General features: G+C 62.1%; 41 protein-coding genes. 15 read left to right on the top strand and 26 right to left on the bottom strand.

The window, feature by feature from the left end; genetic code table 11:
* Nucleotides 1-2,628, top strand: a 2,628-nt coding sequence (locus VHD36_17665) for an efflux RND transporter permease subunit (GenBank protein ID HVU89157.1), incomplete at its 5' end; no start/stop codon positions are given.
* A gap of 252 nt (nt 2,629-2,880) precedes the next feature.
* On the opposite strand, the gene moaA is transcribed toward VHD36_17665, so the two are convergent.
* From moaA to VHD36_17620, 9 genes are all read right to left on the bottom strand, one after another.
* Nucleotides 2,881-3,936, bottom strand: coding sequence for a GTP 3',8-cyclase MoaA (gene moaA, locus VHD36_17660; GenBank protein ID HVU89156.1), 1,056 nt, complete (start codon nt 3,934-3,936; stop codon nt 2,881-2,883).
* A gap of 33 nt (nt 3,937-3,969) precedes the next feature.
* Nucleotides 3,970-4,422, bottom strand: coding sequence for a molybdenum cofactor biosynthesis protein MoaE (locus VHD36_17655; GenBank protein HVU89155.1), 453 nt, complete (start codon nt 4,420-4,422; stop codon nt 3,970-3,972).
* Between the two features lie 3 nt (nt 4,423-4,425).
* Complete coding sequence (locus VHD36_17650; protein ID HVU89154.1) at nt 4,426-4,671, bottom strand: MoaD/ThiS family protein; 246 nt, start codon at nt 4,669-4,671, stop codon at nt 4,426-4,428.
* The gene (locus VHD36_17645; GenBank protein ID HVU89153.1) at nt 4,668-7,637 is read right to left on the bottom strand and encodes an anaerobic glycerol-3-phosphate dehydrogenase subunit C; all 2,970 of its coding nucleotides are present in this window, start codon (nt 7,635-7,637) and stop codon (nt 4,668-4,670) included. Before VHD36_17645 ends, VHD36_17650 begins: the two co-directional genes overlap by 4 nt.
* A 148-nt stretch (nt 7,638-7,785) precedes the next feature.
* Nucleotides 7,786-8,304 carry a hypothetical protein gene (locus VHD36_17640; GenBank protein ID HVU89152.1) on the bottom strand — a complete coding sequence of 173 codons (519 nt, stop codon included), beginning with the start codon at nt 8,302-8,304 and terminating at the stop codon, nt 7,786-7,788.
* A gap of 54 nt (nt 8,305-8,358) precedes the next feature.
* Complete coding sequence (locus VHD36_17635; protein HVU89151.1) at nt 8,359-9,111, bottom strand: hypothetical protein; 753 nt, start codon at nt 9,109-9,111, stop codon at nt 8,359-8,361.
* A 97-nt stretch (nt 9,112-9,208) separates the two neighbouring features.
* Nucleotides 9,209-9,859 (bottom strand): GTP cyclohydrolase I FolE, encoded by a 651-nt coding sequence (folE, locus tag VHD36_17630; GenBank protein ID HVU89150.1) that lies wholly within the window; start codon nt 9,857-9,859, stop codon nt 9,209-9,211.
* Between the two features lie 426 nt (nt 9,860-10,285).
* Nucleotides 10,286-10,975 (bottom strand): LON peptidase substrate-binding domain-containing protein, encoded by a 690-nt coding sequence (locus VHD36_17625; protein ID HVU89149.1) that lies wholly within the window; start codon nt 10,973-10,975, stop codon nt 10,286-10,288.
* A 110-nt stretch (nt 10,976-11,085) separates the two neighbouring features.
* Nucleotides 11,086-11,478 carry a DUF309 domain-containing protein gene (locus tag VHD36_17620; GenBank protein HVU89148.1) on the bottom strand — a complete coding sequence of 131 codons (393 nt, stop codon included), beginning with the start codon at nt 11,476-11,478 and terminating at the stop codon, nt 11,086-11,088.
* Between the two features lie 311 nt (nt 11,479-11,789).
* Between VHD36_17620 and nth the strand changes: the two genes are divergently transcribed.
* Nucleotides 11,790-12,569 carry an endonuclease III gene (nth, locus tag VHD36_17615; GenBank protein ID HVU89147.1) on the top strand — a complete coding sequence of 260 codons (780 nt, stop codon included), beginning with the start codon at nt 11,790-11,792 and terminating at the stop codon, nt 12,567-12,569.
* A 171-nt stretch (nt 12,570-12,740) separates the two neighbouring features.
* The gene (gene dcd, locus VHD36_17610) at nt 12,741-13,319 is read left to right on the top strand and encodes a dCTP deaminase (GenBank protein ID HVU89146.1); all 579 of its coding nucleotides are present in this window, start codon (nt 12,741-12,743) and stop codon (nt 13,317-13,319) included.
* Here the strand turns inward: dcd and VHD36_17605 are convergent.
* From VHD36_17605 to VHD36_17595, 3 genes are all read right to left on the bottom strand, one after another.
* Nucleotides 13,243-14,682, bottom strand: a complete 1,440-nt coding sequence (locus VHD36_17605; protein HVU89145.1) for an aspartyl protease family protein — start codon at nt 14,680-14,682, stop codon at nt 13,243-13,245. The genes dcd and VHD36_17605 overlap by 77 nt on opposite strands.
* 150 nt (nt 14,683-14,832) lie before the next feature.
* Complete coding sequence (locus VHD36_17600; GenBank protein HVU89144.1) at nt 14,833-15,981, bottom strand: redoxin domain-containing protein; 1,149 nt, start codon at nt 15,979-15,981, stop codon at nt 14,833-14,835.
* A 369-nt stretch (nt 15,982-16,350) separates the two neighbouring features.
* A complete protein-coding gene (locus VHD36_17595; protein HVU89143.1) occupies nt 16,351-16,527 on the bottom strand; it encodes a hemin uptake protein HemP in 177 nt (58 codons plus the stop codon).
* Here VHD36_17595 and VHD36_17590 point away from each other — a divergent pair.
* On the top strand, nt 16,526-16,705 hold the full coding sequence (locus VHD36_17590) for a hypothetical protein (protein HVU89142.1): 180 nt from the start codon (nt 16,526-16,528) through the stop codon (nt 16,703-16,705). The genes VHD36_17595 and VHD36_17590 overlap by 2 nt on opposite strands.
* A 16-nt stretch (nt 16,706-16,721) precedes the next feature.
* On the opposite strand, the gene VHD36_17585 is transcribed toward VHD36_17590, so the two are convergent.
* Both VHD36_17585 and VHD36_17580 read right to left on the bottom strand, forming a co-directional pair.
* A complete protein-coding gene (locus VHD36_17585; protein ID HVU89141.1) occupies nt 16,722-17,021 on the bottom strand; it encodes a hypothetical protein in 300 nt (99 codons plus the stop codon).
* 139 nt (nt 17,022-17,160) lie between these two features.
* Nucleotides 17,161-18,063 (bottom strand): DUF1559 domain-containing protein, encoded by a 903-nt coding sequence (locus VHD36_17580; GenBank protein ID HVU89140.1) that lies wholly within the window; start codon nt 18,061-18,063, stop codon nt 17,161-17,163.
* A 762-nt stretch (nt 18,064-18,825) separates the two neighbouring features.
* Here VHD36_17580 and VHD36_17575 point away from each other — a divergent pair.
* Nucleotides 18,826-19,605, top strand: coding sequence for a PEP-CTERM sorting domain-containing protein (locus VHD36_17575; protein HVU89139.1), 780 nt, complete (start codon nt 18,826-18,828; stop codon nt 19,603-19,605).
* 329 nt (nt 19,606-19,934) lie between these two features.
* On the top strand, nt 19,935-21,578 hold the full coding sequence (locus VHD36_17570; GenBank protein HVU89138.1) for a kelch repeat-containing protein: 1,644 nt from the start codon (nt 19,935-19,937) through the stop codon (nt 21,576-21,578).
* 64 nt (nt 21,579-21,642) lie between these two features.
* Here VHD36_17570 and VHD36_17565 read toward each other — a convergent pair whose 3' ends face one another.
* Both VHD36_17565 and VHD36_17560 read right to left on the bottom strand, forming a co-directional pair.
* Nucleotides 21,643-23,841 (bottom strand): M56 family metallopeptidase, encoded by a 2,199-nt coding sequence (locus VHD36_17565; GenBank protein ID HVU89137.1) that lies wholly within the window; start codon nt 23,839-23,841, stop codon nt 21,643-21,645.
* Nucleotides 23,838-24,239, bottom strand: a complete 402-nt coding sequence (locus VHD36_17560; GenBank protein HVU89136.1) for a BlaI/MecI/CopY family transcriptional regulator — start codon at nt 24,237-24,239, stop codon at nt 23,838-23,840. The genes VHD36_17565 and VHD36_17560 overlap by 4 nt, the downstream gene beginning before the upstream one ends.
* 179 nt (nt 24,240-24,418) lie before the next feature.
* On the opposite strand from VHD36_17560, the gene VHD36_17555 reads away from it, so the two are divergent.
* Complete coding sequence (locus VHD36_17555; protein ID HVU89135.1) at nt 24,419-24,544, top strand: hypothetical protein; 126 nt, start codon at nt 24,419-24,421, stop codon at nt 24,542-24,544.
* 22 nt (nt 24,545-24,566) lie between these two features.
* On the opposite strand, the gene VHD36_17550 is transcribed toward VHD36_17555, so the two are convergent.
* From VHD36_17550 to VHD36_17535, 4 genes are all read right to left on the bottom strand, one after another.
* Nucleotides 24,567-25,850, bottom strand: coding sequence for a PQQ-binding-like beta-propeller repeat protein (locus VHD36_17550; GenBank protein ID HVU89134.1), 1,284 nt, complete (start codon nt 25,848-25,850; stop codon nt 24,567-24,569).
* 41 nt (nt 25,851-25,891) lie between these two features.
* A complete protein-coding gene (locus VHD36_17545; GenBank protein ID HVU89133.1) occupies nt 25,892-27,313 on the bottom strand; it encodes a DUF1501 domain-containing protein in 1,422 nt (473 codons plus the stop codon).
* A 50-nt stretch (nt 27,314-27,363) separates the two neighbouring features.
* On the bottom strand, nt 27,364-28,896 hold the full coding sequence (locus VHD36_17540; protein HVU89132.1) for a trypsin-like peptidase domain-containing protein: 1,533 nt from the start codon (nt 28,894-28,896) through the stop codon (nt 27,364-27,366).
* Between the two features lie 126 nt (nt 28,897-29,022).
* Entirely contained in the window at nt 29,023-31,182 is a 2,160-nt protein-coding gene (locus VHD36_17535) for a penicillin acylase family protein (GenBank protein HVU89131.1), read from the bottom strand.
* 295 nt (nt 31,183-31,477) lie between these two features.
* On the opposite strand from VHD36_17535, the gene VHD36_17530 reads away from it, so the two are divergent.
* The 3 genes from VHD36_17530 to VHD36_17520 all read left to right on the top strand — a co-directional run bounded on the left by VHD36_17530 (nt 31,478) and on the right by VHD36_17520 (nt 33,859).
* Nucleotides 31,478-33,091 (top strand): carboxylesterase/lipase family protein, encoded by a 1,614-nt coding sequence (locus tag VHD36_17530; protein ID HVU89130.1) that lies wholly within the window; start codon nt 31,478-31,480, stop codon nt 33,089-33,091.
* A 94-nt stretch (nt 33,092-33,185) separates the two neighbouring features.
* Complete coding sequence (locus VHD36_17525) at nt 33,186-33,395, top strand: hypothetical protein (GenBank protein HVU89129.1); 210 nt, start codon at nt 33,186-33,188, stop codon at nt 33,393-33,395.
* A gap of 227 nt (nt 33,396-33,622) precedes the next feature.
* The gene (locus VHD36_17520) at nt 33,623-33,859 is read left to right on the top strand and encodes a hypothetical protein (protein ID HVU89128.1); all 237 of its coding nucleotides are present in this window, start codon (nt 33,623-33,625) and stop codon (nt 33,857-33,859) included.
* Between the two features lie 20 nt (nt 33,860-33,879).
* Here VHD36_17520 and VHD36_17515 read toward each other — a convergent pair whose 3' ends face one another.
* Nucleotides 33,880-34,932: a hypothetical protein gene (locus VHD36_17515; GenBank protein ID HVU89127.1), complete on the bottom strand. Its 1,053-nt coding sequence runs from the start codon at nt 34,930-34,932 to the stop codon at nt 33,880-33,882.
* A gap of 14 nt (nt 34,933-34,946) precedes the next feature.
* On the opposite strand from VHD36_17515, the gene msrB reads away from it, so the two are divergent.
* On the top strand, nt 34,947-35,429 hold the full coding sequence (msrB, locus tag VHD36_17510) for a peptide-methionine (R)-S-oxide reductase MsrB (GenBank protein ID HVU89126.1): 483 nt from the start codon (nt 34,947-34,949) through the stop codon (nt 35,427-35,429).
* Nucleotides 35,430-35,660: 231 nt separating this feature from the next.
* Here msrB and VHD36_17505 read toward each other — a convergent pair whose 3' ends face one another.
* Nucleotides 35,661-37,037: a PQQ-binding-like beta-propeller repeat protein gene (locus VHD36_17505; protein ID HVU89125.1), complete on the bottom strand. Its 1,377-nt coding sequence runs from the start codon at nt 37,035-37,037 to the stop codon at nt 35,661-35,663.
* A gap of 237 nt (nt 37,038-37,274) precedes the next feature.
* Between VHD36_17505 and VHD36_17500 the strand changes: the two genes are divergently transcribed.
* Nucleotides 37,275-38,306 carry a sugar phosphate isomerase/epimerase family protein gene (locus VHD36_17500; protein HVU89124.1) on the top strand — a complete coding sequence of 344 codons (1,032 nt, stop codon included), beginning with the start codon at nt 37,275-37,277 and terminating at the stop codon, nt 38,304-38,306.
* A gap of 57 nt (nt 38,307-38,363) precedes the next feature.
* Here VHD36_17500 and VHD36_17495 read toward each other — a convergent pair whose 3' ends face one another.
* Complete coding sequence (locus VHD36_17495; GenBank protein ID HVU89123.1) at nt 38,364-39,044, bottom strand: LssY C-terminal domain-containing protein; 681 nt, start codon at nt 39,042-39,044, stop codon at nt 38,364-38,366.
* A gap of 410 nt (nt 39,045-39,454) precedes the next feature.
* Nucleotides 39,455-40,813 (bottom strand): Gfo/Idh/MocA family oxidoreductase, encoded by a 1,359-nt coding sequence (locus VHD36_17490; GenBank protein HVU89122.1) that lies wholly within the window; start codon nt 40,811-40,813, stop codon nt 39,455-39,457.
* Between the two features lie 326 nt (nt 40,814-41,139).
* Here VHD36_17490 and VHD36_17485 point away from each other — a divergent pair, with 326 nt between their 5' ends.
* Nucleotides 41,140-41,634 (top strand): four-helix bundle copper-binding protein, encoded by a 495-nt coding sequence (locus tag VHD36_17485; GenBank protein ID HVU89121.1) that lies wholly within the window; start codon nt 41,140-41,142, stop codon nt 41,632-41,634.
* A gap of 94 nt (nt 41,635-41,728) precedes the next feature.
* Nucleotides 41,729-42,649: an alpha/beta hydrolase gene (locus tag VHD36_17480; protein ID HVU89120.1), complete on the top strand. Its 921-nt coding sequence runs from the start codon at nt 41,729-41,731 to the stop codon at nt 42,647-42,649.
* A 21-nt stretch (nt 42,650-42,670) separates the two neighbouring features.
* On the opposite strand, the gene VHD36_17475 is transcribed toward VHD36_17480, so the two are convergent.
* A complete protein-coding gene (locus VHD36_17475; GenBank protein ID HVU89119.1) occupies nt 42,671-44,686 on the bottom strand; it encodes a hypothetical protein in 2,016 nt (671 codons plus the stop codon).
* A 548-nt stretch (nt 44,687-45,234) separates the two neighbouring features.
* Between VHD36_17475 and VHD36_17470 the strand changes: the two genes are divergently transcribed.
* Complete coding sequence (locus VHD36_17470; GenBank protein ID HVU89118.1) at nt 45,235-46,668, top strand: bifunctional methionine sulfoxide reductase B/A protein; 1,434 nt, start codon at nt 45,235-45,237, stop codon at nt 46,666-46,668.
* A gap of 33 nt (nt 46,669-46,701) precedes the next feature.
* Here the strand turns inward: VHD36_17470 and VHD36_17465 are convergent.
* Nucleotides 46,702-47,728, bottom strand: a 1,027-nt coding sequence (locus tag VHD36_17465) for a class I tRNA ligase family protein (GenBank protein ID HVU89117.1), incomplete at its 5' end; no start/stop codon positions are given.

Below are 47,728 nucleotides of genomic sequence, written 5' to 3'. Positions count from 1 at the left end.
GACGCCAAGATCGGCAAGACCGACTACGCGATCGATTCGAACTCGATGTACGACCTCATCGAGCGGATGGGAGACATCCCGATCAAGACAGAGCACGGCAATGCTATTTATTTGCGCGACGTGGCCAAGCCGACCGACGCGAATTTCATCCAGACAAACGTTGTTCGCGTGAACGGCCGGCGGCAGGTCTATATCCCGGTGTTCCGGCAGAGCGGAAGCAGCACGTTGAGCGTGGTCGACGCGCTCAAATCGGCAATTCCGGACATGGTCGGGCGATTGTCGCGCCCCGGTATCGATCTGAAGCTCGTAATGGACCAGTCGGTCTACGTGCGGGCTTCGATTTCGGCGCTCGTGCAAGAGGGTGTGCTTGGAGCGGTGCTATGCTCCCTCGTGATTCTGCTGTTTCTCGGCGAGTGGCGGATGACGCTGATCGCGATCATCACCATCCCGATTTCCGTGCTGGGCGCTGTGATCGGTTTGTACGCCTGCGGGATGACGATCAACGTCATGACGCTTGCCGGGCTGGCTTTGGCGATCGGTCCGCTCGTCGATAGTGCGATTATTTGTCTGGAGAACACGCACCGGCATTTGGGTTTTGGCACCGAGCCGAAAGAGGCGGCATTCCTAGGCGCGAGCGAAGTGGCGATGCCCGAACTGGTCTCGACATTGTGTACGTTTTTGGTGCTAGCGCCCTTGGCCCTGATGCCGGGCTTGGGCGAGTTTTTGTACCGGCCGATGGCCCTGGCCGTGGCCTTCGCCATGATTTGCGCGTATTTCCTGTCGCGGAGCCTGGTGCCGTCGTTTAGTGCCATGCTGCTCAAGCCGCACGCCGCGCATGGACCGAAGTCAAAGAACCCGATCGCTCGCGCCTTTGCCCGCTGGGAGAAGGGGATCGACTGGGTGATCGAGCGTTATGCGGCCGGTCTGGACGTCGTGCTCCGGCATCCGCGCAAGACGATCGCGGTCGGCGCCGGCTTGCTGGTCGTCACGCTCCTGGTCTTCTCGCCGATCTTGCGGCGTGAGTTCTTCCCCGAGGCCGACGCCGGATCTTTCGAGATTTACGCCCGAGCTCCATCGGGCACGCGCATCGAGCTCACGGAAGAAAAGATCGCCAAGGTCGAGGAGTTCGTCCGCGAAAACCTGCACGACGACCTGGAGTTGATCATCAGCGAGATCGGGACAACGGCCGATTGGTCGGCGGCCTATACGCCCAATGCGGGGCCGATGGATTCGGTCGTCAAAGTACAATTGACCGAGCACCGGCACCATTCGGCGCAGGACTACGTCGAGATTCTGCGCAAAGGATTCGCGGCCTCACCGGAATTCGCGGAACTCGAATTCGCCTTCGACGCCGGCGGCATGATCCGCGGCGCCATGAACGAAGGCAAGTCAACGCCGATCAATGTTCGCATCCTTGGCAAGAATGTCGAGCAGGCTCACAAGCTGGCCGAAGACATCCGCCAGAGGATCACGCAGATCGATGGCGTCGTCGACACCCGCATCATGCAAAGGCTCGATTATCCGGAATACATCATCGACGTGAATCGCGCGAAAGCAGCCGACTTGGGTCTCGATCAGGCCGACGTGATGCGCAACGTCGTGGCGGCCTTCAATTCCAGCATCCAGTTCAACAAGCGTAATTTCTGGATCGATCCACAGACGCACAATCAGTACTTCGTGGGTGTGCAGTATCCGGAGGAGAACATCGAATCGATCGAGACCTTGCTCGAGATTCCCATTACCAGCCCCGTGCAAAATCGACCGATTCCGCTGAAGAACATCGTATCGCTGCGACGTACCACGGTGCCGGCCGAGGTGAACCATACAAACCTGCAGCCGACGATCGATCTGACGATGGGCGTTTCCGGGCGCGATCTGGGCCACGTCGCCGACGATATCAGCCGCGTGCTCAATGACTTCGGTAAGCAGGACGGAGCGGGCGCCTGGCGGCCGTTCGACCCTCAAGACCATTCGAAAACCTTGGCCGGCGCGAAGATCACGCTCAGCGGCGAGTACGCCCGCATGCAGGAGACGTTCCGCAGCCTGTCGTTCGGGTTGATCCTGGCCAGTCTGCTGATTTATTTTCTGATGGTGGCGCTCGACCGCTCGTGGATCGTGCCCCTGACGGTCATGCTCGTGGTGCCGCTGTGCCTGGTGGGCGTACTGCCGATGCTGTACTTCACGGGCACCGCGCTCAACGTGCAATCGCTGTTGGGCATCATCTTCATCGTGGGCATCAAGGTGGCCAATACGGTGCTAATGACCGATTTTGCGCAAGAACTGCGTCACGCCGAGAGTCTCACTCCCATGCAAGCCATTCGCAAGGCGGCGGTCATTCGCGTGCGGCCCATCACGATGACGGCGCTAGCGGCGTTCTTCGCCATGATTCCGGCGGCGTTGGCATTGGAGCGCGGCAGCGAGGCCAATGCCCCGCTGGCCCGAGCCATTCTCGGCGGCTTGCTGGCCGGCGAACCGGCGACGCTGTTTGTGCTGCCGTGCTTGTACGCCTTGATGGTGCGCGACCGTAAGGGGCATCATGCGGATGAGCATGGCGACGAAGAACGACATCCGCCTGAGGAAGGGCACCGTTCGGACAAAGATACGCCGCCTGCCGAACCCGCGCATTAGTTCAGCAAGTAATTTGACTCCGCAGCGCATCCGGTAGGCGATCAAGAAATCCATCCGCAGTGTTCATGCCGCCCGAGCGGCACCCGAAGGCATGAAAATATGCGTTGGCGGTTATGTTTCGACGTTGGCTTCCGGGCGATTTACTGAGATGACGCAGATTGTAAGAGGAACAGCGACGTTACGTCGCTTCGTCAATCGTTCTGCGGAATCTGTGTAACCTGTGGATCGATCTGTCTGCACAAAAACTGCAGATCAGCCGCCGATCTGATACATCGCGCGCTCGGGCTTTAGAAACGCGTCGCTGTTGATGCCGTGACCGGCCTTCTTGGCCGCCACGCACGATCGAACGAGTTCGGCCAGTTCGGCGTCGGCCGCGCCGCGGCGCAGCAGTGCCCGGGCGTCCCATTCGGTCGTCGAGAAGAGGCAATTCCGCACCTGACCCTCGGCCGTCAGCCGCAGGCGATTGCAATCGCCGCAGAAGGGCTGCGTGACCGGATTGATGAACCCTATCGTGCCGCCACCGTCGACGAAGCGATAATCCGTAGCCGGCTGGCTGGGATCCACCACGGGCAGCGGTTCGAGCCTCGCGATTTCAGCTTCCAGCACGCGGCGGATTTCCTCGCCCGACAGCACCTGCGAATTGTCCCAGGCGGCGTCGGCATCCAGCGGCATGAACTCGATAAAGCGCAGCTCGAAGCCGTGCTCCCGCGCAAAACGTCCGAGCGGCACGATCTGCGCCTCGGTGATGCCGCGGATCGCCACGGCATTCAGCCGGATGCGGCGGAATCCCACCCGCCGGGCCGCGAATAACCCTTCCAGGATGCGCTCGAACCCGTCACGCCGGGCAATGCGGCGAAAGGTCTCGGCATCGAGCGCATCAAGACTGACATTCAGGCGTTTGAGACCGGCGTCATACAAGGCCTGCGCCTGTTCGGCCAGCAGGATACCATTGGTCGTGAGCGCGATGTCGTCGATGCCGGGCACTTGGGCTAGCGCCCGGACCAGCCGGTCGAGATCTTGCCGCACCAGCGGTTCGCCGCCGGTGAGACGCAGCTTGTTCACGCCGAGCCGGGCGACCACGTTGACGAACCGAGTAATCTCCTCGAACGACAGGATTTCGTGACGCGGCTTGAACTGCACATTTTCAGCCGGCATGCAGTAGAAGCAGCGGATATTGCAGCGATCCGTGACGCTAATCCGCAGACTATTGTGCGTGCGGCCAAATGTGTCGACGAGCGGACCGCCGGCCCAGTCGGGCTCCATCAATCGTGCGGCACTCGTCATCATCTGGCTCATAGAGTCAATCATCGCGCAGTGGGCCCTTGATTGCAACGGCTGCTATCAGGGGCGTGGGTCGTGCGGCTCGGGCTCGCGGCCCGGTGTAAAGCCGGGATGTACCCATTCGCTGGTGCCGTCGGCCCAGTTTTCCTTCTTCCAGATCGGCACCACGACTTTCAACGTGTCGATGAGCCATTTGCCGGCCGCAAACGCGGCGTCGCGATGGGGTGAGCTGACGGCGATGGCCACACTGGCTTCGCCCAGCTCAACGTGGCCCAGACGGTGGACGATCGCGCATTCGACAAGCGGCCAGCGTTCCCGCGCTTCGGTTTCGAGCTCGGCCAGCTTCTGCCGGGCCATTTCGGGCAAGCATTCGTAGTCGAGCGACGCGGTGCGGCGGTCGGCCGTGAACTCGCGCGTGGTACCGACGAACAGGACCACGGCGCCAGCGGCTGTCGAGCTCACTCGTGCGAGCAGCGCCGTGGTGTCGATCGGTGATTGGGTGAGCTCCACCACCGGTTATCCTCCGCTCACCGGTGGAATGCACGCGACCTCCAGCCCATCGACGAGCGGCTGCGCATCGTCGGCGTAGTCGGTGCCGATGGCAAACCACACATGACGCGACAGCCCTTCGAGCGACGACGCCTGCGCGACGATCGCCTGACGCAATTGGGCAATCGTCGCGCCGGCCGGGAGCGTCACATCAAGCGCATCTTGCCCGGCCAGCTCGCGCGCGGCGGCGAATAGTTTCACCCGCACCATCATGTGACTACTAACTCCTCACTGCGCGCCGTCAACAGGGTAGCTACGTCGGGCATGACCCCATAGGCCAGCGCCAAGAGCTTGAGCGGATGGATCGTGGGCTTCGAGGTGCCTTGCTCCATCTGCATTTTACACGCGCTGCACTCGGTAGTGCCGGCCTGAAAATTGCCGGAGCGCATCGCCGAAATCAGACCCCAGCCGGCGCGCAGGCTGTTTCGGTAATTCTTGCGCGACAGTCCGTAAGTGCCCGCCATGCCGGAGCAACCGCGCTCGTTGCGCTCGACGGAGAGGCCGGGAATCAACCGCAGCAGGCTTTCGCCCGGCGAACCGATCTGCAGGGCCTTCAAGTGGCACGGCTGGTGATAGCCGACGGTGGCATTAACGGGCCGGAAGTCGAGCTGCAAATGGCCCGTCTGGTGCATCTGCCAGAGATAATGGCAGGCCTCGAACGTATTGGCCGCCACCAGGCGCGTCTCTTCGTCGTCGAGCAGAAGCGGATACTCGCGCGTCAGGCACAGCGCGGCCGACGGTTCGGCGGTGACGATCGTATAGCCCTGCCGAATCGCCTCGGCCAGGATGCGCACGTTAGCCGTGGCGATGGTCCGCGCCGCGTCGATCGCCCCGCGCGAGACCAGCGCCATGCCGCTGGCTCGCTGGTCGGGATGGGCAAAAACAGGCACGCCATTGTGTTCCATCACCGCGACCAGCGCTTCGGCCAGTTGCGGGTCGTGGTAGTTGGCATAGACGTCGACGAAATACAGGACCTTGCGGCCACTGCGGCGAGTAGGCTGCGTCAGACGCCGCCGGGCCGCACGGCGCAAGAAACTGCGAGAGTTGAACCGCGGCAGTTTGCGGCGCTGGGCGATGCCAAATACTTTTTCCACGACCCACCGCGCTTGCCGGTTGCGGATGATCCAATTCGTAAACGGGCTCAGCAGGCCGCCGACCGCACCCACGGTTTCGAGCCTCGTCATGATCCAATCGTCGATCCGCAGGCCGTTGGTGGCCACGTAATTAGCCTTGGCCTCGATCATTAGCTTGGGAATGTCGACGCCGGCCGGGCACTCCAGCCGGCACATCTGGCAGTTGACGCACAAGTCGGCCACGCTCTTGAACGAGTCGGACGCCAGCGCTTGCGGATGCATCTGGCCTGACAGCACGGCCCGCATCAAGTTTGCCTTGGCCCGCGGCGAAGCTTCTTCACTGGGGGCGAAGCGGAAGATCGGGCACATGCGCACCGTGGGATCCTGCGCGCGGCAGGCGCCGCAACCGTTGCAGCTTGTGGTCACTTCCGCCAACTCGGCGCGCGTCCAGTTGAGTTCCAATTCGACCAGTTGCTTGGTAGCATCCTCGGGAGGTGCTTCCGCCGGGGCCGGCGGCGGAGCCGAAAGCACGGTCGGCCGCAGATTGCGCGTCATCAGGTCGGGATCGTCGCCAATGACCTTACCCGGGTTCAGCACGTTCTGCGGGTCGAAGATTCGTTTCACCTCGCGCAGCACCGGGTAAAGTTCGCCGTACTGACGCTGGACGAACTGCGTGCGGCTCAGCCCGTCGCCGTGCTCGCCGCTGATGGTGCCGCCGACCTGAAATACGGCTTCATACAGATCGTTGGCCAGGGCCGCCATCGTCTTGACGTGCTCCGGGTGGTTAGGATCGAGGAACGGCCGAATGTGCAACTGTCCATGCCCGGCATGTCCGAAAAGCGACGCCGTGACCTGGTGCCGCTTCAACACGTTTTGCATCTCGACCAGGAACAGGGCCAGGGCTGCCGGCGGAATCGCAATGTCTTCGATGAATGGCAGCGCTTGCGTCGAGCCCTTCAGACGGTACAGCGTCGGCACGACTTTTTGCGCCAACCGCCACGACAGCTCCATGTCGCCGAGGCCAGTGGCTGAGCGCGAGTCGAAGGCCAAACGCTTGCGCTTGCGCACGCGGTCGACCACTTGCCGCATGCGCTCGCGCAGCTCCTGAGCGTCAGGGCCATCCAACTCCACGAGGAGCAAGGCTTCTGCCTCGGCCGGAATGAGCGCGGCATAGCGCGGATCGGTCTCGCGCGCCAGGCTCAGATGGCGACGGTCCATCACGTCGCACGCGCTGGGGTGGGCTGCCATGATCTCTTCGACCGCGCGCGCCGCTTTTTCCATAAGATCGAAAAAGAACAGGACCGTGCCGACGTGCTTGGGCCGCGGATGAGTGCGGACGGTGATTTCGGAGAATAGGGCGAGCGTCCCCTCCGAGCCGGCCAGTAGCCGGGGGAAATCGAGATACCCGTCTTCCAGTACGCCGGCCAACTCGTAGCCGCACCGGTTGACCAGGCTGCGCGGCTGGTGTGACTTGATCAGCTCGGCGTTTTGCGAAAGTAGACTCGCGAGTTGATTCACCAGCTCGCGTTTTAAAGGGTCGGGATCGTCGCAGGCGCCATTCACCAACGGCTCGCGGCCGACGTTCATCTCGGTGCCGTCGGCCAGGATGATGCGGAGTTGCTCGATATTGTCGCGCGCCGAGCCGTACTTGAGCCAATGCGCACCCGACGCGTCGATCGCCACGACGCTGCCCATCGTGGTGACGTGGCTCATGGCAGGATCGGGGCCGAAGTGGCGGCCGCTCGGCCGCAGCTCTTCGTTCAGACGTTCGAGCACCACGCCGGGCTGGACACGCACCCAATCGTCCCCCATGGCCAGCACACGGCGAAAGTTCTTGGAGAAATCGAGCACGAGGCCGGGCCCAAGCGACTCGCCTGCCAGGCCGGTGCCAGCGCCGCGCGCGTGAATCGGAATCGAGTTCTCGCGCGCGTAGCGTAGCGTCGCGGCGACGTCAGCCATACTGCGCGGGCGGATTATGCCCAGTGGCTTGATCTGATACAGGCTGGCGTCGCTCGCGTAGAGCTGCAGGAATACGTCGTCGCAGCGCACTTCTCCGGCGACCAGCCCGCGAAGGTCTTCCTGGATTCTGCTGCGCTGTTCGTCCATGGGGAGCGGTTGGCGACGGCGGGCGTCGCGTCAGGCGTTGATGCTGGACAGGCTTTGAGCCGGAACGACGAAGCTACTCTGGGCTAACGCGTTGTCGACCGGTCTTAATTGGGCGGAGCGCCGGGCCGCACGGCGCACAGACCGCGCGTTATTCGGTCGCACGGTCATGCCTGGCCGTAACTTCGCGGGACGCGTCCGCCGTGACCGAGGTGGCGCTTCCCAATCGCGCCGCCTGCTGCCGGTAGCGTTCGTGCGTTTCCAGGCTGAAGGGACCGTGCTCGGTCATCGATGGCAATTGCCGATATTCGGCCCGGCAGCGGTAGCAGGTCAGGCTCTCTCCCACGATAAAAAATAGCATCATATCCGCCAGCGCCGTTGCGAAGAGCACCGCGAACGTCAGGTACATCCAGTAGAAGTACCAGGTGATGCAGCTCAAGGTAAAACCGCCCACGACGATCGCCAGGCCGAGCCGGTGCGGAAAATCCTTTCGTACGAACAGGTCGCGGCTGCCACAGATCAGGCACCGGGCCAGCTCCTGGCCGTCCCACGCACCCGCCGGCGTCGGCAGTGCGGCGTGGCAATGCGTGCAAGAAACTCCCGGCGCATCGCTGGCGATCGGAACTTGGGCCGTTTGCTCACAATGAGGGCAGGCGAACGTGACGTTCATAGTCGGTTGCTGGAGACGCAAAGGGCTCAATCCGCCCAGCGGATCAAACCTCTATCATAAAGGATAGGCCGCCTGGGCCGACAGTAGGCCGGAGGCCAGCTCGCCGAGGAAGGTCGTGATCACGGCGACGTACAGTATGCCCGTGGCGCTCTGCGTATTGGGGACTTTGAGCGTTTGCCAGGCCATCCAGGCCAGGATCGCGGTGCCGACCAGTCCGCCCAACCAGCGCATGCCGAGAAACAGCGCCTCGCTCACGTCAGGCCACCCCGCGGTGTCGATTTCGAGCCCCAGTCCCGCCGCGCAGACCAAAGCTCGAAGGAGGACAGCGATCGACAACAATCCGATCAATCGCACCAAGGGCGCTAGCGGCATGCCAGGTGCGTTGAGATACCAGTGTCCCAACAGCATGGCCGCCATCGTGGTGCCGAGCACAAGCCCCCCCGTGGCCGGATCGAGCCCTACAAGCAGGCGCGCGTTCATCGATTCGGTCGCGGGAATCGCCAGCCAGGCCGCGGCCAGGTCGGTTGCCGCGATGGCGGTCAGCAATGCCAGTCCCAGTCGCGAGTGCTCATACAGCCAGGCGACGGCGCCCACGTAGCTGAGCACGGCGGCAATGATCGCGGGCCAGGGGGAGCCAAGCGCACTCTGACTGCTGCCGATCGCTAGCGCCGCGAGCGCATTTAAACCCAAGAGAACGTACAGATTATTGCGGTAATAGCCGCTCGTCACCTGGCGCGGCGGAACGAGCGTCATCGCGGCGGCCATTCCAAAGGCCAGACGCAACACGAATTGAATGAGAATGGCCACGTGTCAGGTGTCGCAATTGCTCGGCGTTTCGAAGCGGTTTGTTCACACTGGTGGGCAAGCCACCAGCGGCACCCTCGGTCGGTGACACCCGCGCGCGTTATCGGCGATCGCCGTAGATCAGGTTCATGATTTCCGAGCGGCTCGAGAGGTTCGAGCGGAACACGCCGCGCATGGCCGACGTGACGCAGATGCTGCCCGGCTTCCGGATGCCGCGGATCGTCATGCAAGAGTGCGAAGCCTCGATGACGACCGCCACGCCCTTGGCCTGCAATTCTTCGACCAACAGGTCGGCGATCGTCTCGGTCATACGCTCCTGCACTTGCGGGCGGCGCGACACGACCTCGATCACGCGGGCGATCTTGCTCAGACCTACCACGCGGCCGTTGGGCAAATAGCCGACGTGGGCCTTGCCCATGAACGGCAGCATGTGGTGCTCGCACATGCTATTGAAGCTGATGTCCTTGACCAGCACGACTTCGTCGTATTTTTCCGTGAAAAACTTCTTCAGGTGCTGCCGGCCGTCGTCGTGGAGGCCGCTGAAGAGTTCGGCATACATGCGGGCAACGCGGGCCGGCGTTTCGCGCAGCCCCTCGCGATCGGGGTCTTCGCCCACGGCCGCCAGAATCTCGCGCACGGCACGGCGAATGCGGGCCTGATCAACCTGGCCAGCGGCCCCGCCGGTCACCGGCGAGCCTTCATCAAGTTCGGCGGTCAGGGATTCGTAAACCGCGTCGGTCGCATCCGCCATAAAGCACATTCCACTGGGCTAGCAGCCTGGGGAGAGATGACATCGTGGCATTCTTCCCTCGTCACTGGATATTAGGGTGGCGCGGTGGGGGGGTCAAGCGGCCACGGCGGCCTCGCAATTACGCAAGTCGCTATCTGGGAAAGCATTGGGTTCTCTAGTCACGGCGGGCCTGTCGTTTTCGCGGTACACAGAGGTCGATAGTGGTTCCCTTTCTGACTACGAAACCGCCGGAGGCCGCGATGCGTCCGCGCGGTAGAATCCGAGCATGTTTGAGCGTCCCAAGAATCCGCCGCGATCTCGCGTCATTCGCGCGTGTTGGCTCGTAGTGGATGTTCTGACGTTCCTCGTAACGGACGGCCTTTTGTGCCGGTGGCCATCGCGCCGGAAGTAAGCATGGTCCAGAGACCATCTGCCACGGCGGCCTAATCAATTCGCGCTGAATTCCGGTGGGAACCCTGCGCGCGATGCCGACCGACCGCCGGACAAGAGTCCGAGCAAGCGTTCGGCGCGGGCGTGGACGTTACGCTCGGTCAATAGCTCGACCTTCGAGTCCAGATCCATGTCGAGGGTGTAGGCAATGATGTCGGTCAGCACGCCCAGGTCGATGCCGCTGTGCATGAGCTGCGCGAGCGGTCCCTGGGCTTCTTTGTTGTCGGGCAACCTGGTGCGGAACTGTGCGAGCAGTTTCTGCCGTAGCGATTCTACGGCCGCCGCGGGGGCGGGCGGGTGTTCGTCGTCGAGCAGCCTGGCCGGTGCGCTGCGATAGGATGTCGTGGCAGGCAACTCTGTTCCCAATTGCACGCGGGCCAGGCCGGCCAAGAGCAGGTTATGGCGTCCGTCGGGCAATCGCACGTGCGTCGCGATCTGCCCCAGGCAGGCCACGGGATGGATCGGCGGCCGGCCTTCGTAGTTCTTTTCCCAACCTGGCGCGAGCACGGCCATCGCGATCAGGCGGTCGTCGGCCAGCGCCGCTTCGAGCAGGTCGCAATAGCGCGGCTCGAAAATGTGCAGCGGCTGCAGCACGTGCGGGAACATCACCAGATTGGGGAGCGGAAACAACCGCGCCACGCCCGAAAAGGAGCCGGAGTCGAACTTCAGGTTCTCAAGCGGAGGCATGATTAATTCATCGAGCGCGTAATTCGCGGCCGTGCGCCGGTCAAAAGCCCCAATTCCAAGTAAGCGCAATCCCCATAAGCGCGCAACCCCGCTAGGAAAGCTTAGCTTTGTCACGGCGCGGGTGCCGGGTCCAAATGGATCTCGGGGATCTCGTCCGGCACGATTTCCACCTGGGGAAAGGCCTCTTCGCTGTTGATGATGTCGGCAAAGCAACTTTGCATTTGCGCAAAGAACTTATCCAGGTCGATTCCTTCGTGCCGCGGACGGTAGGGCTCGAGATAGCCGAGACTGGTGTAGTACAGCTTTTTCGCGCCGCGAATGTTGCCGTTACCAAAATGGTGCAGAGCCACGGCCGCCTGGATCAGGCCTTGATAGAATTTGCGCGACGGGCCCTGGTATTCGGCCCACAATTCTTCCCAGGCTTCGTGACTTTCAAAAAACTCGCAATCGTTAAACAGCTCGATGCCGCGCAGATAGAGCGGGTCGTATTCGGCCGTCGCCATGACGGAACTGCCTTCGCGAAGATGGAAATGCCGCGAGTTTCGCGGGATCAACTGCGATTATAGCGGCGGTAAAGACGCACGACTATGAGGTGCGCCGCGGCGTAGATTTATTGCTTTGGTCGGACGATCTGGTCGCGCGGCGCTCAACTGCTTGACAGGATTTGCCGTGGCTTCAAAAATCAGTGCCGGCGCGTCGAGTTTCTGTTCGCGGGAAAGATCACGGGAAACGGGGTGACAATCGGCCGATTGCTTTGTCGGCCGGTCCCGTCTTGGCACGCATGGCAAGTACCGATACAGCCCGGACCCATGCGATGCGCGTGGCGCGCAAGCTGGCGCAGCTCTATCCCGATGCGGAGTGCGCGCTGGTCCATGAGTCTCCTCTCGAACTCTTGATCGCCACGATTCTCTCGGCGCAATGCACCGATGCCCGGGTGAATATCGTCACCAAGGAATTGTTCCAGAAATATCGCTCGGCCGAAGATTTCGCGCGGGCCCCCTTGCCCCAATTGGAAAAGGGCGTGAAGACCACCGGCTTCTTCCGCAACAAGGCCAAGAACATCAAGGCCTGCTGCCAACAACTCGTCGACAAGCACGGCGGCGAAGTACCGCGCGACATGGAAAGCCTGGTCGTCTTGCCGGGCGTCGGTCGCAAAACGGCCAATGTCGTGCTGGGGACCGCCTTCGGTATCCCCTCGGGCGTGGTGGTCGACACGCACGTCTCGCGGTTGAGCAACCGGATGGGACTGACCGAGAGCAAAGACCCGATCAAAATCGAGCAGGACCTGATGCGCGAGCTGCCGGCCAAGGAATGGATCGCCTTCAGCCACCGCATGATCCAGCACGGCCGGCGCGTCTGCATGGCGCGATCACCGCAGTGCGAAACGTGTGCGCTCGCGGATATCTGTCCGCGCATCGGCGTCGAGGAGCGTGCGACTTCGAAAAAAGGGGCTGCGAAGGTTCCCAAGCCTGGCGGCGAGAAGCAGAAGAAGGCGGTAGCGAAGGGCGGGACGAAGGTAGCTTCGGCTCCGAAATTCACCGCGAAAACGAAAAAGGCGGGGCGTCAACCGCGGAAAGCGGTTAAGGCAATGTGAACAACGGTAGCCGGGCTCTGTGAGCCGCGGCTCCGATAGATGACCGAGGGTGGAACACAGGGCTCGTAGAGCCCGGCTACAGAAGAGAAGAGAGCGGGACCGACAACGAACAGGGAGTGGCAGCGGTTCGGGACTTAAACTTCACGCGGCCAGGAAAGCGAGCGACCACGAATGATTCTCTCCGGCAATGAAATCCGCGAGCAGCTTGGCAGCAATATCGTGATCGATCCGTTCGATCCCGCGCGGCTCAACCCGAACAGCTACAACTTGTCGCTGCACGACGAGCTGCTGGTTTACGAAGAAGTCGTGCTCGACATGCTCAAGCCGAACCGCGTGCGCCGGATCACGATTCCGCCGCAAGGGCTCGTCCTGAATCCGCACCAGCTTTATCTGGGGCGAACCGTCGAGCGAACCGAAACGCACAACCTGGTGCCGATGATCGAAGGGCGTTCGTCGATCGGCCGGCTAGGACTGTTCGTACACGTCACGGCCGGCTTCGGCGACGTCGGTTTTTGTGGCTTTTGGACGTTGGAGATGTTTGCCGTGCAGCCGGTGCGTGTCTACCCCGGCGTGCCGATTTGCCAGATCTTCTACCACCAGATCGCCGGCAGCTACACGGAATACGACAGCGACAAATATCAGCACAACCACGACATCCAGCCCAGCATGCTCTTCAAGGAACTGAACCCAGACTCGACCAACGACCCGCAACTGCAGTTGGCCTTTGGGATGGAGCGGGTGGTGAACTGAGTTGGCCGCGACGCACGTGATTAAGCAGGCGCGCACCGAGCCCAATCGCGGCCAGCAAGATCAGACAACTTGCTGACGGCTCCGGGACGGCCGCCGCATTGGCGCTCGTCCCCTGTAGCCAGTTCGACGAGATCAGTGCCAGGTCCTGGGCGTTAACGATGCCGTCTCCGTTCACATCGCCCGTTACGCCGGTGCCGCTAGCCAGCCAGTTGCTCGTGACGAGCGCCAGGTCCTGCGAGTTGACGATGTTGTCGTGGTTCAGGTCTCCGGTCAGCGAAACGTGATTGAGCGCGGGATTCACGTCCAAGACCATCGTGGCGGTGCCGCTGGCCGGGTTGCGAAAGTCGAAATAGGCGTGGTTCAAATATCCGTCAGGTCCGCCCAAGAGCGTACCCAGCCAGCCGCTGGTCAGAAAATCCATGCCGAAGATGCCGGCGATGCTAGGGTCGATGTCATAAACGCCGACCTGCAAATCGGTCCACGTGAGATTTACTCCTTCGGTCGTCTTCACGGCCAATGATGCCACGTCGACCACCGGTACCGTGACCGTGCCAGCGATGCCGCTGAGGTCGAGTGAATCCGTCGCTTTCGACGGATCGATGCCCAGGGCCGCGGCGGTGGCCGTCGAAATAATCGAAATCTGTGCGCCGGTATCGACGATGAATTGCGCGTTCAGCGTGTGACCGCCATTGGCGACCACGACCGGCGCTGTGGACAGTGGCGCGGTTGTCGGCACCGGGCCGCCCGGATGCGTCGGGGTGGGCGGGAAACTCTGTAACGTCAGGGGTACGTGATACTGGGCCGCTGCCACCGGCGGGGCCGTGTTCAGAAAGCTGGTCTTCAGCGTGTCGAAATTTCCGCCCGACCAACCCGACATATCGATATCGATGGTGCGACCCATCATGGCCGGAGTGCCCACCACCCCGTCGAAACCGAGATCGGCGTCCGGATTCGACAAAAGCTGCGTGTTGGGCAAGGCGATCGGCACGCCGTCGTCGCCGGCGAAGTTGAATTCGTAGGGCTTCGAGACGTCCATCGTGGCGGTGCCGCCGATGCCGACGTCGTCGAACTGGCCGACGGTCTGGTAATTGGACGACTGCAACTCGCCGTAGGCATTTCCGCCGATGAGGATATCGTTGGCGCCCGTATCGAGCAGAAAACTGTTCGAGAACTCAGGCCCGAGGTTCTGCTGCGTCGTGGGATCGACGACCGCCACGCTCACGCGCGGCTGATCGAGCGCGATCCCGTCGTCGGGGCCGAGCGTGAGCGTCCCGGCAGCTTGTATGTGCGTTGCCGCGAGCAGGAAGAAGGCGATGAGCGCAAAGAGCAAGCCGGAGTACGGCCGCGGAAGACGGCGGCGCATGGAACCACGCTTTCCCGTTGGAAGGCTGGCGGGCTAGCCTTCCAAGTTGCGATTACCCCCGAACGTAACGCGGCTCTCGCCGCGCCTGGCTTGCAGGATTGTACCGGGATGGTGCGCGGCTGCCTACCGATAGGCGCGGTTGCTCGGTGGTCAATCTTTGGCCGGTAGCGCGAGCGGCGCGTAGTACGGCTTGTCGCCCAGTCCGCGGACCTTGGTCAGCCAATTGCCGAGTGCTTCTTTGGGCGTGTACGACCACTGCTGGCGGTGATAATTCCAACTGTCGGGATTGAGCTGCTGTGCCTCTTTGAAATGTTTGTCGGCGAGGGCCGGCTCGTCGTGCTCTTGAAAATAGGTGGCCAGCTTGAAGTGGGCGTCGGCGAGCGTCTCGTCGGCCGATCGCCCCGCGAGCTTTTCGCGCATCTGCTCGGGCTGTAGCACATATTTGCTCTTCGCGCCGTGGGCGACCCAATCGCGCAGACCCGCTACGTAGTCCGAACCGTTTACCTTGATGGACATAAGCGCCACGTCGCGTGAATAGGCAACCTCGCCCGGACGTACAATCTGTCCCTGCTCGTCGATCCAGACGCCCGTCGGCACGTTCACCATATGATAAAGCGAGCTGACGACATGATCGCGATCGATGAGCGTCGTGTAGGTGGCCTTCGCTTTGTCGTACCACTCGCCTGCCGCGGCCTCGCCGGCGGTGTCCTCGGCGACGGCGATGATGTGAAAATTCTTGTCACGCAGCTCTTCATACAGTGTTTGCCAACCGGCCAGGTCGAGCTTGCAGCCGCACCAGGAAGCCCAGGTCACGAGGAATACCTTCTTGCCCCGAGAATCGGACAGATGCACGATCTTGCCCGAGCGGTCGGGCAGGGCGAAATCCGGAGCCGCGCCGCTGGCGGCATCCGCGGCGCGCACGGCGGGAACTTCGCCAAAGCTGAACACGCCCTGCTCGGTCTCGGCGACAACCGGTTCGCGCAGCGTGCGGGCGAGCTTGGAAAGGTTAAACAGCGTTGTACCATCGGCCTGGCGGACGAAGCCCGCCGCCGGGCTACGATCGATAGGAATGCAGACGCCGCCGCAGCAAGCGCCTTCCGGCTTCAGCTCGAAACGAATTGCCTGCTTCAGTTCCTCGGGCGTTACCCAAAGGTCGCCATCCATCACTTGCGCTTGCTTCAACGCTGCCGTGCCGCCGGGCGTGAGAACCGTGATCGTGTCGCCCCTAGCGGCGCCGTGAAACATGGCCAACGCGGCGAGCAATCGGATCGAGACGCGTGCCAGGCGGAAGGGGGTCATGGTTATGTGCTCCACGAGTGAGAGGCGTCGACAGCGCGATGGCTTAGGACTGGAATCTGCCCGAGTAGTACGAACGAGTGGCCGCCGGGGATTCATCCGGCGCACCGATCATAGTGCAGGCGGCCGCGCAATGATATCGGCGGTGGGTGATAGCCGCGGCAGGGGATAAAGCCGGGCGATGACCTGGCTTGACCGCTTGGCGCCGGCCAACAGGCGAGGAAGGAAGCGTCGATTTCGACGTGCATATAGCGTCGAAAAGAGGCTAGCGAAGAAGTCTTGCGATTTGCGCCCACTCGCGGCCACGCCGAAGCTCAGGGCCTAGTGGTGGCCGAGCTCGTGAAGATCATGCGATGCCGCAGGTCGCGCGGCCTACTTTCGCAGAATCAACTTGCCGCTGCGCGTAATGTTCAGTCGGTACAGCTCGGTGCCGTGCCGAATGACGATCTCCCGGTCGCCTTTCATCAGGTCCGTGGAGTTGATTTCGCGCGGCATGGCGGGGTGCGCGGGCGACGGAGGCGGGGTGTTCTGTTGAGAATCGGTCATCATGAAGTACCTGACGGATCGCGAAGCGAAAACAGGGCCACTTGGCCGCGAGTGTCTGCCAATCCGACGTGGGGTCGGTGCATCAACCGCGGCGCGCGTGGCACTGTCCGAATGGCTGCCCAAGGGAGGAGACGTTGGCGAGTCGAGAACGTCGTTGTCGATCATGGTTGTCACCGAATAAGGAACGGGTTGCGGACTCAAGGGGCACGGGCCGGGGATTTGGACTTCAGTTCAAAGCTTGCCTGATACGGTGGGGTACCGCCGTCGGCGGGCGGCACGACGAAACGCAGTGTCGAGTTGTGCGAAAACTCCGGTGGCAATACGCGTCGGGGCGCCCCTTTCGACGAGGTGCCCCGCCGAGGGTGGAGCGGCGGGTTGTCGATCACTTCAACGCGATATTCACCCGGTAAGAGCCCCTCCTGGGCGGGCAGCACGTATTGACCGTCGACGATCGCCGCGCCGGTCTTGGCGCGGCCACGGTCGAGAGGAACGAACATGATGGCTGCCTCGTTGACTGGTTTGCCGTCAATCGTTACGCGCCCTTCGACCCCGGCCGGCGCGGGCGCGCAGCCGGGCACGCACGCGATCGTCACCGTCAGGCACGCCAACATCGCGCGTCGCACGCACCTCGCTTGGTTAAAATTCTGCGACCGCTTGCCCATCATTCCGCTTTGCCAGGTAATTCAGCGTGTCGGGAAAGGTGTACTTCTGCACGAAATGCACCGAGCCATCGACCATCAGCATGTTTACTCCGCCAATGTGATCGCTGCGGAACGTGTTCAACTCGTAGAACGTGCCGGGCGCGACGATGTGGTCGGCGTCAAAGACGCCACTTGTTGTCGCGGTGCTCGAAAACGGATAGCCGCTGCCCCAGGCGTTGGCTCCGCCGTAGGGGAAATTCGTGATCCCAAAGTTCAACTCGCCCGCCAGAAACGTGTGAGTGCTGCCATCCTGGCTGACAACGATCTGCAGCGACGTGGATTGCCGGCCCATGTCCACGATCGCGCCGTTGTCATACTCGGGGTCCGTTTCGTTGGCGAAATGCCCAAAGGCGCTGCCGGTACACACGGCGTAGCTGCCCCAGCCGGGGAAAAAACCTTCGGAATCGGGAGGCACGATCATCGTCGGGCAGGTGAAGACCGGGAGCGGAACATTGATCAGTGCAGCGTTGTTCGCGTAAGAGGGTGGCTTTGTGAAGTCGTATGGCGCGAAGCGTGCCGTCTGCTCGAGGTAGGGCAGTAGCTGCACGAAAGCGCTTGCCCCCTGCCCATCCAGGTTCGGAAGTGCAAGCACGCTCACGCCCTCGACATAGCAAGTGACCGGGAAATGCCCCTTGGCCTGGTCGAACATGTGCACGGCGAGGCCGATTTGTTTGAGATTGTTGACGCATTGCGAGCGGCGCGCAGCTTCGCGCGCCGATTGCACGGCTGGCAGCAGAATCGCCACCAGGATGCCGATGATGGCGATCACGACCAACAGCTCGACAAGCGTGAAGGCCTGCCGCCTTGGACCTCGCGAACTTCCGTCGCGCTCGGACATGAATCTTCTCCCCTCGATGTCGTCGAAGGACTGCCATTTGTGCGGGCCGGCAACACGCGGACTGATGCCTGGTGCGGTCTGCACAGCAGGAGTGGGCACCAAGGAGCCGCCGGCTCGAAGAGACGATTCCGGAACATGGCGTGCGAGCGAAGGGCGGGCTAGCTATTGAGACTGTGTCTCAATCCGGTCCGTTGATGATACTCGGATCGGCCGCTTCGTCAAGAATCTCGAACAAGAAAGGTGGAATTCCGCCCATCGATTCACGGACTATGCCGGCTGGATTGGTGGAAAATCGCTTGACAACAATCTTGGTTCGCCTACAATCGCGACCATCTGAGACGCAGTATCAATAACGATCTGTGTCCAGCCTCAGAGCGGCCCGCCAGCTATTTTTCGCCCGCCCGCCTCTCTCCATGCGGTGGTCCCAGGGATCCTCCGCGGGGCATGAATAGCGCGATTGGTTTAGATCGCCGGGCGCGGGTGGGTGAGTCTTCGGCTCGCTTAGTTCCTGCTGCGAACCACGGCGATATTTTCGCGCCGTGTTCGGCCCGTGCGAGATCAACCCGCGGCCAACAAAAACGTGTTCTTCCGAGCAGCTCGCCAGCCTTTGCCCGCTAGCCACTCGACCGGTCTGAAGTCCGGAATGTGGTGTCTCTAACGACAAGCGGGGAGTAACGCTAATGCAAAGCACGTAGTGCCTGTGTTGTGTGTGTTATTTGGCTAGCGATCAAATCAATTGCTACTTGGAAGGACAGCTAAGTCATGAAGCGAGTGTTTGCGTCGAAGGTATTGTGCGTCGTGTCGCTTTTCGGAACATTTCTAACCACGAGCCAAACGGCTCAAGCAGGGGCGCTGCACACGCCGGTTCTGCCGGCTTGGGGGCGTCCCGCGAATAATGCGGCGGCCTCGGCGGCCGCAACGACCTATCAGGAGTGGAATGCCCTGGCCTCGGCCGGAGTGCCTACGTCGGCCAGCCCCCAGACGGCCCCAACGTTGGTCAATCCCAACGCCGGCGGCAGTACGCAGCCCGTGTTTTATGACGACGGCTACCCGGCCGATGGTGCGTTTCCAGCGGGCACCGATATCTATTCGTTCAGCGGCGTGCTCAACCCTGTCGTAACCATTCCGGGCTACGACATCAGCGGCAATCAGTTGAAGGTACAAGTCGAAGTGCAATCGTTCGGCAGTCTGATCGACGCGAGCGACCTCACGGCCTCCTACACCGACCCGCTGGGCAATGCCCATTCGATCTTGGTGAGCACATTGCCGTCGTTCGTGAGCTTCGAGGCCTACAATGATGGCGGATCCAACAACGGCTTCGGCACGGCGTACACCGTCGACAACCTGTGGTTGTTCACCTTGCCGCAGGATACCGCAAACTTGACTTTGAGCTGGGGCTGGGGCGTCACGTCGGCGGCCATCCAGGCCGTGTCGGTCGACACGCACTCAGTGCCTGAGCCGTCGACGATCGTGCTCGGACTCATGGCCGCGGCAGCGGTGCTGTGGGGTAAAACACGTCGTCGTGGCGGTGCACGTTCGTAGTCGATCTCCGCAGGATTTACGGGACAGACCAAGGATGAAATGCCCAACTTGCATACGGCCGATGGCGGACGCCGCGGAGGCGACGTTCTGCCATCACGTCGTGCCCGGGCTGGCAGATCAACGTTAGGGGCCAGCCCGGCACGACTTTTTATTCCAAGAGAATCGTGCGGTCCGTGCTTTGCAACGAAACACAGGCAACGAAACGGGAAGTTACGAGTCATTCGCACGCGGCCGGAAAGCGGTGCGTGCCTGAGGATCTGACACCACGCAACAGGATGCGTGCGAAGTTTTAATCATTAATGCGGCCGTGTGCCGCGAGGAAGACGATCGTGCTGCCACAACGTAAAGCGTCAATCGTTTCGACCGGTGCAGTGTGGTGTGTCCTGGTACTTGGCACGACGTGCGTCGCGCGAGCGCATTTCGTGTTCCTCGTGCCGGATTCTTCCGGGACCAAAGCCGCCGTCGTACTGAGCGAAGATCTAGAGCCCGACGCCGAGATCGAAATGGTGCTGGCGGGCAAGCCTCGATTGAAGGTGCGCGATGCGGCCGGCAAGGAAACGGAACTAACGCTAAGCAAGACAGCCGACGATACGGCCGCGATCGAGTTACCCGGCGAAGGACTGCGCGTCGTCTATGGCACGGCCGATTTGGGCCTTATGCAACGCGGCGAAGGGCCGGCATTTCGACTGGTCTACCATCCGAAGGCGATCGTCGGCGATGCGTTCGATGCTCGCGTCGGCCTGGGCGATCGGGTGCCCGTGGAACTCGTACCCGTCGGCTCGGCGGGAGCAGTCGCCTTTCGCGTCGTGGCCGGCGGCAAGCCTGTGGCACAAGCCGAAGTGAATCTCGTGCTCCCCGATGGCGAGCGCACGAAGGTCACCACGGGCGAGAACGGACAGACAAAAACGTTTGCCGCTCCCGGACGATACGCGGCCTGGACGCGCCACTTCGAACCGAAGGGGGGAGAAGTCGACGGCAAGCCTTACCAGTCCACTCGTCATTACGCCACGCTGGTTGCCGATGTCGGTCAGGCGAATCCCGCGCACGGCTACGCCGATATGCCGGTGGCGGCTTCGAGCTTTGGCGCCGTCGGCAGTGACGGATGGTTGTATGTCTACGGCGGTCACATCGCCCGCGTACATACCTATTCGACCGAGGCCGTGTCGAAGCGTTTCGCGCGATTGAAGCTTTCCGACGGTCGCACGTGGGAAGAATTGCCCAGCGGTCCTGGCTTGCAAGGAATGAACCTGGCTGCTTGGGATGGCAAGATCTACCGCGTTGGTGGCATGCAGCCGCGCAACAAGCCGGGCGATCCGACGGACAATTACTCAATCGCGGACGTTGAGCGCTTCGATCCGGCCGTGGGCAAGTGGCAATCGCTGCCATCTTTGCCGGTACCGCGTTCGTCGCACGATGTGGCCGTGGTCGACGGCAAGCTATACGTCATCGGTGGTTGGAATATGCGCGGCGAAGATGGAGAGGATTGGCTCGACAAAGCGTTGGTGCTTGATCTGAAGGCCGACGCGCCCACATGGCAAGAGATCGATCAGCCATTCCAGCGTCGCGCATTGATCGTCACCGTGCACGACGGCAAGATCTTCGTCATCGGTGGTTTCAACGAGGATAATGTGCCGGAGCGGCGCGTCGACGTTTACGACCCCGCACAGAAGACATGGTCGACGGTGGCCGAGTTGCCGGGGCAGGATCACAACGGCTTCGCTCCGGCGGCCTGCACGCTGGGCGGTCGTGTGTATGCCAGCGTCGCCGATGGTTCGCTCTTGCGGCTCGACACGGCGGGAAAAAAGTGGGACCTGGTCACGAAGCTCCAGCCGCGGATTGTTCACCGCCTGATCCCGCACGGTGCACAATTGTTACTCGTCGGCGGAGCACGAGGCGGCGATAACCTGGCCTCGATCGAGGCCGTCACGATCGACAAAGCGACCGGCAAGATCGCGAGCATCAATCGTGACTAGGTTCGGCAGGCTGATTCCCTGCAGTTCTTTTGCGGACAACTCGTATTTTAGATCATCGACGGTTTTATTCCGCCTCGGTTCGTCCACCTTTCGCGAACAAACTCCACAGCTTGATGCTACTGTCGTCGCTCGCCGACGCCAGCCTGCGGCCATCGGGCGAGAACGCGAGAGAACGAACCAAGGCGGAGTGCCCAGTGAGGACTGCGATCTTCTTAGAACTTTTCACGTCCCACAACACGATGATTCCGTTGTGGCAGCCTTGCGCAAAAACCCCGCCGTCCGGGCTGAAGGCGACACTATACGTCATATCGTTGGGGTTATTGGTTCCGGCAGAGTCCGCACGGTCTGGCTTGAATTTCACGGTATTCGTGCCGCTAGCGATGTCCCACAACATGCCGCCCCCCTCCATCCAGCATCCGGCACCTAACGTCTTCCCGTCTGGGCTGAAGGCCACTGAATAGACGCTATTTCCCTTGCCAACGGCCTTGAAAGTCGCTGCGTTCGTACGGCTGTTTATATCCCACAGCTTGATCGTTCCCTGACTGCTACCTGACGCAAGAGTCTTCCCGTCTGGGCTAACCGCGAGGGCATAAATCCTGTCGCTGGGATCGGCCTTGAGCGTCGCTGTAACCGCGCCACTGCCCGCATCCCAGAATCGGATGACATTGTCCTCACTGCCAGTCACCAAGGTCTTACCATCGTTGCTGAAGACCACGCAGTAGATACCCGCGATTCCGGCGAGCCAAGGTTTGTCGCGCCCGTTATACTTGGCCGTGTTCTGGCCGTTGGTCGTGTCCCACAGCCGGATCATTCCGGCGGTCATGGAGCCGTTATTTCCCGAGGCGACGGTCTTGCCGTCGGGGCTATACGCGAACGACTTGATGAGGATCGTTTCGTTCGGCTGCGCCTTGGGCGAAACGAATATCGCAGTATTCTTGCGTGACGCCACGTCCCACAGCTTGATCGTTCCGTCACCCCAAGAGGCCGCTAGCGTATTTCCATCCGGACTGAACCGCACGGCGTAGATGTTTCCGGCATACTCATTGTTCGCCTCCCTTTGTGGTTGATCTCCGGCGGATAACGTCGATATCAGGACTGGTGCCGATGGTGTTCGCGGCTCGGGTTCGGGCTTCACTGGTGGATCGGCTTGAACAATTGACGTACCGGCGATCAATATCGCAAGGAACAGGAATGTCGTGCTGACCGCGGCGGCAGACCAACGATTTGCGCGAATCGTAATACGTCTCCTTCGGTCTAGAAGGCCAGCAACGCGATCTTCCAGGCTCCAGCGATACGAAAACAGACCGAGCGCCGCGCGCTGCGGGGACGTGTCCACTAGTAGCTGAGATACGTCCAATAGCGTGCGCGCATATCGCGGCGCATTACTACAACGGAGGACGTAGTTGTCGCATAGCTCCTCTCTCGCCCGAGCCAATTCTCGATTCATCAAGTACACGAGCGGATGGAACCAGTACACGATCGTTGCCACGCGCTGAAGGAGGGCGACGACATGGTGCAGGCAAACCGCGTGAGCACACTCGTGGATAAGAATGTCGGCCAGTTCTGGCTTGGGAAGAGAGCGGAGCGTATCTTCCGGTAGAATCACCAGCGGCCGAATCAATCCCACCATCATCGGCCGGTCCAAGCCGACGGATGTTGCCATCTGCGGGAGCCGGGTAGTTCCCACGGCTTCGCGAACCTGATGCATTACTTGCGCCATCGATTCGCAGGCGAGTGGACGAACTTCGCGCCGCAAAGCAGCAATCAAATACAGTCCATGACACCAGCGCGCCAAATGGAAAACCATTCCAGTTAGCCAGATCAAGACAACGAATCCCACACACGCCCGGAGGTTATCCGGAAATGAGTCAGCGATCCGGCTCTCGACTGGTGCGACCTGCTCGAGGTTCTGGGCCTTCAATTCAACAGGAGGTGCCACGCGTACCTGCTGCTGCGTCGGTATCGCCAGGGCGGACGATTCCGGTGCGCTGTCCGATGAGCCCCGGACATGCATCGCCGGTGCAGGAGTTCGCAACGTCAGAAGGGCAATGCCGCTGGTTTGCACGACCCACGTTAATATCGGACTGGCCAACACGCAGAGGAGCGCAACGAAATAGATGTTGTGACGCCAGGCCGCGTTCCTTTGATCGCTGACGCGCGCAAGGAGCCAAGCCGCGAGGATCACCGCGGTTACTTGAACCAGCGTGTTGAGGGCAAGAATCAGCCAGCCGTCGCCAGGATACATGCGTAAGAGCGCGGTCATTGCTTTTCCTCCCGCATCTCAGTTTCCGCTGCTTCGAGCATCGCCTTGATGCGTTCGACTTCGTCCGCTGACAAACGGCCGCCTTCCAATAGGGTGAGCACGAGTCCTTCGGCCGAGCCCTGAAACGCTGCGTCTACGAGCCGATGGATGATCTGTGGCAAGACCTTTTTCCGCGGACGCGTTGCGGAGTACAGAAAAGTCCCTCCGACAACCCGATGACGCAACCATCCCTTTTCTTCGAGGCGCGTCACCATCGTGGAGACCGTATTTCGGGAAATGGGCCGGCGTTCGGCCAGGGCCTTCCAGATCTGACCGACGGTCGCCGTGCCGTGATCCCAGACAATATTGACAATGTCTAACTGGGCGTCGGACAGGGGCGGCAGTTCCAGCTTTGACATTTGATACCTCATTCGAGTCTGTGCCTACAGTTGTCGTTATATCTACATTTGTAGGCGCGTCAAGCGAACGAGTTACCGTTTCTTTGCGCCGGCAACGACGGATCGCCGACCGCCGCCCGGAGGGAGAGCAATTGTCCAGCCGCGGATCGAGCATCGTCTGATCCCGCACGGCGCGCAGCTTGCTCGTCGGCGGCGCCCGCGGAGGCGATAACCTGGCCTCGATCGAGGCCGTGACGATCGACAAAGCGACCGGCAAGATCGTCGAAATGGCACGGCGCGATGGCACGCCCGCCGGCGAAGAATAGGTTGCAACAAGCCGATGCAAAGTCAGCCGGACTTTTCGATCCGGTAGAGGTGGGTGTCGGTGCGCAGGTAGATTGCGCGACCGGCCACGGCGAGCGAAGCCAGCGTGCGGCCCGGCAGGTTATTCGTGGCGAGCCGCTCGAATTTGGCCCCCGGCGCGATGACCGAAGTCGCGCCGATTTCATTCAGAAAGTAGATGCGTCCGTCGGCGAAAATCGGCGAAGCGGAAAAATCGCCCCCCAGTCGTTCGCGCCACTGCTGCTTGCCGCTCCGGGCGTCGACGCAACTGGCGACGCCGTTATCGCTGACGTAGTACAGCAGGTCATCGACGAGTAGGGGCGAAGCGCTGTGGGGCGCCGCCTGGCCGTTGTGCCAGACTACATGCGTGTCGGCGACGTCGCCGCGCCCGCCCGGGCGGATCGCCCAAACTTCAGGTTTGAAGTAACCGCCGGCGATGAAAACCAGGCCGAGTCCGGCAACGGGACGCGGGATCTGCGCGAAGTTCTCTTGCGCGACCCACCACAGTTCCTGACCCGTCGTGGGATCGAGCGACACGATGCGATCGGCCTGGTGGCTGACGAGCTCGGCGCCCGTGTCGGTTTTGATCACCAGCGGGGTTGACTCGGCATTGCGTCCTTCGAAGGCCTGTTTCCAGCGTGGCGCGCCGGTCCGCTTGTCGAGCGCGATCATGTAGCGCGTGTCCGTGCCCAGGCAGGGGACGATAAGCACATCGTCGAAGAGCACAGGGGAACTCGAAGGGCCGTAGGCTTGCTGATGGGGCAGAGCAGTTTGCCAGAGGATCTTCCCCTCGTCCGACAGGCAAGCCGTGGCATACGGTCCGAAGTGTACATAGACCCGATCCCCCTCGAGGAGCGGCGTCGGCGACGCAAGTGTGTTCTTGTCGTGGGCGGGGCCCTTGTTCGGCAGGTTGGCCACGACAACGTCACGATCGATCGCGCCGGTTGCGCGGTCGAGACGCAGGGCTCGCAACGTCTTGCCATCCTCGTCAGCGGCGGTGAGCCAGATTTGCTCGCCGCTTATGACGGGTGAGGACCAGCCGCGCCCGGGCAGCGACGCTTTCCAAGCAATGTTTTCGGTCTCGCTCCAGGTGACTGGCAATCCAATGGCCGGCGAATGGCCTTGCCCGCCGGGTCCGCGAAACTCGGGCCATGCGGCGTCGCGTTTGTCGTCACGGGGCGCGCTGACGGGCGGTTTCAGGTCATCCGCGCCGACCAGCGAGACCGGTACGAGCGCTTGCACGGCGAACGCACTGATCAGGCCGGCGCGGACCAGAAAGCGGAAGTTCATTCGTACCTCCTGAAGCAATTTACTCTGGCAGTTCCGTTGCGTTATCCAAACAAGGCATTGATCGGTCGACCGAGCGCCACGGCATGCGGACGGCCCAATGGGTCTACGAGTTGCGTCTCGGGCGGAATGCCGAGCGCCTGATAAATCGTCGCGGCGATATCCTCGGGCGTCACCGCGTCGGATCGTGGATAGGCCGCGTGCGCATCGGACGATCCGTAGATGGCGCCGGCGTGAATGCCGCCGCCTGCCATGAGCACCGTATAGCAGTGCGGCCAATGGTCGCGACCGCGCGCATCGGCGCCGGCACCACTCGTGATCTGGCCTAATTTCGGGGTGCGGCCAAACTCGCCCATCGCCACGACCAGCGTGCTATCGAGCAAGCCTCGCTCGGCGAGATCGGCCAACAGGGCGGCGAACGCGCGATCGGCATAGGGCAGCAGAGACTTTTTCAGCAGCGGAAAATGTTGCCGATGGGTGTCCCACGCCTGATCGAAGCGCCGACCGGTACATACCGTCACGAGCGGCACGCCCGACTCGATCAAACGCCGCGCGAGCAACATACACTGCCCGAGGTGCGGCAGGCCGCCAAATTTGCGCGCCTCGACCGAACGATCCTCGCGATCGGGCAAGCCGTAGCGCTCGCGCACCCGGGCTGGTTCTTGCTCAAGGTCGAACGCGCGGCGCGTCGCCGAAGTCGATAAGAGGTCGATCGCTCTTTCGTAGTGCGTCGCGAAATCGGCGAGCGCTGGATCGGTCGCGACAGCCGGCATGCGCCGATCGAGCAGTGCGCGCAAGGCACGCCGGTCGACCAGTCTTTCCGCGGTCATATCCGCGGCCAATGCCAACTCCGGGGCGCTACGGCCGGCGACGCTTGGATCGCCGGTGACGAACGGGTCGAATTCGGCGCCGAGAAAGCCCGCCCGCTGGCCCGGAAGATCGTAGCCGTTATTGGACATCACTTCGGGCACTTGCACGGCGGTTGGTAAATCGCGATCGGACGGACGCAATCGCGCCAGCACCGCGCCGTACGGAGGAAAGTTGTCAGGCTCGTCGCGGACGATCAGCCGGCCCGTACGCAACGGTTCGCGCCCCGTCAGGGCGTAGTACGCCCCGGCGTTATGATCCACGATCGTGTGATGCACCGAGCGCACGAGCGCCACGTGATGCATCTGCTGCGCCAACAGGGGCAAATGCTCGCACACGTGCGTGCCCGGGACGCTGGTGGCGATCGGCCGGAACTCGCCGCGCACTTCGGCCGGGGCCGTGGGCTTCATGTCCCACAGGTCCTGATGGGCGGGTCCTCCCTCGAGGAAGAACAGGATGCAACTGCGGGCCTTGGGCGCCGCGCCCCTCGCGCCAGCAAGCGCGCGCCCGGACAATAGCTGGGGCAGTTGTAAACCCACGAGACCCAGCGAGCCGGCCTGCACCATCCAGTCACGGCGATTGCAGACGTTTGCCGACACGCTTGACTCCTAGCCGAAGCCCCTGCTTTACCAGGACGTTTGAACCGGAACTACTTCTTCCAGACGGGGTCCAGATCGTCGGAATATTGTTTGCGGACGCCGTTGTCAGTCAGGATGTCTTCCGTAGCATCGAGCATTTCCTGTCGACGGAAGACGAGCGTCTCGACCTCGGTCTCGGCAAATTTGAATTCCAGAAACTCGTCCTTGCTGTCATGCACGAGCTCAACGAGGTGAGCCAGGTTCTTGATCGGTACGTTGTTCACTTTCGACACCACGCGCAGCGCCGGCGAATCGTAACCCTTCGTCAGGCGATGCGAGAAAAACGGCGCGGGTACCATGACGAGTTCTTCGCCTTCGAAGGCCGGCTGGTCATTGATCCGCGTGATCAGCGGACTCTTCTTGCTCGACATAAAGGCCAGATAGCGCTGATCGCTGAAGATGCTGGCGGCCAATTCGGCGCTCGCCGTAGTAAAGACCATCGGGCCGAGGATGAAGTAGCTGGGATACGCACCATCCAAGCGTGGAATGGCGCGCGGACGGCGGGGCGTCACAGGCACATCGATGGAACGTGCTTCGCCGTCGCGCAGTATCTTCAAGGTCACCAGGCCGTCGTGCGCGAGCTTCGGCACGTAGTAGGTGAACAATACCTGTAGATCATCACCCAGGCGCACGTTGCCGCTGCGGTCGAGCACGTGCTCGCCGATCTGCGTGACGACGTCGCGCTCGTGCAGCGGAAAATCGGCGTCCGCGTGACGCGACCTGGTGATCATGCAGCCGCCGGTCTCCTTGGGCAGCTTCAGCGAAGCGCGCAGAGCGTCGTTTTCCGTGGTCTGAAATTCCTCCCACAACTGGGCCTTGCCGTCGTAATGTCCGTCGGCGATGTCCGCCAGGAAGGTGCGCACCTCTTCGGCCGGAATGAGGTAGCCGATGTTGTCGGCCGTGCTCAGGCCGCTGAAGGCCACGCCGATCACGCGCCCGTCGGAAATCGCCGGACCTCCGCTGTTGCCGGGATTAAGGGCAGCGTCGATCTGGATGCGCAAGCCCGCCACGCCAAAGTAGTAGCTGGTGTACTCGACGCGAGAGGAGATGCCCTCGGTCACGCTCATCTGGTCGCCGCCGACCGGGAAGCCGTAAACATTGACCGGTGCTTTGACGCGTGGCAGTCCTTCATCGAGTGCCAGGGCTGGCCGATCCTTGAAGAACGTTTCGTCCTCGACGCTGAGCACGGCCAGGTCGATCGTCGACGACACCGCGATTACCTTGGCTTGGAATTTCTCCGACGACTGATACGGCTGAACGTAGATCTGGCTGGGATAGCTGACGACGTGGGCGTTGGTGATGATCCGCTTGCCGTCGATGACGAAGCCCGTGCCCGACATCTCGCGCGGGGACGCCTTACTCCAGGGACGAACAAAATCTGGAAGTCGCTGCGTGGTGTGAATCTTCACGACCGACGGGCGAATCGCATCCTGGTCGGCCTGGGCAGCGGGCGCGGCGATCGTAAATGTCGCGATGACGCATGCCAGCCGGGACCAAAACGCGCCGCGAAACCAGGGGAGCTGACAGGCGTGGAATCGCGTCATTGGCAAGAGCTTCTCGCAGAGGGGGCGGTATCGGTCAACGCATAGCCGTCATTCTCGGCGAGGGGCCGAATCGATGCAACCGAGACCACGAGAAGCGATTGCGGCGCCGTTGCCGCGTGGCGAACACTATTCCTCGCCAGGCCGGTACGTTTTCACCAATTGCGCTCGGATTTCAGCATCGGTAAAGGCAGCCGGCTTCAAGCGATTGGCCGAGAAAAGCGGCGCCTGGTCGGCGAAGTACGGCGACTCGGGAACGTCGCTCTGGCTATATGCGACATTCGTGAAAGCCCGTGGCGGGTCGCTGAATTCGACGGCGAACACGAAGCTGTCGCCGCTGTTGGCCACCATTTTGCGGTCACGATCGGCTTTGAATTCCAGCACGCGGAAGCAGCCGGTGAGGCTCGGTCCGCCGCTGGCAGGCAGATCGACTTTGCCTTTGCGAATGCGATGCGCTTCGCCCCAGGTGACGTCGAGCGTCCCGAACGCAGTCAGTGTGTCGTCGACGGCGGTGAGAAACGCCCTCACGGCGCGCGGCTCGTCCGCCAGGCCGCGGGGCGTGCTTAACGGCTCGGCGGCATTCCAGGGAGTAGCGAACGTCTCGCGCGTCTTGTCGTAGTAGCGATCCCACCAGGCGGCGAAGAGCGTGCCACCCCGGCTGTTGGCTGCCACCGTATTGTCCCACGCGTGCAGCACGGCCAGCCCTGTTTCGACGTCGGCCGACGCGCCCGTTGCACGCACCGCCGCGATCAGATCCTCTTTCACGCGATCAGCTAGAAGCATCCGCGGACTGTGTTTCAAGCGGATCACGTCGTCGAGCGACAGCTTCTGGTCGTGATCGATCAAGCGCAGGCTGTGCTGCGTGCGCAGGCTGAGGTCGTTCGCTCCGAAATGGGCGGGAAAATTCGCCGGATCCAAGGCGGCGCGCAGATTGGTCAGGTACGGCGGCGAGTTGCAGTTCTGCACGTAGCCCCCCTCCGGATTCAACAGCTGTGGCAGTTCGGCGGTCGTATGGATGCGCGTCCACACGTCGGCCGTACGTGCTGCGTGGACCGGCTGTTCGCGATGCGCGGCGTGCGGCAGGTCGGGCACGGTGCCGTTCCAGAGATAGAAGATGTTGCCGGCGTGATCGGCGTAGCAAATATTGAACATCGGCAGCAGGTTCATCTCGATGGCCTGGCGGAACTCGGCCAGATCCTTGGTTTGCGTCATGCGCAGCCATTGTTCGTAGGGGCGAAGATTTTCGTACGTCGCATTGCGCAGGATATAGGCTTTCGTATCCGTTCGATGCACGACCGGGCCGAGCGGCGCGTGCCAGAAAGTGCGCTTGCGAAGCGTCAGGTCGTCACCGCTGCGGATCGCAACCGTCACCTGCTCGCTCTCCAGCGGCACCGAACCGCCGTCAAACAGGTAATGGTCCGGACGCGCGGGATCGAGATCGACCTCGTAGATTTCTTCCAGGTCGGGCGCGTTGACGGTGTGCGACCACCCCAAGTGCTCGTTCCAGCCGCTGGTGAGGATGGGACGACCAATGAACGTCGAGCCATAGAAATTCATCCGCCCCGGCACGATCAGGTGCGCTTCGTAGTAAGTCGAAACAGGTTGCCAGGGCTGATGCGGGTTGCCCATCAGCATCGCATGGCCCGACTGGCTGCGACTGGGAGCCAAAGCCCACATGTTCGAGCCCATCATCGTGTCGTCAGGCTGATCGTGATACAGGGTGGTCTTGACTCCCTGATCGCGCAGAAAATCCTTGAGAATGTTGTTGCGGTTGAAGGCGAATCGCATCACACCGGCCACACCGTAGGCGGCCATGTCGTGCTCATTGACTTCGGGAATCCACGCAGGCAACCCGTCGCGATGCAGCGCCACGTAATAGTTCAACCCCGATGCGAAACCGGCCAGCATGTCGCGATAGTCGCGTGACAGCGTGTGATACGATTCGACCGCGCGGGAGTAGACGCGGAACTGGCGATTGAAAAAATCGGACTCGATGTTCTTGCCGTCGTCGCCCGGTCCGAAGGTTTCGGCCAATTTGCCGCGCACGCCCAAAATGCCGCGCATGATGTTCAGCAAGTGATCTTCGCCCTGGCAGTAGCCGAAGCCGAAGGCGGCGGCCGCCAGCGATTCGCCGGTGATGTGCGGCACCCCGTATTGGGTGCGACGGATTTCCACCTGTTTGGCGAGCGCCGGGGGCTCAGCAGCCGCGGCCCCGTCCGGCGCGATGGCAGCAGCGCCGCAGCTCCAAAGGAGAAGTACCGCGATGGTCGAAGGGTGAAATCTTGCCATGGCCGACAGTTCTGCTTTTCATCGAGACATGCGAAGCGATCGCGAATACCGCACTGTTTCGCAGCTTATCCACCGCACACGGCGACTTCAAACATTTGTGCAGCGTCTGCAGCCGGGCTCTGTGAGCCCGGTGATCAAGTTTCGCCCCTTTCGGGGCTCACAGAGCCCGGCTGCCGAAAGACTCGCGGCGCGGCGACGGCTGTTGCCACGACGTCAGCAACCGCAGAGAATAACCGCCAGCCGTTCGTGCCGCGTCTTGCCCGCCTGTCGCACATATTTCCGCGAGGTATTTCCCATGCGTACTTCGAGCGCGGTTCTTCGATTCGTGATCTCGACGGGCGCCGTCGCGCTTGTGGTGGCCATCGGTTTCGATTCTGGTATTCGGAAAGCCGTGGCCGAGGAGCCGATCGCCGTCGATGGCGGCAAGATCAAAGGCAGCACCGACGAACAGGGCGTCCGCAGCTACAAGGGCATTCCCTTCGCGGCTCCGCCGGTGGGCGCGCGGCGCTGGCAGCCCCCGCAGGCAGTCATTCCCTGGGAAGGCACGCGCGACGCCACGAAATTCGGCGCCACTTGTCCGCAGTTGCCTTACCCGGAAGGCTCGATGTATCGGCAGGCGCCGCAACCGCAGAGCGAGGACTGCCTGTTCTTGAATGTGTGGAGTGCCGCAAAGACCGCCAACGAAAAGCGGCCGGTCCTGGTGTGGATTCACGGTGGCGCGCTGACGCGTGGATCGGGCTCGATCCCGCCCTACGACGGCACATCGCTCGCGCGACAGGGGGCCGTGGTCGTAACGCTCAACTATCGGCTCGGCCCTTTCGGCTTCTTGGCGCTGCCTTCGTTAAGCAAGGAGTCGGACCATGGGTCTTCCGGCAACTACGGGATGCTCGACCAGATTGCGGCTCTTGAATGGGTGAAACGCAACATCGCGCGGTTCGGCGGCGACCCCGGCCGGGTGACGATCTTTGGCGAGTCAGCCGGCTCGTGGAGCGTCTGCTACCTGGTGGCCTCGCCGCTGGCCAAGGGGTTATTCCATGGCGCCATCGGGCAGAGCGGTGGCGCCTTCGCCCCGATGAACTTTTTGAGCGAGGAACGCCATGGCGTGCCGGCAGCCGAAACGATCGGCGCACGACTGGCGCGCGAGCTGGGCTGCGAAGACGCTGCGGACCAGGCGGCCGCGCTCCGCGCCAAGTCGCCTGATGAGCTGCTGGCGGCCGCCGAGAAGACGGGTTTGCGCATTCGTCCAAACGTCGACGGTTGGGTATTGCCCGAGGACGTGTATTCGATTTTCGCCGCCGGGAAGCAGAACAACGTGCCGGTGATTGTGGGCTCGACGGCCGACGAAGGGACGACGCTCTTTGCAGCGCAGGTGCCCAAGACCAAAGATGCGTACGTAGCGGCCGCACGGGCCAAGTACGGCGACCTGGCCGACGAGTATCTCGCCATCTATCCGGCCGAATCCGACGAACAAGTGCGCGATGCATTCCTGGCCGGCATGCGCGACGAATGGTTCACCTGGGAGATGCGCACCTGGGCGCGGTTCACCGAGCGCGCAGGGAGCAAAGCCTATCAGTATTTCTTTTCGCACGTGCCCCCTTCGCCGCAAAAAGCGACCGTCGGGGCCTACCACGCGGCCGAGATTCTGTATGTGTTCAACAACCTGTCGAAAATCGACTGGCCGTACGGCGACGTCGACCGCCAGTTGGCCGCCGACGTCTCGGGGGCATGGGTGCGCTTTGCCACGACCGGCGATCCGAACGGGGGCACGCTCGCGGGCTGGGCGCCTTACGATGCTGCATCGCAGGCCTACATCGATTTCGGCGACACGGTCAAGTCGGGCCACGCCCTGCTCGATGCGCAATGCAATTTCTTCGACAAATACTACGCCGCGAAGCGCGAGAAGCCATAATCGCGATGGTGTGGCAACTACGGCCTAGAGTTGTGGAGCGGTGTCAACGTCGCACCGAATAAGTATATTCTCGAACTGCCGACGAGGTGCCAACATGCTGCCACTGGCCGACGCCGTTCAAATCCGCGAGTTTTCCGGCTATTTCGTCGGCTGGTGGACGCTGTCGTTCATCAACGCCGGCCTGGCGCAATCGAAAAACCGTAACGGGCTCTTCTGGTGGCTCGTGTCCGTGCCGCTGGGACCGGTCGCCACGTTCCTCATCGTGGCACTGCTGGACAAGAATTACGTCGGCCGCGTCGACTGAGGCAGGCAGGATGTAGTCGGCGGATCACCGTACGAACGACTGGCTTCTCGAAAGCCACTCGATTGGGTTGCTCACGCTCCGGCGCGGGAAGATTCTCGCCGATTCCCGTACGGAAACGGTTTGGCGCGCCAATTGCATTCCCTCCTCGACGCCCGGAAAACGCCGCACGATTTCGTGATTGCGACCCGATCGGGGATCAACACGCACCAGCACGGGAGGAAACGATCATGTCGCGTACGTCACCGCAGGGCCGTCACGCATCGCAAAACGTCAAGCAGGCTTGCCGCCGCATGCAAACCGGGTGGTCGACGTCGGAGCGAAATCGCCGCCAGACGGTGGCCTGCCGTCGGCAACAAGCCTTATGGCAATTGCTCACACGTACCGATCCCGCCGCGACAGGCGAACCCGAAATCCTGGCGATCGGCGCCCCCACGATTGCCGACCTGGTGCGTTTCGCCGGCTAAATCTTCCTCGCTTCGGCGCTTCAAATATGCCAGGGATCGTCCGTTGGGTTTTCGAGCCGGTGGAGTAATTCACCTAAGCGCGATATCAGCAGTTCAGGATCGGACTGAAGGCGTGCGACGACACCGCTCGCAAGCTTCGCGTGGGCCGAATTGGCAAGCCGCCGAGCTGCCTCCTGGGCTCGTTCGACGATGTACGTCGGTGTGACGACGTCTCGCAAAAACGTCAAGTTCTCAGGTAACCAGCCGACGTCGTGCAGGTAACTGTCGTCGAGGAAATAGACGGCAGCGGCGCCATCCTGTCCAAGACTTCGCCCCAGTTCCTTCATCCACTCCCGGGCGGATTGGAAAAAGGGGTTCTCGTCATCGAAAAACGCGAGTCCCGCGCAGTATTGCAATGCAGCCACTGCGGACCCCGGAGTTTCAATCGACCACCAAGCGTTCCAAATCATGGGTACGCACGGTGCGACCAGCGCCAGCGAGTTCAGGCGCGCCAACCAGGAGAAGGGGTCTTGCTCCCCGAGTTTCTGTTCAACGTCCAGGCTTTCCAAAAGCGCGAGCCGATCAAGAAAGCTGTCTCGGAAGAATTCGAAAACCTGTTGTCGCTGCCCGGGGCGAACCATCCGTTCGAGAATACGGCCGCCATAAATGCTGCGGTGGAATTCGGAATCTCCCTTTGAGCATGGTTCGCCTCGCTGCAACGTCTCGTGCCAGTCCATCAGGCAGACCGGAAAAAGGTGAGCAAAGACGTCTGGCTGCAACTCGACGTAGCACAGATCGTGGTAGTAGTACCACAGGTCCTCGAACTTGATCTCTCGGCGTGGCGTCGCGGCAATCCTCCGCAGTTCCTCGTCACCGTAATCGAACTGCTTCTCCCAGACGTGAGTGACCGGCCTAGCGCTGCGAAAGATACTCTCGGCACGATCCCATGAAATTCGCATGGCACGGTTCAAAACTGAAAAGTGAGTGCAGTCGCCGGTACGGTGGACAGAAGATTGTCGCAATCGGTTCACCACGCCAGCGAACCACCCGCTCGCTATAATACCGTGCGTGAGGTCGGTAAGTTCCTCTGACATACCCGGAGCAGGATATGGTTCGCGTGGCTGTCTTCAATAAAAGCGGAGAGTTGGTGGGGCCGATTGAGTCGGCGCGCGTCGAGCTTGCGGATGCCGAATGGCAAAAACGCCTGCCCCCCGACGTGTACCAGATCGCCCGCGACAAGGGGACCGAACGGGCTTTTTGCGGCAACCTGCTGGACAATAAGCAGGAGGGCGTTTACAGCTGCATCTGCTGCGGGTTGCCGCTCTTTTCCTCCGATTCGAAATTCAACTCCGGAACCGGCTGGCCGAGCTTTTTTCAGCCCATCGCCAAAGAGAACGTCGCCGAAGAGCGCGACACGAGCTACGGGATGGTGCGGGTTGAAATCTTGTGCCCCCGGTGCGATTGCCACCTGGGGCATGTCTTTCCCGATGGCCCGGCGCCGACGGGGCAGCGCTATTGTCTGAACTCGGCGTCGTTGAAGTTCACGCCGAGCGCAGATGTGGCGGCGCTGGCCGATCCAGCGGCCGGGTGAATGATTGCGGCGCGCCCCCGACATCGCGTCTTCGCTTTTTGCTCGTTAAGAAAGCGGCGGGCGAGCCGGCCGGCTAAGTGGGGGCGGCGCCATGCCGATGCGTTGCACTTTGCCGCAATTTAGCCGGCGGGCTCGCCCGCCGCTCGCGGCACCGCCGCCACGTGTAAACGTTGCCGGATTTTTCTGGACACCTACTGCCCGCCCAGATGCCGATCGCGTTGTTGGCAGTCGCTACCGTCCTGCTGCGGCCGGCGCGGTCGGACGATTCTGGATGCAATACAGCCGCTCGGCCGTGCGGATCAGCAACTTGTCGTCGACGATCGCCGGCGTGGCCATGCACATGTCGTCGTCGGCCAATTGGTTCGTGTACAAGATCTCGAAGTTCGCACCCGGCTGAATCGCGAACGTCACGCCATCTTCGTTCAAGCAGAAGAGCTTGCCACCGTAGCTCCAGGGAGAACTGGTGAAGGCGCGGCCGTTGGGGATGCGCTTCTTGTCGTAGATCGTTTCGCCGGTCTTCGCGTTGTAGGCCGCCATGAAGCCGCGGTCCAACAGCATGTGCAGCGTGTCATCGACGATGAGCGGCGTCGGATGATATGGGCCAGCGTTCTTCCACCAGGCAATGTGTTCGTCCGGCGTGTCCTTCTCCTGCGGCGAGAGATCGCCTGCGCCGCCGGGCTTGATCGCGAAAATCTGGTTCTCGCCCCACACGACGTGCCCCGAGGTAACGTACAGCATGCCAAAGCGTTCGAACGGCGTGGGAATTGCCAGGATTGACTTGCCTTTGATCTTCCACAGCTCTTTACCGTCGAGGTCGTAGCTGGTGGCCCAGTTGATGCCCGAGATGACGAGCTCGGTCCGCAGCGGGTTTTTCCAGACGTAGGGGGTCGAGTAGTTGGTTTTCTCGTCGCGTGTCACCTCCCAAATGACTTTGCCGGTGCGCTTGTCGAGGGCCAATAGCGCCGACTGTTCCTCGTTGTCATCGCACAAGTAAACGCGATCCTCGTAAACGACGGGCGACATCGACGTGCCCCAGCCGTAGCGCGTCTCGCGCGGCTTCAGCTCGTGATTCCATTTCAGATTGCCTTCGAAGTCGTAGCAGTACAGGCCGACGTTACCGAACAGGACATAGACGTGTTCGCCGTCCGTGGCGGGTGTTTCCGAGGCCAGCGTGTTCTTGATGTGGTGCGGTTTGGCCGGAATGCCCTTGTGCGCGTCGCGCTCCCACAGGATCGACCCGTCGTTCAGGCTCAGGCAGTACGCCTTCCACTGGTGCTCGTCCTTCTCGGGCGGATACTTGTTGGCGTCGACGTCTTCGAGGTACAGCCCCTTGCGCGGCTCGGCGTCCTTGCCCGCGTTGACGCAGGTGGTGAGAAAGACGCGCTTGCCCCACACGATGGGCGACGACCAGCCGAGACCCGGAAGGTCGGTTTTCCAGGCGACGTTCTCCGTGGCGCTCCAGCGCAAGGGCGGCGTGGCTTTGGCGCCTGCGGCCGGCTCGCGGCTGGATAAAAACAGCGGAACGTTGGTTTCGGCGCGAGCGACGAACGAGGTGGCGGCGAGAATCATGGCCGCGAAAACTACGTGGCGCAGCGGCAAGGAATGCATCGGAATGCCCTCCGGTGTAGATTAAGCCCAGGACCGCGCCACGGCCGACGGCTATTGTGGCCAAAGAACAAGGCAAAAGCTAGCGATCTTCTTTCGAATTTCGAAAGCGCGGATTATGCCCGCGCTATCCGAAGCCGCGAAAGTGTTCAGCCGCCGCCCGCGCAAGAGTACGATTTAAAGATCACGCGAATCATCAGGAAATCGGCTTATTGATTCGGCTTCGCAAGGGGTTTCAGCATGAGGGACATGATCGGCGCCGAGGGATTTCGCCTGTCGCGCCGCAGCGTGATTTCGGCGGCGCTGGCCGCGGCTGGCGGGGCGCAGGCGTTCGGCCAGGCCGCGGCGCCGCCGACGACTGCGAAAGCGCCGGCGAACTCCGCCCCGGCCAAACGCTACGACATGCGCAAAAGCATCAATCTGTGGGCTTTCCCGTATCCCGATAAGATGTCGCTCGAGCATTGCCTGCAACTGGCGCATGACGCCGGCTTCGATGCCATCGAGCTGAACTATGACTTGGACAACGACCTGTCGCCCAAATCGGGCACGAAAGAATTCACCGCCATTCGCAAAATGGCGGAGCGCATCGGCATCGAGATCAGCGGCGTCTGCTCGTTCCTGTTCTGGCCCTACCCGATGACCAGCAACGACCCGGCGATCCGCGCGCGATCGCTGGAGCTGGGCACCAAAATGATCGACGCGGCGCACGATCTAGGCACCGAAAATCTGCTGGTCGTGCCCGGCGCCGTCACGATTCCCTGGCGGACCGACTACGAGCCGGTGCCCAACGACGTGTGCGAAGAGCGGGCGATCGAGGCCGTGCGCAAGCTTGTGCCGCACGCCGAGAAGCAGAAGGTGAATCTCAACATCGAGAACATTTTCTTCAACGGCTTTCTGATGACGCCCGACGAAATGAACTCCTTCGTCGATTGCTTCGAGAGCGAACGGGTGCGCGTCCACTTCGACACCGGCAACATCATGCTCTTTCAGTATCCCGAGCATTGGATCCCGATCCTGGGCGCGCGGATTCAAAACGTCCACCTCAAGGAATTCACCAAGAAGGGGACCGACCACTCGCTGGAATCGTTCCGGCCGCTCCTGGACGGGACCACCAACTGGCCGGCCGTGATGGACGAGTTCCAGACGCTTGGTTATCGCGGCTACCTGACGTTCGAATACTTTCATCCGTATGAGCACTATCCGGAAGCGCTCATCTACCAGACTTCCGACTCGCTGGACCGGCTGCTGGGGCGGAAGCCGGGGTGCGCGTGACCTCGATAGCCAGTGGGCGTGCCATCAACGATTGGATGGTGGTACCGCGAGGATGACCTACCGTCGCACGGTAATGACGCCCACGGCCAAACGGCCGTCGGTGCGGTAGGGGTCGCCGGCGCCGTTGCGCCCTTCGAGCGTCTGGTGAAAGCCGTTGACCCAATACCAGAGGGACAGGCCTCCCGCGGTGCCGGTATCGCGGATCAGCTTATCGCGCTCGCTATCGACGTCGGGCGCGATGCGGTGCGTAATGCCGCCCGTCGTGCGGCTGATCTCGACGCGCACGTCGTAGGTCGCGGCGCCCAGCCATAACGGCTCATTGTTGGCGTCGACCTCGGCCGAGCGCCAGAAGCGAACGTGGTGCCGCTGTTTCGGACTGTTGCCGACCGGCTGCTCGAAAGCCAGGTCCTGCACACGCCCCCACAGGTACAGATTGCTCACCGGGGCGTCGGGGTACGGCTTGCGCTCCAGCACGTCCGCCACCAGGCGGATTGACGTCTTCAGCGTGATCGGATCGGCCGGATACCAACCGGCCTGGGCCATGGCGCGGTGCAATTCTTCTTCGCTGCCAACAAAGGCGATATTGACCGGGTCACCCGTGTGGCCATGGACGTTCATTGTGTACTGCGGGGCATTGCGCAGCGCCGGGTGGGCCACGATCTGTGGCGGCGGGGGCGGAGGCGGAGGCGCCAGGGCCGGAGGTGCATATTGGCCGTATGAGGACACGGTACGCGACATGACCACTAAGACGGCAATGACCGCAAGCAACCGTCCGGGCAAGCGCGTTCTCGCCGCGAGTTTTGTGATCTGGCCCGACAACATTCCAACATCGGGAGCACCTGCCAGGAGCATGCATCACCTGAAGTAGGGAAGGATTGCCACCGCGAGAAGAAGGGGCGCGCAACGTTAAAACGTTAGAACGAGGGGCCGGATACTAACGAGCGTCCTGGACCGCCTCAAGAGCGGAACGCGCGTCGTCGAACGCCTCGTCTATCATCGGAAGTTTCGCGGTGCAAAATTTCAGCGACCGGCGCCGGGCCTGACTTGTTCACCGCGACGGGCAGAAGCAGGGAAAGCCAGCAATGCTGGCGTGGCTGGGCTGGCTCGCGGAATTCCGTGCACCGGCTGACGCTCTTCACGAAGATGCGTCACAGCGACCAAGGCGCGCGATATTCCCTTGCCCGCAATTGCGCGTCCGCCTCGGCATCGTCGATGATCGTGCGGCGCGAAGCATCCCAGCGCAGCGGACGCCGCACGCTGTGCGACACGTATCCGAGAAAGCCGGGCGTGATGGACTGCCAGGCAGTCTCGGGCGGTGCGATGCAGGCGGAGCGCGATTTCACGCCGTCGATGAAATTGCGATGATGGCCGGTCGACGGCGCGACTTTGAAACCGCCGGCGTCGAAGTCCGGGGACTGCCAGCGCGGATCCGAGGCGTCGATGAACGAACGCGTGACGAACAGCCAGCCGCGGTCGCCGATCCATTTCGTCCCCTGCTTATGCCGGTCGGAAATCGACGATTCGACGCCGCCGGCGAACCGGCACGCGATTTCGAAATGGACGGGCGTGTTGTAAATGTCCGTTTCCGGAAAGGTCCAACCGACCGCTTCCACGCGCTCGATCCGGGCCTGTTCCGGTGCGAGTCCCCATTCGGCAATGTCGTTGTGGTGGCCGATCCAATCCATCAGCGTGCCGCCCCCATAAGCCCGGTGCCCTCGCCACCAGCGATGGTTGCGGGCCCGCATGTACGGGAGCAGGGGAGCCGGGCCGGTCCACATCTCGTAATTCAAGTGGTCCGGCGGCGATTCGACCTTATCGTCCCCCATCGGCTTGTCGTAACCGTCGGGCAGACCGACCTCGATGCGTTCGATCCGGCCCAGGTGGCCATTGCGCACGATTTCGACGGCGCGGCGAAACACGGGCATCGAGCGCTGTTGCGTGCCGGTTTGAAAGATGGTCTTGCGCTTCGCCACTTCGTCGCACAGCACGCGCGCCTCGTCGAAAAAATGCGTGAGCGGCTTTTCACCGTAGACGTCTTTGCCGGCACGGATTGCTTCCAGAGCACACAGGGCATGCCAATGGTCGGGCGTCGAGATGACGACGGCATCGATATCCGCACGCGCGCACAGATCGCGAAAGTCCGTCATCGCTGCGCAGCCAGAATAGTTCCCCGACTTCTGCGCGGCCGCGTAGTGCTTCTCGACATGCGCCTGGGCCGGCTCGCGACCGTACTGCGGACCCTCGCCCCAGGGGTTATCGCGGTAGTGCAGAGAGTCGACGTCGCAGACGGCCACGACCTGCACGTCCGACAGTCGCAGCAACTGCCGCAAATTGTCGAAGCCCTGCGCCCCCAGGCCCACCATGCCAACGGTGACGCGCGCGCTCGGGCCAGGTCGGCGGCAGCCGGATAAGCCCAATGCGCCGGCCGAGACAAATGCGGGTACGGCCAAAGCGGCAGCTCCGCGCCCCAGAAACTGGCGGCGGTCCATGCGGGGAGGGCCTTTCATGAACGAGTTCTCGGCAATTCCGTCGGCCGTCGGGGCATCCCCGCGATCGACAGCTTCACGGCGTTTGGCCCATTGTAACTCGGCTCGCCCCGCAGTGGATGGCGCATTGGCATTCGAGTTGCACCACAAGCAGATCGGACGTACCACACCCAGGTTGCCTGGAGAGAAGCCGCCGAGGGCCGCCGGCAACTGCCTTATCAACGGCCAGCGCGTTCGCCGTTGGATCAGATTCCGTCGAAGCCACGGACACTCCATAAAGAGCCGCGGCATCGGTCGTCATGTCGTCAAGAATCGCAAAATTGCCAAACGCGAAAAGGAGAGACAAAATGGACCGCCGTCACATGCTAGGAACAGTAGCTGCCGGGGTGGCATCGCTCGGATTCGTCGAGGCGAAAGCTTTTGCGGCCGATGACGAAAAGCACGCACACGAAGGGCATAATGCCGGCCAATTGCAGAAATGCATGGATACCTGTGTCGACTGCATGAACGAGTGCAACATGACCGTGCATTACTGTTACGAAAGATCCTTACACGGCACTTCCAAGTTCATGCATGCCTTGCACCTGGCCATGGATTGCCAGGAATTCTGCGGCAATTCCGCAAAGCTGATCGCTCGGGCCAGTCCGCTGATGAACGTCGGCTGCCAGGCCTGCGCCGAAGCGTGCGACAAGTGCGCCGCGGAATGCGAAAAACACGGCGACGACGAACAGCTAGCCCGCTGTGCCAAGGAATGCCGAACCTGCGCCAAAAGTTGCCGCGACATGATCGCGCACATGGGACAGCAGCCGTCGGCGGCGAAGGACAAGACGCCCGCGCGCTAGAGCCCTTGGCAGACGGTGGCGCTCGCGCCCCGGAACAAGTGTACAATCAGCAGCGGGCTGTACTCTTGCATTCTTTTTTCGGGGACGAGCACGAATGAACGCATCGCTGGATCGCGAGTTGGCGGGAGCAACCCGCGCGTGGCTTGCCGCAGGGCGCCATGTCGAAGTCTTCGGTCGTCAGGTCTTTATTTTCGAACGACCCGCTCCGGCCAGCGCGGCGGAGGACACCACGTGCATCTTGCTTTTGCACGGGTATCCCACGTCGAGCTATGACTGGCGCGGCGTCGTCGAGCGATTGCCAAATAATTGTCATGCCATCGCGCCGGACTTTTTGGGTTTCGGCCTGTCGGACAAGCCCGAAGCGTATGGTTACTCACTGTTCGGGCAAGCGGACCTGGTCGAGGAAGTGGTGCGTCAGTGCGGCGTCAGCGTGGCGCACGTCGTCAGCCATGACATGGGGACGAGCGTGCATTGCGAGTTGCTGGCCCGGCAGGCCGAGGGGCGGCTGGATTTCTCGCTGCAAACGTCGACCTTTCTCAACGGCAGCATGTTGCAATGGATGGCGCATATCACGCCGTTTCAGGAGCTGCTGGCCACCAACTCGACGCTGCCGCAAGCCATCGATTTCTGCCGTACCGTGATGACTGGTGTGTATGTCGATGCCTTGCGTGGCCTGATGCAAAGGCCCGAGGCGATCAGCGCCACCGATGCGCAAGTGATGGAAGAGCTGCTCCGCTACCAGGATGGCCAATTGCGACTGCCGGCGCTGGCCGGTTATATGCGCGAGCGCTATCTGCACGCCGACCGCTGGATCGGCGCGCTGGAACTCGCCACGACCCCCGTACAGTTCGTGTGGGCCGACAGCGACCCGATTGCCCACGCGGATCTGGGGCGCGAGTTGGCGCACCGCTGTCCGCGGGCGACGTATCATGAGCTGGCCGGGCTGGGGCATTTCCTATTGATCGAAGATCCGGCCGCGGTGGCCGAAAAGATCGTGAGCTTCACGAGCGCCTGACATGCCGCGGCCGCTCACGCGCTATTGCGGGGCCGCTTGGAGTGATATTCCGCGCTCGGTTAGAACCGTGGCCAGGGCTCCTGCTGGTTCGCGCTTGGCCTGTTCGACCAGCGCGGCTTCAAGGACTGGCATCGCGCCGCCAATCGCGCTGATGCGTTGCATTTCGCCTTCGATGCTGGTGGCTTTTTCGGTATCCGTGTTCACCGCCCCAATCGCAACGGCCCTGGCCCGCAGTCCGCCTTGGACGGTATCAGGATTGGGAAGACCGCCGGCGGCGCGCAATTTACGGACACTGTCGAGCCCCTTGGCGGTTTGCTCCGCCCATGTGGGCGCGACCTTTCGAGCCGCTTCGAGGTCGGTAATCTGCTTAAGACTTTCAATCAGACTGTTCTGGTTGTTTAGAACCTGAGTGAGCAACTCGATCTGCGTCGTACTGCCGGCGGGTGCCGAGGCTGCCTCGCCCGCTCGCGGCGCGGCATCAGCGGCGCGGACAATCGGCACGCGTTGCTTCCATGCCGCCGCATCGGCCGTAGGCGGTGCGCCGGCAGGCATCTGTGTCGGATTTGCGGCAGGGGCGGTCGGCGCGGCCGGCTGTGCGCCGGTTCCGCCGGCCACCGCGGCCTCGGCTTGCGCCTTATTGCGCAAGTTTCCGGCCAATCCTGCCTGGAAGGAGCCGGGCGCCGGCGTCGGTGCTGATGAGCTTGGCGCGGGTGTCTGCGGCGTGGCCGGCATCGAGGGAGCCGTCGTCGGCGCGGCGGGTTGTGTTTGTGCGGTGCTACCCGCCGGTGGATTTGTTGACGGCGCGCTCGCCGGCGGTGCGGATGCTGGTGGTTGAGTCGGCATTCCTCCTGGTGCCGTCACTCCCGGCCCTTGCGCGACCTGAGATGACCCGCTGCCAAATCCGCCTAACAAGTAGACGAGCCCGAGCGCGAAAATGAGCGCTACGCCCGCCGCGCCACCATAGAGCGCGAGCGGCGGTAAGCCCAAAATCGAGCCGGATTTGGATTTTCCGCCCGCAAACTTCGGTGCGGACAGTGCGGCCCCCGCGTCATCGGCCGATGCGGCTTCGCCTCCGGCCAGGCCGCCTCCCTCGCCAAGTATGTCGAGCATACCGCCGCCCAGGTCTGCGGCCGCCGTGGGCGTGTCGCTCAGCGCGATCGTCTCGCTATCGGATTTGGCAACTGTCGCCGCAGCGGCCGGAATATCCGGAACGCGCATCTTGTTCTTGCATTTCGGGCAGACCACATTGCGGCCACCGGCGTTAGGCGGAATGCGCATCTTGGTACCGCACTTGCCGCATGTCATGCGCGGCGGCTCGGCGGCCGCGCTGCCTGCCGGCTTCGCGGGACCACCGCCTGCGGATGTTCCCTTGGTCGCTGCTGGCGCAGCGGCAACACCGGTTTTCGCTGCCGCGCTCCCCTCGACGGGCGCGAGACTGAAGTCTTCGTCGGTCTTGGCGCCAGCGCCCTTTGGGGTAGTTGAAGCTTGCGAGCGCGCCGGCTTCTCCTTCACGTCCTCCAAAGGCGCCAGCCCGATCGCGCTTTCGCCGGCCGATGACTTCGCAACCGCAGCCGCAGGTGGGGCGGCGGGAGCAGACTTCGCCGCCCCGTGCTCGTCGAGCGGAGCAAGGCCGAGGTTGCTGTCGCCCCCGGGCGCCTTGGCCTTCGCCGGCGCGGCGGGGGTGGGCGAGGGAGTCGTCGGCCGTTTGGTGTCGCGCTCTTCGAGCGGCGCAAGACCGATAGCGCTATCGCCGCCGGACGAAGGGGGCCTCGTCTCGCCCGCTGATTTGGCGGGCATGGAGAAGCGCGACCCGGCGGAGAAATTGCCGAATGTCTGCGCGGGAGCCGCGCCAGATTGCGGTGTCGAAGACTCGCCCGAGTTGCCCTCGAGCGGCAACAGATCCATGCCGGCGTCTGATTCGATGGCCGGAACCGTGATGGCTCCCTGGCAGTGAGGGCAGCGACCGCGGCGGCCGCCGTACTCCTCCTTCATTCGTAGAATCGCGCCGCAGCCAGGACAATTGAAGACGATGTTCATAGCGCGGCACGCTGAAAAAGCGCCGTGTCGATGCGCAAAGCGAGGATCCAACTTCCCTGAAACGCCCGCCGCCGTTGCCACCGCCGAGCGGGTCCGGGCGCACGGTTCATCATGGCCTGTTTGCGCGCTAAAGACAAGAACGGAAGAAAGGTAGCGGTCTTCGATGCACTGCATTCTCGACAATTTGGCACTTTCGCGGCCTATCAAGGGGAGACAACACGTGTACACCCCCCGGCGACTCATCGGGAAACTGACCAATCGGCCCTAAGTCGAGGCACGGTGGCCGAGCAGCCAGGCAATCCGATTCGGTGCTTTCTGCGTACTCTCTCCCAGGGTCGGAAACCCCTAACTCTCGTTGCATTGCGACTTTGTCACGCAGACTGAAATTGCCGGTCCCCGCAGTGTTGCTATAGTTAATTCTGTCTGGGAGGCTTGCGCGGCTGTTATGGGCTGGTTTCACGTCCTCTGGGGCATTGGGGGGCAAGACAGAGACTCGGCTCGTGATTGCAACCGCTCATCGTCCCTCCGTTTCGAGAGGAGTGCCGTCGATGCGAATGACAGTGGCGGCTGGCTGGATGATGATTTTGCTGGCGGCTGTTCTAGTCTCTGCCGGTGAGCCGCGATCCGCGGTTGCTGAGGACGAACAAGCAACGCCCTCGGCACACCTTGATGCGTCGCCCGCGCATGGAACAACTCCCGCCGCCAAGCACGACAAGCATCACCATAATCCTCATGACGTCAGCGTGTATGTCTTCAACCGCGAAGGCAAGCTCGTGGGGCCCGTCGACTCGCCGAAGGTCGTGCAAACCCCCGCGCAATGGCGGCGCAAGCTGACGGCCGAGCAGTACCACACGCTGCGCGCCAAGGATACCGAGGCGCCCTTCTGCGGCACCTTGATCGACAACAAGAAAGAGGGGGTCTATACCTGTGCCGGCTGTGGGCTGCCGCTGTTTTCCTCGGGCGCGAAGTTCGACTCGGGAACCGGTTGGCCCAGCTTCATGACGCCGGTCGCCAAGGAGAATATCGAAACGCAAAAGGACCTCGGCGACGGCACCCTGCGCTATGAAGTCAAGTGCGTGCGCTGCAAAGGGCACCTGGGACACGTGTTCGACGATGGACCGGCGCCGACCGGCTTGCGGTTTTGCATGAATTCGGCCTCGCTCGACTTCACCGAGAAGGACAATCTGGCCAGCCTGGCCGATCCGGCGGCTGAGAAAGCTGACGATACGACGGCCCGAAGCGTCAGCACGAAGCCATCGGCGAACAAGACCGAGGTCACGGTCGTCGCGGCGCTGGATGAGAGTGCCACCAGTGAGAGTGCCGGCGGGAAGAATTCGGGCGATGCTGCCAACGCCAGGGTAAAGGTAACACTGGCCGCCGACGAAAAGTCGACCACCAGCAAGGAGAAACCGATGACCGAGACAGCCGTATTTGCCGGCGGATGCTTCTGGTGCACCGAGGCGGCATTCCAGCAATTACGCGGCGTGAGCGACGTCGAAAGCGGCTATTCGGGCGGTCGCCAGAACACGGCCAACTACGAACAAGTTTCCACCGGATCGACCGGGCATGCCGAGGCCATCCGTGTAACCTATGACCCGCAGAAGATCACTTACGAACAGTTGTTGATGGTGTTCTTCGACGCGCATGATCCGACGACGCTCAATCGGCAGGGGCCAGACGTCGGATCGCAGTATCGCTCGGCGATCTTCTACGAGAACGACGAGCAGAAGAAGGCGGCCGAGGCCAAAATCCATGAACTGACTGAGAAGAAGGCGTACGGTAATCGTCGGATCGTCACGAAGCTCGAACCGCTGCACGCCTTTTACCCTGCCGAGGCCTACCATCAGGATTACGTGCTGAACAATCCGTTCCAGCCGTACGTGCGCGGCCATTCGATTCCGAAGGCCTGTTCCGTGCAAAAACGCCATCCGGAGTTGATGGACCCGGAAAAGGCGGCCAAGATTTCGGCGTTCGCGAATTGACGGCTAACACCGTTCCGTGTCGCGACGCGCCAATCATTTCACGACGAAGTTCACTAGGCGGCCCGGCACCGCGATCACCTTCACCACGGTTTTGCCGGTCAGTTGCTCGGCGATTTTTGCGTCGGCACGGGCAGCAGCTTCTGTGGCCGCGGCATCCGCGTCGGCCGGCACACGCACCCGGCCGCGCAGCTTACCGTTCACCTGCACGGGCACTTCGATCGTGTCTTCCTTGATGGCCGCTTCATCGAATGCGGGCCAGGGCTCATAGGCCAAGGACTTCGCGTGCCCCAAGAGTTGCCACAGTTCTTCGGCCATGTGTGGTGCGAAGGGAGAAAGTAACAACACCAACGATTCCATGGCCGCGCGCGGCCGACGATCTTCTTTCAAGAAGAAGTTCGTAAACTCCATCATTTTCGAGATTGCGGTGTTGAAGAACATTCGCTCGATATCTTGCGTCACGCCCTGGATGGTGCGGTGCAGAACGCGGTTTTGCTCGGCCGTCGGAATCTCGTCGACCACCGCGACATTTAGCTCCAGCGTTTCGCTGCGTTCAGCCGTGATCATGCGCCACACACGGTCCAAGAATCCGCGCACGCCGTTCACACCCTCCATGCTCCAGGGCTTTACGGCTTCGAGCGGGCCCATGAACATTTCGTACAGGCGAAGCGAATCGGCGCCGTATTCGGCGACCACGGCGTCAGGGTTCACGACATTGCCGCGGCTTTTCGACATTTTGTACGATCGGCTGTCGGTCTTGATCGGCGGGCTTGTCCCCTTGATGTAAAAGTCCTCGCCTTTCTTTTCCAATTCCGACGGCTTCAGTCGTTCGGACGTAACCGGAAGCTTGGCGGCATCGGTGATTTCTTCCGCGCCGGCCGGATTCACCCAGACGTTCGCCGCGTTCTTCCATCCGATATGCTCCACCTCGCCCAGGATCATTCCTTGGTTAACGAGCTTGGTAAATGGTTCCGGCGTACTCACGAGCTTCAAGTCGTACAGCACCTTGTGCCAGAAGCGCGAGTACAACAGGTGCAACACGGCATGCTCGGCACCGCCGACG

The sequence above is a fragment of the Pirellulales bacterium genome (assembly GCA_035546535.1).
Classification (GTDB): Bacteria; Planctomycetota; Planctomycetia; order Pirellulales; family JACPPG01; genus JACPPG01.
The sequence above is the reverse complement of the archived record's forward strand: the minus strand, read 5'-3'. Positions and strand labels throughout refer to the sequence as shown.

What these genes read in the sequence shown, in the direction of transcription:
- moaA (HVU89156.1), bottom strand. Translation starts at nt 3,936, where the DNA reads ATGATTGACTCTATGAGCCAGATGATGACGAGTGCCGCACGATTGATG.
- VHD36_17650 (HVU89154.1), bottom strand. Translation starts at nt 4,671, where the DNA reads ATGATGGTGCGGGTGAAACTATTCGCCGCCGCGCGCGAGCTGGCCGGG.
- VHD36_17645 (HVU89153.1), bottom strand. Translation starts at nt 7,637, where the DNA reads ATGGACGAACAGCGCAGCAGAATCCAGGAAGACCTTCGCGGGCTGGTC.
- VHD36_17640 (HVU89152.1), bottom strand. Translation starts at nt 8,304, where the DNA reads ATGAACGTCACGTTCGCCTGCCCTCATTGTGAGCAAACGGCCCAAGTT.
- folE (HVU89150.1), bottom strand. Translation starts at nt 9,859, where the DNA reads ATGGCGGATGCGACCGACGCGGTTTACGAATCCCTGACCGCCGAACTT.
- VHD36_17625 (HVU89149.1), bottom strand. Translation starts at nt 10,975, where the DNA reads ATGCCTCCGCTTGAGAACCTGAAGTTCGACTCCGGCTCCTTTTCGGGC.
- VHD36_17620 (HVU89148.1), bottom strand. Translation starts at nt 11,478, where the DNA reads ATGGCGACGGCCGAATACGACCCGCTCTATCTGCGCGGCATCGAGCTG.
- nth (HVU89147.1), top strand. Translation starts at nt 11,790, where the DNA reads ATGCGCGTGGCGCGCAAGCTGGCGCAGCTCTATCCCGATGCGGAGTGC.
- dcd (HVU89146.1), top strand. Translation starts at nt 12,741, where the DNA reads ATGATTCTCTCCGGCAATGAAATCCGCGAGCAGCTTGGCAGCAATATC.
- VHD36_17605 (HVU89145.1), bottom strand. Translation starts at nt 14,682, where the DNA reads ATGCGCCGCCGTCTTCCGCGGCCGTACTCCGGCTTGCTCTTTGCGCTC.
- VHD36_17600 (HVU89144.1), bottom strand. Translation starts at nt 15,981, where the DNA reads ATGACCCCCTTCCGCCTGGCACGCGTCTCGATCCGATTGCTCGCCGCG.
- VHD36_17590 (HVU89142.1), top strand. Translation starts at nt 16,526, where the DNA reads ATGAAGTACCTGACGGATCGCGAAGCGAAAACAGGGCCACTTGGCCGC.
- VHD36_17595 (HVU89143.1), bottom strand. Translation starts at nt 16,527, where the DNA reads ATGATGACCGATTCTCAACAGAACACCCCGCCTCCGTCGCCCGCGCAC.
- VHD36_17585 (HVU89141.1), bottom strand. Translation starts at nt 17,021, where the DNA reads ATGTTCGTTCCTCTCGACCGTGGCCGCGCCAAGACCGGCGCGGCGATC.
- VHD36_17580 (HVU89140.1), bottom strand. Translation starts at nt 18,063, where the DNA reads ATGTCCGAGCGCGACGGAAGTTCGCGAGGTCCAAGGCGGCAGGCCTTC.
- VHD36_17575 (HVU89139.1), top strand. Translation starts at nt 18,826, where the DNA reads ATGAAGCGAGTGTTTGCGTCGAAGGTATTGTGCGTCGTGTCGCTTTTC.
- VHD36_17565 (HVU89137.1), bottom strand. Translation starts at nt 23,841, where the DNA reads ATGACCGCGCTCTTACGCATGTATCCTGGCGACGGCTGGCTGATTCTT.
- VHD36_17560 (HVU89136.1), bottom strand. Translation starts at nt 24,239, where the DNA reads ATGTCAAAGCTGGAACTGCCGCCCCTGTCCGACGCCCAGTTAGACATT.
- VHD36_17550 (HVU89134.1), bottom strand. Translation starts at nt 25,850, where the DNA reads ATGAACTTCCGCTTTCTGGTCCGCGCCGGCCTGATCAGTGCGTTCGCC.
- VHD36_17540 (HVU89132.1), bottom strand. Translation starts at nt 28,896, where the DNA reads ATGACGCGATTCCACGCCTGTCAGCTCCCCTGGTTTCGCGGCGCGTTT.
- VHD36_17535 (HVU89131.1), bottom strand. Translation starts at nt 31,182, where the DNA reads ATGGCAAGATTTCACCCTTCGACCATCGCGGTACTTCTCCTTTGGAGC.
- VHD36_17530 (HVU89130.1), top strand. Translation starts at nt 31,478, where the DNA reads ATGCGTACTTCGAGCGCGGTTCTTCGATTCGTGATCTCGACGGGCGCC.
- VHD36_17525 (HVU89129.1), top strand. Translation starts at nt 33,186, where the DNA reads ATGCTGCCACTGGCCGACGCCGTTCAAATCCGCGAGTTTTCCGGCTAT.
- VHD36_17520 (HVU89128.1), top strand. Translation starts at nt 33,623, where the DNA reads ATGTCGCGTACGTCACCGCAGGGCCGTCACGCATCGCAAAACGTCAAG.
- VHD36_17515 (HVU89127.1), bottom strand. Translation starts at nt 34,932, where the DNA reads ATGTCAGAGGAACTTACCGACCTCACGCACGGTATTATAGCGAGCGGG.
- msrB (HVU89126.1), top strand. Translation starts at nt 34,947, where the DNA reads ATGGTTCGCGTGGCTGTCTTCAATAAAAGCGGAGAGTTGGTGGGGCCG.
- VHD36_17505 (HVU89125.1), bottom strand. Translation starts at nt 37,037, where the DNA reads ATGCATTCCTTGCCGCTGCGCCACGTAGTTTTCGCGGCCATGATTCTC.
- VHD36_17500 (HVU89124.1), top strand. Translation starts at nt 37,275, where the DNA reads ATGAGGGACATGATCGGCGCCGAGGGATTTCGCCTGTCGCGCCGCAGC.
- VHD36_17495 (HVU89123.1), bottom strand. Translation starts at nt 39,044, where the DNA reads ATGTCGCGTACCGTGTCCTCATACGGCCAATATGCACCTCCGGCCCTG.
- VHD36_17490 (HVU89122.1), bottom strand. Translation starts at nt 40,813, where the DNA reads ATGAAAGGCCCTCCCCGCATGGACCGCCGCCAGTTTCTGGGGCGCGGA.
- VHD36_17485 (HVU89121.1), top strand. Translation starts at nt 41,140, where the DNA reads ATGGACCGCCGTCACATGCTAGGAACAGTAGCTGCCGGGGTGGCATCG.
- VHD36_17480 (HVU89120.1), top strand. Translation starts at nt 41,729, where the DNA reads ATGAACGCATCGCTGGATCGCGAGTTGGCGGGAGCAACCCGCGCGTGG.
- VHD36_17475 (HVU89119.1), bottom strand. Translation starts at nt 44,686, where the DNA reads ATGAACATCGTCTTCAATTGTCCTGGCTGCGGCGCGATTCTACGAATG.
- VHD36_17470 (HVU89118.1), top strand. Translation starts at nt 45,235, where the DNA reads ATGCGAATGACAGTGGCGGCTGGCTGGATGATGATTTTGCTGGCGGCT.